A 57,671-nucleotide genomic window follows, 5' to 3' on the forward strand; every position below is an offset into this window, starting at 1 on the left:
GGCGGCCTACGGTCACTTCGGCCGTGAGGACTCCGACTTCACCTGGGAGCGCACCGACCGCGTCGACGCCCTCCGCGCGGCGGCCGGTCTGTAAGCCGCAACTCCTCGCGCCCCCACCGACCGCATCCCCAAGGAGGACACGACGTGCGCATCGCCGTCACCGGATCGATCGCGATAGACCATCTGATGGTCTATCCCGGACGGTTCGCCGAGCAACTGATCGCCGGGCAGCTCGACAAGGTCTCCTTGTCCTTCCTCGCCGACGATCTGGACATCCGGCGGGGAGGCGTCGCCGCGAACATCGCTCTCGGTCTGGGCAGGCTCGGGCTCGACCCCCTGCTCGTCGGCGCGGCCGGGGTCGACTTCGCCGCCTACGGCTGCTGGCTGCGGTCCAACGGCGTGGACACGGAGTCCGTACGGGTCAGCGAGACACGCAGGACCGCGCGCTTCGTGTGCACCACGGACGCCGACCAGAACCAGATCGCGACCTTCTACGCCGGTGCCATGACCGAGGCGAAGGAGATCGCGCTCGAACCGACCGTGCGGCGCGCCGGGGGGCTCGACCTCGTGGTGATCGCCCCCAACGACCCCGAGGCCATGCTGCGCCACGCCGACGAGTGCCGCGAGCGGGGGTACGCCTTCGCCTCCGACCCCTCGCAGCAGCTCGCCCGCATCACCGGTGACGAAGCGCGCAGGCTGGTCGAGGGCGCCCGCTACCTGTTCACCAACGCCTACGAGGCGGCGATGCTCCGGGACCACACCGGCTGGAGCGACGCCGACATCCTCGACCGGGTCGGCACCTGGATCACCACGGACGGAGCCGAAGGCGTCCGCATCGGGGCGGCGGGGCGGCCGACGCTGAAGATCCCCGCGGTCCCGACGTCCGGAGTGGCCGACCCCACCGGCGGCGGCGACGCGCTGCGCGCCGGATTCCTCGCCGGGGTCGCCTGGGGGCTCGGCCACGAGCGCGCCGCCCAACTGGGCTGCGCCCTGGCCACGATCGTCCTGGAGTCGGTCGGCACCCAGGAATACCAGCTCTCCGCGGACGACCTGCTGACCAGGCTCGACAAGGGCTACGGCGCCGAGGCCGCCCAGGACCTCGCACCCCACCTGGCGCGGACGGCATGACCGCGCCACCCCGGACACACCCGGGCGGAAGCGCGCCCTCGGCGACCACCTCGGCGACGACCACCTCGGCGGCCGCTTCCGCGACGCGGGTGCGCACACCGCGCCGGTCCCTGGCCGAGGTGCTCGCCGCGGGCGAGCGCTCGTACTCCTTCGAGTTCTTCCCGCCGAAGACCGAGGCGGGGGAGCGGACCCTGTGGAACGCGATCCGGCGGATCGAGAGTCACGCGCCGACCTTCGTCTCGGTGACCTACGGAGCGGGCGGCTCGTCGCGGGACCGGACCATCGGGCTGACCAAGCGGATCGCCGCGGAGACCACCGTGCGGCCGGTCGCCCACCTCACGGCGGTCGGGCACTCGGTCGGCGAACTGCGGCACATCATCGGCCAGTACGCGGACGCCGGGATCCTCGACGTCCTCGCCCTGCGCGGCGACCCGCCCGGCGACCCCCGCGGGCCCTGGCTCGCGGAGCCGGACGGGCTGGCCTACGCCCACGAACTGGTGGCGCTCATCCGTGAGTCGTGCGACTTCAGCATCGGGGTGGCGGCCTTCCCCGAGCGCCACCCGCGCTCCCCGGACTGGGACAGCGACGTCCGGCACTTCGTGGCCAAGTGCCGGGCGGGCGCCGACTACGCCGTCACGCAGATGTTCTTCGACGCCGAGGACTATCTGCGGCTGCGCGACCGGGTGGCGGCCGCGGGCTGCGACATTCCGATCATTCCCGAGATCATGCCCGCGACCGATTTCCGGCAGGTGCGCCGCTTCGCCGAGCTGAGCGACGCCCACTTCCCCGAGGACCTCGCCCGGCGGCTGGAGGCCGCCCAGGGCGACGCCGACGCGGGGCGCCGGATCGGTGTCGACCACGCCACCGCCATGGCCCGGCGGCTGCTGGACGAGGGCGCCCCGGGCCTGCACTACATCACGCTCAACCGATCGACCGCGGCGCTGGAGATCCATCGGAATCTGGCGCCACGACCCGGCCGTCACACGCCTCGCTGATGGCGGCGGGGTCCCAGTAGTAGGGCCGGATCTCGCGAATGCGGCCGTCCCGGAGGGTCACCGTCTGCACGATGGAGGTGACCACTTCGCGGCCGGTCGCCCGCGCGACGAAGCGCACCCGGTTGGTCGCCACCACGGTGTCGCGGTCCACGAGCTGCCGCTGTTCGAGGAATTCCATCGACTCCCACAGCTCGCCCATGACGGCGATGAACTTCTCCATGCCCTCGGGGCCGTACCAGACGCCGGTGAAGGGCAGGCCCGGTGCCTGGTGCAGCTCCACCTCCGGGTCCAGGCACGCGGCGATCTCCTCGAACCCGGCCTGCCCGGCGCCACCCCCCATGACATAGGCGCGCTCGGCCTCGTAGAACCGCTGCATCACGGCGATGGCGCTGTCGTTCGTAGACATGGTGTGACGACTCCCGGGAAACTTCGACGCTTCGTTCTCGTATCCCAGCCAAGCGTCCGGGCTCCCGCATTGCTGGCGGGATTCGGCCATCGCGCTCCGCGCCCGCGTCCAGCCGCAAGACTGTCCGCCATGGACCAGACCGAACTCCCCCTCGACCTGCCCGGACATACCGTGGGCGCCGGGGACGCACCGCACACCGCCCACGACGCCGTCCCCGCCCTCGCGGACCTGGACTGGCCACGGCTGTACGCCCAGCTGAACGAGGACGGTGTGGCCCTCACCCCGCCGCTGCTCTCCCGCGAGCAGTGCGCGATGCTCATCGACACCTTCGACAACCCGGGGCTGTTCCGCTCGACCGTGGTGATGCAGCGCTACGACTTCGGCCGCGGCACCTACAAGTACTACGCCGACCCCGCCGCCGTACCCCTCGTCCAGACCCTGCGCGAGAAGCTGTACCCGCCGATGGCGTGGATGGCCAACCAGTGGGCGCCCCTGCTGAACGAACGCACCTTTCCCGCCGCCCTGGACGACCTGCTCGCCGAATGCGCGGACAACGGCCAGCGGCGGCCCACCCCGCTCATCCTCGACTACGGCCCCGGTGACTACGCCTGTCTGCACCAGGACATCTACGGCGACATCGTCTTCCCGCTCCAGATCGCCTTCATGCTGAACGAGCCCGGCCAGGACTTCACCGGCGGGGAGAACGTCTTCGTCGAGCAGCGTCCCCGCTCCCAGTCCCGCGCCATGGTCCTCACCCCACGCCTCGGCCAGGGCATGATCTTCCCCGTCCGCCACCGGCCCGTGCGGGGGCAGCACGGCTACCGCCGCCACCCCATGCGGCACGGCACCAACGCGGTGGCCTCGGGGCGCCGGACCACCCTCGGCGTCATCTTCCACAACGCCCGCTGACCCGGGGCGACTCAGCCGGTGAGGCCCGTGACCCGCATGGTGATGTTCAGGCGTCCGGAGGTGAGCCCGGTGGCGGGGTCGGCGGTGCCCTCGTAGACCTTGGGCACGCCGTGGTAGACGTACCGGGAGGGGCCGCCGAAGACGAACAGGTCGCCGGAGGCCAGCTCGATGTCGGTGTAGGGCCTGGTGCGGGTTTCGGTGTTGCCGACGCGGAAGACGCAGGTGTCGCCGATGGACAGCGAGACGACCGGGGCCGAGGACAGCTCGTCCTTGTCCTGGTGCATGCCCAGCTTGGCCTGACCGTCGTAGAAGTTGATCAGCGCCGTGTCGGGGGTGTAGCTGTCCGGGGTGTAGTCGGCGCTGCCCAGCGTGTCGCCGTAGGCGTCCAGCAGGGCGCGGCGGCCCAACTGGACCATCCAGTCGGGGAATTCGGCGACGCGCTCGCCGTTCACATCCCCCGCCGTGCGGGTGTACTTGTACGGCTGCCAGTGCCAGCCGATGCACACCGTCTGCACCGACATGACGCCGCCGCGCGGCAGCCGGGTGTGGCGGATGGGCACCGGGCCGGTGGCCCAGGCACGGCAGGCGGTGACGAGTTCGCGCTGCTCTTCCAGCGTGAGCCAGCCGGGCAGATGCACGGCCCCGGGGGTGATCTCCATGGGCGGGCGGGGGATCAGGGCGGTCATGCGCTCCTCCCGTCCGGCGGATAGGAGGTGACCCAGCGGTTTCGGACCTCCCAGGTGCCGCCCTCGGCGGTGGCGCCGCGCAGGCCGTGCAGCGTGTCCGGCCCGGCCAGCGCGGGGAGCCGGGAGTCCTTCAGGGCGGCGAAGGCCACCGTGCGGGCCGGGTCCCAGTCGGTGGAGTGCCGCAGTCGGCGGGCCAGCTGGGCGAAGCCGAGGGGGGCTGCGGCCATGACCCAGGCGTCGGGCTCCTCGGCGGTCAGCCGGCGTGCGGCCCGCAGCCAGGACGCGGCGCTCTCCGGCCAGTCCACCGTGGCGAGGACCTTCCCGTCCCGCGCCTTCCACGCGGCCGCGAACGCCTCGGCGGCGGCGTGGGAGGCCGCGTCGCGGCTGTGGCCGATGGCGACGGTCTCGATGCGGCTCTTCCGGGCGGTCAACAGTCCTACGAGGGCGTCGAGTTCGGGGGCGGTGTGCGGGGCGGGGCGGGGCAGATCGCCGTACGCGGCCAGCTCCTCCGCGCTGATCAGGGGCGATCGGGATGCCGGTGGTCCCGTGAGAGGGCTCATGGTGTGGTGGTGTTCTCCCGGTTGGCTTTCCACAGGGCGTACCTCTGGGGCAGGCACACGGCGCACGGCCGGTATCCGGCGGCGACCGCGGTGGCCTCGTCCTCGAAGAACACCCGGTGTTTCACATAGTGGCCGCGGGCGAGGGCCCGCAGCGCGGAGGGGCAGTCCAGACGCCCGTAGAGCCGCAGGCCCCGGTGCCCGCCGAGACGGCCCTCAGTGGCGCTGCGATAGGGCGCCCCGTCGGGGCCGATCAGCGTGCGCGGGCGGGGCTCCGGGGCGGGTGTCATGCGGCGTCGTGGAAGACGAGCCCGAGGGTGTGGCGGTGTCCGGAGCGCACGGTGCTCACGCCGTGCCGCATGGGGCCGTTCGCCCAGCCGCGCTTGGAGGCCACCGGGCGGTCCCGGGTGGTGAAGATCAGCCCGTGGCCCTTGGGCAGGGTGGTGGACGATCCCCTGGACTGCGCGCGGGGGCGCTGCTCGGTCATGATGAACTCGCCGCCGGTGAAGTCCTCGCCGGGGGCGTCGAGGCCGACCACGATCTGGAGCGGGAAGAGCATGTCGCCGAACACGTCCCGGTGCAGGGCGTTCCAGTCGCCCGGGCCGTAACGCAGCAGGATCTGGGCGGACTTGGTCTGCCCCGCCTCATGGCACATCTCCAGCCACTCGGCCAGCGTGTCGGGCCAGGGCGCGGGCTTGCCCAGTTTCCCGGCCCAGTCGCGGGCGATGGGCAGCAGCCGCGGATAGAACGCCTCGCGCAGCTCGCGCACCAGGTCGGGGAGGTCATGGGTGAAGTAGCGGTACTGGCCGGAACCGAAGCGGTAGCGGGCCATGTCGATGGTCGTGCGGAAGCGTTCGGCCTCGTCGTACAGCCCGGCGAGGCGGTGGCATTCGCCCGGGGTGAGAAGCGGTCCGGTGAGCGCGCTGCCGTGCTCGCCCAGCTCGTCGGTGAGCGCGCTCCAGTCGTCCGCCGCGACGCGGTCGGCCACCTGGCTCGTGGAGGTGGTGGTATCGGTCATGAGGTGCGGTTCCTTCGGTGTGCTTCGTCAGGCGGCCGGTTGGGTCTGCTCCAGGTCCAGCAGCCGTCGCTTGCGCTCCAGGCCGCCCGCGTATCCGGTCAGCGCGCCGGTGGCGCCGATCACGCGGTGGCAGGGGCGGACGACCAGCAGCGGGTTGGCCCCGATCGCCGTGCCGACGGCGCGGACCGCGGCGCGCGGGGCCTCGATCCGGGCGGCGATCTCGCCGTAGCTGAGGGTCGTGCCGTACGGGATGGTGTCCACGGCGTTCCAGACGCGCTGCTGGAAGGCGCTGCCGCCGCCGACGTACTCGATGTCGAAGCGGGTCAGCTTGCCGTCGAAGTACGAGCGGAGCTGGCGGGCGATGTCCGCGAACGCGTCCGCGTCCTCGGTCCAGTCGTCCTGGACCGCGGGGCGGCGCTTCTGGTCCGGCACCGACAGGGAGGCCAGTGCGGTGCCGCCCTTCGCCGTCGCCGACTCCTCGCCGACCAGGAGCAGTTCGCCCAGCGGGCTGTCCATCGTGGTGTAGACCGTCATCGGCCTGGTTCCTCCGGTGATCGTCACGGTTGCCGGTGTGGATCAGATGAGTGTCGGCTGCAGCGCGCCCTCGTGGGTGAGGAGCCACACCTTGCGCTCGACCCCTCCGGCGTAGCCGCGCATGGTGCCGTCCGCGCCGATCACCCGGTGGCAGGGCCGAACCAGCAGCAGCGGGTTCGCGCCGATCGCCGCGCCCACGGCCTGGACCTGCTCGCGGGGCACGCCCAGCCGTTCGGTGAGCTGTCCGTAGGTGGTCGAGGTGCCGTACGGGATCCCCTCCAGCGCCTGCCACACGCGCTGCTGGAACTCCGTGCCGCCGGGCGTGAACGGGAGGTCGAAGGCGGTGAGTTCGCCGTCGAAGTACGCGCTCAGCTGCCGGACGGTCTCCGTGAACCCGTCGGGTGCGTGGCGCCAGTCGGGCCGTACGGCCGGCGCGTTCTTCTGTCCGGGCATGGACAGCGAGGTCAGTGCGGTGCCGTCCGGGGTCTCTTCGCCCACCAGGAGCAGTTCGCCCAGGGGGCTGTCCAGCGTGGTGTAGATGGTCATGATCGCGCTCTCTCGTCCTCTTTCGCCGCGGTTCGCTTCACCTTCAACGATGCGGGTCCGCGGCAGGGAATGCTGGCGGTATTCGGACATCACGCTGGGTGGTGCGGCGCTGGTCGGCGGTGGCGTCGGCGGTGGCCCGGGCAGCGGCCTGGGCGGCGGCCTTCCAGAAGTGGTGCATGGCGTAGGTGCGCCACGGCCGCCAGGCTACGGCGTCCATGGGCGCGGCGCCCGCGTGCCGCATACCGGCCCGGACGGCCACATCGCCGGTGAGGAGCACATCCGGGTCGCCGAGGGCCCGCATGCGGATGTATCCGGCCGTCCAGGGGCCGACGCCGTGCAGCCCGAGCAGCTTCTTCTCGGCATGGTCGCGGTCGGCCCCCGGGTCCAGCGCGACGGTGCCGTCGGCGAGCGCCGTGGTGAGCGTGCGCAGCGTACGGCGGCGGGACTCGGGCATCCCCAGCTCGCCCAGGGCGGCGTCGGCCAGCGCCTCGGCCGTGGGGAAGAGGTGCGTCAGCCCGCCGCTGGGCGTCCGCAGCGGCTCCCCGTACGCGGCCACGACGGCGTTGCCGAGCTTGCGCCCGGCCGCCACCGAGACTTGCTGGCCCAGCACGGCGCGGACGGCCAGCTCATGCGGGTCCGCGGCGCCCGGGGCGCGCAGCCCGGGGTGCCGGGCGACCAGCGGGGCGAGCGCCGCGTCGGTGGCCAGGCGCTCGTCCACCGCGCAGGGGTCGGCGTCGAGATCGAACAGCCGGCGCATCCGCTGCGCCGCCGTGGTCAGGTCGCGCGGATCGCCCAGGTGCAGACGGCACTCCAGCCAGCCGTCTCCCGGGGCCTCGCCGACCTCGGCGATCCCGGCGCCGTGCGGCAGGCGCAGCGTACGCCGGTAGACGCGGGCGCCGCGTTCCCCGGTGAACTCCTCGATGCCGTCGATGGCACGGGCGCCGAGGTAGTCGAACACCTCGGAGGCGGCGTACGGGCCGCGGTAGGCGAGCCGCAGCGGCACTCCGGCCGTCCCGAACCGTGCGGCGGGCCCCGGCTTCAGCTCCCTGAGACGGCTGGGGGTGGCGGCGTAGATCTGCCGGATGGTGTCGTTGTACTGCCGCACGCTGGAGAACCCGGCCGCGAAGGCGATCTCGGCGGCTCGCATGTCCGTCGTCTCCAGCAGGATCCGCGCCGTGTGCGCGCGCTGGGCGCGGGCCACGGCGATCGGCCCGGCGCCCACCTCGGCGTTCAGCTGCCGCTGCACCTGCCGGGCGCTGTACCCCAGCCGCGCGGCCAGCCCGGCCACCCCTTCGCGGTCGACGATGCCGTCCGAGATCAGCCGCATCGCGCGGCCGACCGCGTCGGCACGGACGTTCCACTCGGCGGAGCCGGGCACGGAGTCCGGGCGGCAGCGGAGGCAGGCCCGGAAGCCGGACCCCTGGGCGGCGGCCGAGGTGGGGAAGAAGCGCACGTTCCCGCGCTTCGGAGTGGTGGCCGGGCAGCTGGGTCTGCAATAGATCCCGGTGGTGGTGACGGCGAAGAAGAACGCGCCGTCGAAGCGGGCATCGCGGCCGCACACCGCCTCGTATTTGCTGTCGTCGGTGATCACGCTCCCAGGGTGCGGCGGCCCGGGGCGGCACGCTGGCGGAAATCGGACCTCGCGCTGACCCGCGGGGCGGGCCGACGGACCGGCGTGATCCGTTGTGACCCGTGCGTCCGCCCGGGATTCGCCGGTCCCGGGCCGTGGGTATGTGTCTCCGGAACGCCGCGCACCACGCAACGCGCCTGTCCCGTCGCTCACTTCGCTCCACGTGTCACCGTCGTGCACCGCCGTACGCCAAGCCACGCCATGCCACGCCACGGAGGAGAAGTCCCATGCGCCGTAGCTCCCGCCCCCTGGCCGCCGTGATCGCGTTCCTCACCTTCCTCGGGCTGCTGCTGCCCGTCGGCGCCACCGCCGCCACCGCCGCCGGACCCGGGCCGTTGCCGTCCGTCGTGCCGCGCCCGCAGACGATGGACCGGCTGGGCCGGGACGTCGTGGTGCCCGCGGAGGTGCGGGTGGTCTACGGCGACGGGGTGGACCGGCCCACGCGGGAGCTGGTCGCCGCCGTACTGCGCCGGGCCGGGGCGGAGCGGCTGCGGGGCGGCTCCGGGCCGCGGTTGACGGTGACCGTGGGGCGGCTCGCCGACGCCCGGGTCGCGGAGGCGCTGTGGTCCGCCGGGGGCAGGGTGCCCGGGGAACTGCCCGCGGAGGGGTACGCGCTCGCCGCGCGCGGTGCCGCCGTGGCGCTCGCGGGCGCGGACGCCGACGGGACGTACTACGCGGCGCAGACGCTGCGTCAGCTGGTCACCGGCGCCCGGACGATCGCCTCGGTGTCGGTCGTGGACCATCCGCTGATGCCGTTGCGCGGGGTGATCGAGGGGTTCTACGGAAGCCCGTGGACCCACGCCGAGCGCATGGACCAGCTGGCGTTCTACGGGGACGTCAAGATGAACACGTACGTCTACGCGCCCAAGGACGACCCGTACCACCGGGAGAAGTGGCGCGAGCCGTACCCGGCCGACCAGCTCGCCCAGCTCGGCGAGCTGGTCCGGCAGGCCGTCGGCCACCATGTGCGGTTCACCTTCGCCCTCTCGCCCGGCAACTCCCTGTGCTACAGCGACCCCGCCGAATTCACCGCGCTGCGGGCCAAGCTGGGGGCGATGTACGACCTCGGGGTGCGCAGCTTCTCGGTGCCGCTGGACGACATCAGCTACACCCGGTGGAACTGCGCCGCCGACCGCGCCGCCTACGGCGAGCCCTCGCAAGCGGCCGCGGGCCGGGCGCAGGCCGATCTGCTGAACCGGGTGCAGAAGGACTTCCTGGACGGCCGCGAGGGCGCCGCGCCGCTCCAGACCGTGCCGACCGAGTACGGCGATGTCACCGACACCGCGTACAAGAAGGCCCTGCGCGAGCGGCTGGACCCGCGGGTCGAGGTCATGTGGACCGGCACCGACGTGGTGCCGCCGCGGATCACCGTGGCCGACGCCGCGCGGGCCGCCGCCGTGTGGGGGCGCAAGGTGTTCGTCTGGGACAACTACCCCGTCAACGACTACGGCCAGGCCGAGGGACGGCTGCTGCTCGCCCCGTACGACGCCCGGGAGCCCGGGCTGCACCAGCAGCTCTCCGGTCTGGTCCTCAACCCGATGAACCAGGCAGCCGCCAGCAAGGTCGCCCTGTTCGGCGGGGCGGACTTCGCCTGGAACGACACCGGATACGACCCGGACCGCACCCGGCGGGCCGCCGCCGCGTACCTGGCCGGGGACGATCCGGCCCCGGCCACCGTGTCCGCGCTGCTGGCCTTCTTCGACACTCAAGCCCTCGCGCCCACCTTCGGTGACGAACCCTGGCAGCCCCAGGCGCCCGAACTGGCCGCCCGGCTGGCCACGTTCCGCACCGACTGGGACGCCGGACGGCGGCGGGCGGCGCTGAACGCCCTGCGCCCCACCGCGACGCTGCTGGCCACCGCGCCCGCCACCCTCCGGGCGGGCGTGGCCGACCGCGGCTTCGTGGCGGACTGCGCGCCGTGGCTGGACGCGCTGGCGCTGTGGGGCCGCGCGTTCACCCGCACCCTGGACGCGCTGGGCGCCCGGCTCGACGGCAACACCCCGCAGGCCGAGGGGTGGTTCGCCGAGGCGTCCTCGCTGGCCGGGCAGGCCGGGCGGATCCGTACGATCCCCGGCGAGACCCGCCCCGAGGGCCCGGTCCGCGTCGCCGACGGAGTGCTCGACACCTTCCTGGCGGCCGCGCCCGGACTCGGCAAGCGCGCGAAGGGCTGACGAACTGGCTCAGCCGTGCAGATCGCGAGGCCCACGCCGATCCGGACCGGTGTGCCGGGCGGACAGAAACTCCCAGGGGTTCGGAGGTCTTCGCTCAGAGGTTCTCGTTCACATACAGGTCGGACATGGCCACCAGGATGCGACGGTCGCCGCTGAACGGCTCGCGGGCGTGGGTGGCCAGGAAGTTGTCGACCACGAGGACGTCCCCGCGCTGCCACGGCAGCGACACCGCGGCCTCCTGGTACAGGTTGCCGATCAGCGCCACGGCCTCGTCCTCGATGGGGCTGCCGTCCCCGTAGAACGCGTTGCGCGGCACGCCCTCCGGGCCGTATTCGTCCACGAGGAACTCCGCCACCTCCTCGGGGAGGGTGGAGATGTGCCACAGGTGGGCGTGGTTGAACCACACGGTCTCGCCCGTGTGCGGATGCCGGGCCACGGCCTGGCGTACCGAGCGGGTGCGCAGCCCGTCCTCGCCGACCCAGGTGTACTCGGTGTGCGAGGCGCGGCAGTACGCCTCCACCTCGGCCCGGTCGGTGGTCTGGAAGACGTCCTGCCAGGGGATGTCGAGTCCGGGGCTGTAGTTGCGTACGTAGCTGACGCCGTGGCGCTGGAAGCGCTCGCGAATCTCGGCGGGGATCTTCGGGAAGACCGCGCGCTCGCTGGCCACCGGGGTGGCGCCGCCCTGCGCGGAGGGGCGGTCGCCGTAGAAGTACAGCGTGCTGGGCCAGTTGTGGGAGTACGACATCTCGTGATGGAAGGTGATCCACCGGTCGGCGGCCAGCTCGGTGGAGGTGAACACCTTGTCCGCGATCTCGGTGCGCGGCGCCGCCCGCTCCAGATAGTCGAGCAGGTCGGGCGAGTACGCGCGGGCGGCGTTCCCGAAGTCCTCGGGGCTGTCGACCGCGAAGCCGCGGAAGAGCAGGGCGCCGTGGCGCCGGAGCGCGTCGGTGAGGCGCGCGTGGTTGCCGGTGATCCACTGGTCCAGGCGCAGCCCCGGCTCGGTGGCCTCGATGCGCAGGAGGAAGGGTTCGGGGGTCACGGGCGCGGCCACCACCCGGCCGTCGGCGAAGGACATCTCTGCGTCGGGTGTGGCGTTCAGCTGGGTCATGAAGGGTCTCCGGTCGGCGGAAGGTGGGTGAAGAGAGGGAGGCCGGGTGGGGGAGGGGCGTTTCCCCTCCCCTTCCGCGCGGTCGGGTCAGGCGGCGGGCTCGCGGACCTCGAGAGTGCAGCACTTGACGCTGCCGCCGCCCTTGAGGAGCTCGCTCAGGTCCATGCCGATCGGCTCGAAGCCGCGCTCGCGCAGCTGCCGCGCCAGGCCGGTGGCCGCCTCGGGCAGCACGACGTGGCGCCCGTCGCTGACCGCGTTGAGCCCGAACACCGCCGCGTCCTCCGCGGAGGCGAGCACCGCGCCGGGGAACAGCCGCTCCAGCACGGCGCGGCTGTCGGGCGAGAACGCCTCCGGGTGGTACATCACCTCGTCCTCGGAGAGCACCGCCAGCGCGGTGTCCAGGTGGTAGTAGCGCTCGTCGGTCAGCTCCAGACCGATGACGGGGCGGCCGAAGAACTCCTGGGCCTCGGTGTGCGACTGGGGCGCGCTGCGGAAGCCGGTCCCGGCCAGCACCCGGTCCCCGGTGACCAGGAAGTCGCCCTCGCCCTCGTTGATGTGCGCGGGGTCGTGCAGCTCCGTGAAGCCGTTGTCCCGGAACCACGCGAGGTACGCCGGTCCCTCGGCGGACCGTTCGATGTTGCGGAAGCGGGCGCCCAGGACCTTGCCGTCGATCACCGTGGCGCCGTTGGCCGCGTAGACCATGTCGGGGTAGCCCGGGAGCGGGTCGATCAGGTCGACCGTGTGGCCCAGCTCCAGATAGAGCGCCCGCAGCTTCTCCCACTGCGCGATGGCCAGGTCGGTGTCCGTGGGCTTGCCCGGGTCCATCCACGGGTTGATGCGGTAGGTGACATCGAAGTGGGTGGGACGGCACATGAGGTAGCGGCGCGGACGGGCCTCGCGGGCAGGGGCGGCGGACTGGACTTCGTGGGTCATGTCTCTCCTGAAACGGTGTCGAAGGCGGGGCGGAAGGGCGACGGCGGTGGTGTCAGGAGGTCTCGCGCACCAGCTCCCGCAAGCCGTCCAGCATCCCCGTCAGCAGCTCGGCGACGGACTCCTCGGGATACCGGCCGGCGGGGTAGGCGCAGCCGAACTCCAGCCGCCCGTTCTCCACGGAGCCCACCACGTCCAGCGGATACACCCGTCGCTCCGTGGGCTCGTGTTCCCGTCCGCCGTGCGGCAGATGGCCCGTCACCAGCTCGTTGCCGGTGGAGCCGGAGTCCCACTGCCCCAGATAGTTGAAGCCGACCAGCGCACGCACCGGCTCCAGCGGCGCGGCCCCGGACCGGTCGGCGCCGAGATGGCGCAGCGCGCCGTAGCCGATGCCGTTGCGGGGCACCGCGCGCAGCTGTCGCTTGACCGTGCGGACCGCCACGGACATCGGTGCGTCGGCCGGGACGGCCAGCGCCACCGGGTGGGCGGCGGTGAACCACCCGACCGTGCGGGACAGGTCGACGCCCTCGAAGAGGTCCTCCCGGCCGTGGCCCTCCAGATCGATCAGTGTGCGCTCCCGGCCGGTCCACGCGGTCAGCGCCCGGCCGAGCGCGGCCAGCAGCACATCGTTGATACGGGCGCGGTACACCCCCGGAACGCGGCGCAGCAGGGCGTCGGTGTCCTCGGCGCTCAGCTGCCCGTGGACCGTCCGGACGTCCTCGACCGAGCCCGCGTCGGGGACCGGGGCGGCGTCCGCCGTGGCGGTGCGCCAGAAGTCGGCCTCGCCGTCGAAGCCGCCCTCCGCCGTGTACTCCTCCAGCCGCCGCGCCCACTGCGCGAACGAGGTGCTGCGCGGGCCGAGGTCGGCCTGCTTCCCGGCCGCCAGCTGCCCGTACGCGATCCGCAGGTCGTCCAGCAGGACGCGCCAGGAGACACCGTCCACCACGAGGTGGTGCGCCGTCAGGAACAGCTGCGGCGCCCGGCCGCCGCCCAGGTCGAACAGCATCGCGCGGAGCAACGGTCCCTCGGTGATGTCCAGGCCCGTCTGGCAGGCCAGCACCGCCTCCGCCACCCGGTCCCGCAGCTTCTCGTCCGGCAGATCGAACAGGTCGAGCCGCGCGAAGTGCCAGCGGCCCGCCGCCTGCGCGGTGACCTCCTGCCGCCAGCCGCCGTCGGCGCGGGTGAAGCGCAGCCGGAGCGCGTCGTGGTGGCCGACGATGGCCTCCAGCGCGGCGCGCAGTGCGGCGGTGTCGGTGTCCGGCGCGAGTTCGAGCATGACGGACTGGTTGAAGTGGTGCGGATTGACGGTGTGGGTGTCGAAGAACCAGTGCTGCACCGGGGTCAGCGGCACCGGACCGGTTTCCCGCCGCTCGTCCTCCGGTGCTCCGGCGCCGTCGAGGGTGCGTACCACCGCCGCGAGCTGGCCCACCGTCTTGTGCTGGAACAGCTCCTTGACGGTCAGGTTCAGCCCGGCGCGCCGGGCGTGGGCGACCACCTGGGTGGACAGGATGGAGTCGCCACCGAGGTCGAAGAAGCCGTCGTGCATGCCGACGCGCTCCACGCCCAGGACCGTACGGAAGATCTCCGCGAGGGACTTCTCCATGTCGGTGCGCGGCGCCACGTGTTCCTGGCGCGCGGTCACCGGCACCTCGGCCAGGGCGGCCCGGTCCACCTTGCCGTGCGCGGTCAGCGGCAGCCGGTCCAGTACGGCGAAGGCCGACGGAACCATGAACTCGGGCAGCACGGCGGCCAGTTCGTCGTGCAGCCGTCCGGGCTCGACGTCGGCGCCCGCGGCGGGCACCACGTAGCCGACCAGCTGCTTGCGCCGCCCGTGGGCCAGCGCCAGGACGCACGCCTGGTCCACCCCGGACAGCCGCGCCAACGCGGTCTCGATCTCGCCCAGTTCGATCCTGAAGCCCCGGACCTTGACCTGGTCGTCGGTGCGCCCCCGGAAGTCGATGTCTCCGCCGGGTAGCCAGGCGCCCAGGTCGCCGGTGCGGTACAGCCTGGCCCCCGGGCCGTCGCCGAAGGGATGGCGTACGAAGCGCTGCCCGGTCAGTTCGGGGCGGCCGAGGTAGCCCTTGGCCACGCCGGGTCCGCCGATGTACAGCTCGCCGGTCACCCCGACGGGCGCCGGGCGCAGCCCTTCGTCCAGGACGTAGACCTCCACGCCCGCGATCGGCCTCCCGATGGGCAGCCGCACCGCCTCCGCGGGGATCTCGCCCTCGAAGAAGGTCGCGCCGATGGTCGTCTCGGTGGGCCCGTAGCCGTTGACGAAGCGATGCCGGGCCGACCAGGCGCGGGCCAGCTCCACCGGGCAGCGGTCGCCGACCGCCAGCACGGTCGAACCGGGGGCGAGGTCGGCCGGATCCAGCGCCGAGAGGGCCGCGGGGGGCAGGCTCAGCAGCACCGGGTCCCCCTTGGCCAGGCCCGCGACCAGCTCGGGGCCGATGGCGTCGGCGCCGCGCTCGGGCAGGCACAGCGTGGCCCCGGAGGTCAGCGCGACGAAGGTCTCCCATACGGCGCCGTCGAAGCTGAGCGAGGACAGCTGGAGCACCCGGCTGCCCACACCGAGCCGGAACCGGCGGGCGCAGGCGGTGACCATGTTGACCAGTCCGCGATGGCCGAGCAGCACACCCTTCGGGACGCCGGTGGACCCGGAGGTGTAGATGACGTACACCAGCGCGTCCGGCGCCACCCGCGGCCGGTCGGTGGCAGCGCCGGTCCCGGGCCACGGCTCGTCCACGGCGACGGTACGGCATGCCGCGTCCGTGAACTCGCCCAGCAGGGAGCGCTGGGTCAGCACCACCGGCGCCTCGGTCTCGGTGAGCATCAGCGCACGCCGGGCGGGCGGGGACGTCACGTTCAGCGGCAGGAACGCGGCGCCCGCCTTGAGCGCGGCGAGGGTGGCCACCACCAGGTCCGGGCCACGGTCGAGGCAGATGCCCACCACCGAACCCGGCGTCACTCCCAGACCCGCCAGCCGCCGCGCCAACTCCTCGGCACGGGCGTCCAGTTCGCCGTACGTCAGCGCCCGGCCGCCGCACTCCACGGCGACCGCCCCGGGGTGCTCGGCCGCGCGCCGGGCGACCAGTTCGTGCACGCACACGTCGTCGACGTCCGGAGCGGGGGTACGGGCCCACTCCTCCGTCAGCCGCCGGTGCTCGCCGTCGGTCAGCAGCGTCAGCTCCGCGACCGGCCGGTCGGGGGCGGCCGCGATCGAGCCGAGCAGCGTCACCAGGTGCCCGCACAGCCGCCGCACCGTGGCGGCGTCGAACAGGTCGCCGCTGTACTCCACGTCCACGCCCAGCGATCCGTCGGCCCGCTCCTCGAAGCCGAGGACGAGGTCGAAGCCCGTGCTGGCCTGGGGAAGCCGGTGCTGCTCGACGTTCAGCCCGCTCAGGTCGAGCCGCGCCTCCGGGGCGTTCTGGAGGACGACCAGGACCTGCGCCAACGGCATCCGCCCGGCGTCGCGCTGGGGCTGCACCGCGTCCACGACCTGCTCGAACGGCACGTCCTCGTGCTCGAAGGCGTCCAGCACGGACGCGCTGCTACGCGTCAGCGACTCGGCGAACGACATCTCCGGCTCGACCCGGGCGCGCAGCACCAGGGTGTTCAGGAAGAAGCCGATGACCTCCTCCAGGCCCGGGTGCTTGCGCCCGGCCACCGGCGTGGCGACGGCGATGTCGGACTGCCCCGTCCAGCGGGCCAGCAGCACCTGCACCGCCGCGGTCAGCGTCATGAACAGGGTGGCCCCGCACCGCCGCGACAGCGCGCGCAGCGGCTCCGCCACGTCGGCCGCCACGTCGAAGGACTCCACATCGCCCGCCGAGGTGCGCACCGTCGGCCGGGGGCGGTCGGTCGGCAGCTCCAGCGGCGTCAGGTCGGCCAGCTGCTCCTTCCAGTACTCCAGCGACCCCGCCAGCGCGTCCCGCGACAGCTGCGCCCGCTGCCACACCGCGAAGTCGGCGTACTGGAGCGGCACCGGAGCGAGGGCGGCCTCCCGGCCCTCCCGCTCGGCCCGGTACAGCTCCCCGAACTCCCGGGTGAAGACGCTCATCGACCAGCCGTCATGGTTGATGTGATGCAGCGTCAGCACGAGGATGTGCTCGCGCTCCGCCAGGCGGACGAGCAGTACCCGCAGCAGCGGGCCGGTGCGCAGGTCGAAGGGCCGGGCCACCTCCCGCGCCACCGCCCGGTCCAGCTCCGCGCGCTGCTCGGAACCGGCGGATCCGCTCAGGTCGAGGCGCTCGAAGGGGACGTCGGACGCCTCGTGCGGGATCTGCACCGGGGTTCCGTCGACGGTGTCGAAGGTGGTGCGCAGGGCTTCGTGCCGCCGCACCACCCCGGCGATGGCGCGCCGCAGCGCCCCGGCGTCCAGCTCACCGGTCAGCCGCAGTCCGAAGCAGGAGTTGTAGCCGACCGCGTCGGGCTCCAACTCAGCTAGGAACCAAAGGCGTTGCTGGGAGAAGGACATCGGCAGCGGCCCGGTGCGCGGCACGGTGGCGATGACCGGTTCCGCGGCCGCGCCGTCCTCGGCGGGGCCGCCGTCCGCGCCCTCGCCGGGCGCTCCGGCCATGCGGCGCAGCAGTTTCTCGCGCAGGTGCGCCGGAAGTGCGGCGATCCTGTCCTCGAGTGAGGGGGACATGTGTCACGCCTTCCGTTCCGCGTCGGCCGCGCTGGCGGCGTCGGCAGTGTTTTCCGCGGCGATCTCCTCGGCCGCGGCCCGCTCCAGCTCCCGCACCAGCGCCTCTTCGATCAGCTCGGCGAAGCCGGAGAGGGTGGGGGTGCCGAGCAGCTCCCGGAACGAGGGCCGGACGCCGAAGGCGCGCTTGATCTGGGAGAGCGTCTTCAGGCTGAGGATCGAATGCCCGCCGAGGTGGAAGAAGTTGTCGTGGGCGCCCACCCGCTCCACGTCCAGCACATCGGCCCAGATCTTCGCCAGCGCCTTCTCGGTGTCGGTCCGCGGCTCGACGAACCCGTTGCCGGCCGTCTGCGGCGCCCCCTCCACGGGCAGTGCGCCGCGGTCAACCTTGCCGTTGGCGTTCAGCGGGAACTCCGCCAGCGCCACCAGCGTGGGCGGCACCATGTAGTCCGGCAGCCGCTCCGCGAGGTGGCCGGTCAGCGCCTTGGCGTCGAAGGACTCCGGCTCGGCCACCCGGACGTATCCGACCAGCCGCCGGGCCTCCGCCTCGCCGCGCACCACGACCACCGCCTCGGCGACCTCCGGGTGGCCGGTCAGCGCGTGCTCGATCTCGCCCGGCTCGATGCGGTAGCCGCGCAGCTTGATCTGGTGATCCAGACGGCCCAGGTACTCCAGCGTCCCGTCCGGCAGCCGCCGCACCCGGTCCCCGGTGCGGTACAGGCGCTCACCGGAGCCGAACGGGGCCGCCACGAAGGAACGCGCGGTCTGCTCCGGCTGGTCGAGGTACTCCCGGGCCAGCCCCGCACCGGACAGGCACAGCTCGCCGGGGGCACCGACCGGCAGGACGCCCAGCGCCTCGTCCAGGACGTAGGCCCGGGTGTTCTGCAGCGGGCGGCCGATCACCGGGCGGTCGCTGTCGGCGAGGCGCGTCATCACCGTGTCCACGGTGCACTCGGTCGGGCCGTAGAAGTTGAAGCTCACCAGCTCCGGGCGGGCCCGCAGCCGCTCCCACAGCTCCTGGCCCACCGGCTCGCCGCCCAGGGCCAGGCCGCGCAGCCGCAGCCCGGGACGGTCCAGCAGACCGGTGTCGGCCAGCTGCTGGAAGTACGACGGCGTGGTCTGCAGGAACTCGATGCCCTGGTCGGCCACATGGTCGGCCAGCGCCTGGGGGTCCCGGCGGGTGCGGTCGTCGACGATGTGCAGCTCGTTGCCGTCGGCCATCCACAGCACCGGGTTCCACGAGGCGTCGAAGGACGCCGGGGCCAGGTGCGCCACCCGCAGCGGGCGGCCGTCCGCGGTGTCCCGGACCGGGCCGAACACTGTGCGCCGATGGCTGTCGAACAGGTTGGCCAGGCTGCGGTGCTCGACCACCACGCCCTTGGGGCGCCCCGTCGAACCGGAGGTGTGGATGATGTACGCCGCCGCGTCGGGGGAGACCGTGACCCCGGGCGCGGTGGCGGGGCGGTCCGCGATCCGCTCCCGCTCCTCGTCCAGACCGACGACGGCCGCCCCGCTGTGCGGGATCCGCCCGCGCAGCTGGCCATGGGTCACCACCACGGGTGCCGCGGTGTCCGCCAGCAGCAGCGCCACCCGTTCGGCGGGCGCCGACGCGTCGACGGGGACGTAGGTGCCGCCCGCCTTGAGCACCGCCAGCAGCGCCGTGACCAGGTCCGTGCCGCGCTCCAGCAGGACCGCCACCGGGGTCTGGGAGCCGACGCCCCGCTCGGCCAGGTGATGCGCCAGCCGGTTGGCGGCGGCGTCCAGCTCGGCGAAGGTGAGCTGCCCGTCCTCGCCGACCACGGCGACGGCCTGCGGGGTACGCGCCGCCTGCTCGGCGAACAGCTGGTGCACCGGACGGTCGTCGAACGTGATCCGCGGGCCCTGGTGGGTGGTGAGCACCTCGCGCCGGTGCTCGGTGCTCAGCTCGCCGAGCTGCGCCACCGTGCGCTCCGGGGCCTCGGCGATCTCCTCCAGCAGGGCGCGCAGGTCGGCCATGACGCGCTCCGCCGTCTCCGGCTCGAACAGCACCGGGTCGTAGGCGAGCCGCAGGCCCAGCCGGCCGGCCGGGAACACGGCCAGCACCATGGGGAAGTTGGTGAACTCCAGCGCCTGCGGGTCGCGCAGGCTCACCCCGTACTCGGCGCCCATCTCGCCCTCGTACGGATAGTTCTCGACCACGATGTAGCTGTCGTACAGGCTCGTCCCGGCCGAGACCTGCGCCCAGCCGCGGATCTGCGACAGGGACACGAACTCGTAGCTGCGCGCCTCGGTCTGCTCCCGCTGAAGACCGGCCAGCCAGTCCACCAGCCGCCGTTCACCGTCGACCCGGGTGCGCACGGGGATGTTGTTGATGAAGATGCCCGCGATCGACTCGACGCCGGGCAGATCGGCGGGCCGCCCGGACACCGCCGAGCCGAAGCACACGTCCGTCCGCCCCGAGTAGCGGGACAGCAGCAGCGCCCAGGCGCCCTGCGCGAGGGTGTTGACCGTGAGCCGGTGGCGCTTGACCAGCTCGCCGAGCCGGTCCGAGGTCTCCTGGGGAAGCTGGAAGGAGATCCGGGCCCGCGAGCCGGTCCACTCGGTGCCGGGCAGGTCGTGGTCGACCGGCAGCGGGGTCGGCTCGGTGTGGCCCTCCAGCACCCGCCGCCAGTGCTGCTCGGCGGCCTGCGGGTCCTGGCGGTCCAGCCACGCCACATAGTCGCGGAACGGCCGCCGGGCCGGCAGCGGGCCCTCCTTGAGGCCGCGCACCCGCAGATAGTGCTCCAGCAGCTCGGCCAGCAGATCGGCGCTGCTCCAGCCGTCGAGAAGCACATGGTGCGAGGTCCACACGGTGCGGACGCTGCGGTCCGTCTCGGCGATCAGGGTGACCCGGGACAGCGGCGCGGCCGTCAGGTCCATGCTCCGCGCCCGCTCCTCGTCCAGCAGCTTCTCGAAGCGCGCGGAGCGCTCGGACTCCGTCAGCCCGGTCCAGTCCAGCATCTCCACCGGCATCGTCACGCCGTGGTGCACCACCTGCATCGGGTCGTCCACGTTTTCCCAGACCAGCGCGGTGCGCAGGATCGGGGTGCGGTCGGTCAGCAGCTGCCACGCCTGGGCCAGGGCGGGCAGGTCGTCCACGCCGTCCAGTACGAACGACAGATGGCCCAGGTAGATGCCCTCGTCGTCGCCGGACTCGTCCAGACTGTGGAACAGCAGCCCGCTCTGCATGGGCGTCAGCGGGTAGAGGTCGTCGATGCGGCCGCCGCGCTCGGTGAGCTGGTCCAGCGTCGGCTGGTCCACCCGCGCCAGCGGGAAGTCCGAGGGCGTGGCGCCGCCGGGCCCGGCCGTCGCGCAGTGCGCGACGATGCCGCGCAGCGCGTCCGCGAGCCGTGTCCCGAACCGCTCGACGGTCGCCGTGTCGTGCACGGCCGAGGAGTGGAACAGGGAGATCTCCAGCCGCCCGCCCCGGACGTGGGCGACGATGTCCAGCAGGTATTCCAGCGACTCCTCGGCCGCCTGCTCCGTGCCGAAGCCCAGCCGGACGCCGCGGACCAGCCCGTCGCCGAACGCCGCGTCATCGGCCTGGCCCAGGTAGTTGAAGCACACCTGCGCGCCCGGGGCCTCGGCGAGGATCTCGGCGGGCGAACCCGCCGGGCTCAGGTGGCGCAGCGCGCCGTAGCCGATGCCACGCCGCGGCACCGCGCGCAGCTGCTCCTTGACCGACTTCAGCCGCTCGCCCCAGTCCTCGCCCTCCGGGGCCAGCGCCACCGGGAAGCCACTGGTGAACCAGCCCGCCGTACGGCTGGTGTCGACATCGTCGAAGAGGTCCTCGCGGCCGTGGCCCTCCAGGTCGAACAGCACGCTCTCCCGGCCGGTCCAGTCGGCGAGGGCGGTGCCCAGCGCCGTGAGCAGGACGTCGTTGACCTGGGTGCGGTACGTGGCCGGGACGTCGTGGAGCAGCGCCCGGGTGTCCTCCTCGGCCAGCGCCACCCGCACCTCGCCCGCCGAGGCCACCGTCGCCTCGGCCCGGCGGTCGACGGGCAGGTCCGGCTCGGCCCGGCGGCCGGTGGCCACCCAGTGGTCCAGCTCCGCGTCGAAGCCGCCCGCCGCGGTGTGCTCGGACAGCCGCAGCGCCCAGTCGCGGAAGGAGGTGGTCTTCCTCCCCAGGTCCACCGCCTGCCCGGCGGCCGCCTGCGCGTAGCCGGTCTCCAGATCGGTGAGCAGCAACTGCCAGGACACCGCGTCGACCACCAGGTGGTGGGCGGTCAGGAAGAGCCTGCTGCCGCCGTCGCCCAGGTGGAAGAGCACCGCGGCGACCGGCCGCCCGGCGGCCAGGTCGAACCCGGCCTGGGCGCGCGTCGCGGCCCGGTGCATCGCCTCCTCGGGCGCCTCCTCCCCGGACAGGTCCACCTCCTCCAGCGGCCAGCCGGCGCCCGCCTCGGTCACCTCCTGCTGCCAGCGTCCGTACGCCGAGGTGTAGCGGGCCCGCAGCTGGTCGTGGTGGTCCAGCAGGGCATCGAGGGCGCGGCGCAGCGCCGCGGTGTCCGGCGCCCGGGACAGGTCCACGAGCACCGACATGTCGTAGTGGTGCGGCGCGGCCGTGTGGCGGCCGAAGAAGGTGCGCTGGATCGGCGTCAGCGGCGCCCGGCCCACCACCGGAGCGGCGCGCCCGGCGTCGGCGGGCTTCTCCGCCGTCTCGGCGGCGGTCGTCGCGAACGCCAGCTCGGCGACGGTCTGGTGGGCGAATATGTCCTTGGACGACAACGTAATCCCCTTCTGCCGTGCTCGGGTCACGACTTGGATGCTCAAGATGGAGTCCCCGCCGAGGTCGAAGAAGTTGTCCTCGACCCCCACCCGCTCGACGCGCAGGACGTCGGCCCACACCTCAGCGAGGGCCTCCTCCATCCGGTTGCGTGGCGGCACGTGGCCGGTCGTGGGCCGGTCCTCGGTGTCCGGGGCGGGCAGGGCGCGGCGGTCGACCTTGCCGTTGGCGTTCAGCGGCAGCGCGGCCAGCTCGGCGAGCGCCGCGGGCACCATGTACCCCGGCAGTACGTCCTTGAGGTGGGCGCGCAGCTCCGCGGCGGCGAACGGCCGCCCCGGCGCCGGTACGACGTAGCCGACCAGGCGGGCGGCGGCCGCGCCGTCCTGCCGGGCGGCGACCACCGCGTCGGCCACCGCGGGATGCCGCCGCATGGCGGCCTCGACCTCGGCCAGTTCGATCCGGAAGCCCCTGATCTTGACCTGGTCGTCGGCCCGCCCGGCGAACTCGATGTCACCGTCGGCCCGGCGGCGCACCAGATCGCCCGTGCGGTACAGCCGGGCCCCGGGCTCCGTGGCGAACGGGTCGGGCACGAACCGCTCCCCGGTCAGCTCGGGCCGGTTCAGATAGCCCCGGGCCACGCCGGGGCCGCCGAGGTACAGCTCACCCACGACGCCCACCGGGACGGGCCGCCGCGCCTCGTCCAGCACATAGGTGCGCGCGCCGGGAATCGCCTGCCCCACGGGCACACCGGCGCCGTCCGGCAGCCGGTCCGCACGCACCGGGTAGACACAGGACTCCACGGTGGCCTCGGTGACCCCGTAGGAGTTGAGGAACTCGGTGCCCTCGGCCGCCTGCGCCAGAAGCCTGCGGCAGTCGTGCGTCCGCCAGTTGTCGGAGCCGACGGCGAGCATCCGCAGCGGGGGAAGTCCGGTGCCCCGCCGCTCGGCCTCCTCGGCGAGCGCGCCCGCCAGCGACGGCACGGTCTCCATGTGGGTCACCCGGGCCCCGGCCATCAGGTCCAGCAGCAGCCCGGGGTCGGTGGTGGCCTCGGCGGGCGCGATGACCAGCGTGCCGCCGTGGCACAGCACATGCGCCAGGTCGGAGACGAACACGTCGAAGGACATGCTGGCCACGTTGAGCTGCCGGGCGGGCGGCGCGTCCGCGGTCCGGTACACCTGCCCCCAGGACGCGGCGGCGAACACCACGCTGCGGTGCTCGACCATGACGCCCTTGGGCCGCCCGGTGGAGCCGGAGGTGTAGATGACGTAGGCGAGATGGCTCGGCGTGACCCCGGACTGCGGAGTGCGCGCGGGAAGTCCGGCGATCCGCGGCCACTCCTCGTCCAGCCGGAGCACCGGCACCCCGCCGGGCAGCCGGTCGGCCACCGCGGCCTGGGTGAGGACCAGCTCGGCGGCGCTGTCGGTCAGCAGATACGTCAGCCGCTCGGCGGGGTGCGCCGGGTCCAGCGGCAGATACGCGCCACCGGCCTTGAGTACCCCCAGCAGGGCCACGACCATGTGGAGCCCGCGCTCCACGCAGATGGCGACCACCGAGTCCGGGCCCACACCGCGCGCGGCCAGCTCCTGCGCCAGCCGGTCGGCCGCCTCGTCCAGTTCGGCGTAGGTCAGCGAGGCCGCGCCGTAGACCACCGCCTCGGTGTCCGGGGTGAGCCGGGCCTGCCGGGCGATCACCTCGTGCAGACAGGTGGTCTCGTCGAAGGGGAGCGGGCGGCCGCTCCACTCGCCGAGCGACTGCGCCCGCTCGTGCTCGGGGAGCATGGACAGCTCCGCGAGCGGCAGGTCGAGGCCGCGGGCCATGCCGCGCAGCAGCGCTTCCAGGTGCTCGGCCATCCGCGCCACCCGGGCGCGGTCGAACAGGGCGGCGTCGTAGGCGAGTTGGATGGCGAGCCGGTCGCCGTCGAGGTAGACGGTCAGGTCCAGCGGATAGCTGGTGGTGTCCACGGCGGCGACGCCGGTGACCGCGAGCCCGTGCGCGGCCGCCGCCTCCTCGTTGCCCGGATAGTTCTCGAAGACCACGATGCTGTCGAAGAGCCGGACGCCGCGCGGCAGTTGCGAGACGGCCTGCACCTGGGGGAGCGGCGCGTACTCGTAGCGCCGGGCCTCGACCTGCTCCTCCTGAAGCCCCCGCAGCCAGGCCAGCAGATGGTGGTCCTCGGCCACCCGGGTGCGTACGGGCAGCGTGTTGAGGAAGTTGCCGACCATCGCCGCCACGTCCGGCAGCTCCGCCGGGCGCCCGGAGACGGTGGCCCCGAAGCACACGTCCTCCTCGCCGCTGTAGCGGGAGAGCAGCAGGGCCCAGGCCCCCTGGACCACGGTGTTGAGGGTGAGCCGGTGGCCGCGGGCGTGCTCGGCGAGCGCGGTGGAGTGCTCCGCCGCCAGCTCCACGGTGACCCGCTCGGCCGCCTCGGACTGGTGTCCCGGGGCGGGGCGGCGGTCGTACGGGAGCGGGGTGGGCGAGTGCAGCCCGGCCAGCGCGCCCCGCCAGTACTCCTCGGCCCGGGCGTCGTCCTGACGGCCGAGCCACTGGACGTAGTCGCGGAACGGGGCCCGGACCGGGACGGGCTCGGGCGCCGTCCCATCGGCGAGGGCGCGGTAGTGGGCGAAGACGTCGGCGAGGATCCCGGAGGTGCTCCAGCCGTCGAGGACGATGTGGTGGAAGGTCCAGAGGATGCGTATGGCGTCGTCCCGCTCCCGGGCCAGCACCAGCCGGGTCAGCGGGCCGGACGCCAGGTCCATGCCCGCGCCCCGCTCCCGGGCCACCAGCTCATCCAGCAGCCGGGCCCGTTCGTCCTCGTCGTGGCCGCGCCAGTCCAGCGTGCTGATGCCCGGCCGGGCGTCGCGCCGGATGACCTGCACGGGGCGTTCGACGCCCTCCCACACCAGGTGGGTACGGAGCGCCGGGGTCGCCTCGGCCACCCGCCGCCACGCCGCCTCCAGCGCCCCGGTGTCGCCCGCGCCCTCCAGCAGGAAGGAGACATGGTCGAGGTAGGCGCCGTGCGGCTCGGTCAGCGCGTGGAAGAGCATGCCGCTCTGCAGCGGAGTGAGCGGATAGATGTCCTCGACCTGGGTGCCGGGCCCGGCCAGCCGGTCCACGGCCGCCTGGTCGAGGCGGGCCAGCGGGAAGTCGGACGGGGTGGCGCCGCCGGTGCCCGGCGACAGGCAGTGGTCGATCAGGGCGCGCACCGCGCCGACCAGGTCGTCGGCCAGGGAGCGCACGGTCGCCTCGTTGTGGACGTCACGCGAGTAGTAGAGGGTGAACTCCAGGCGCCCGCCCCGTACTTCGCCGACGATGTCCAGCAGATGCGGGCGCACCTCCAGCGGGCTGTGGTCGCGGCCGAAGTCGAACGCGCGGGCCGCGTAGAGCCCGTCGCCGCTGTCGTCCTGCCACTGGCCCAGGTAGTTGAAGCTGACGGCGGGGGAGCGCTCGGGCAGGGCGGACCGGTCACCGGCCACGTACCGCAGGGCTCCGTAGCCGACGCCGCGCTGCGGAACGGCGCGCAGGCTCTCCTTCATCGACTTGATGAGGTCGCCCACCGCCTGCCCGCCGGGGACGGTCAGCAGAACGGGGAAGATCGACGTGAACCAGCCCACGGTCCGCGAGACGTCCACCCCGTCGAGGATCTCCTCGCGGCCGTGCCCCTCCAGATCGACCACCACCCGCTCGTCGCCGGTCCAGCGGCACAGCGACTGGCCGAGCGCGGTGAGCAGGATGTCGTTGACCTGGGTGCGGTAGACGGCCGGGACCCGGTGCAGCAGGGCGTCCGTCGCCTCGGCGTCCAGCCCGGCGCTCACCTGATGGACCGACGCCATGGTGTTCTCGCCGTCGCGGTCGGCCGGAAGGGGCGGGGCCGGATGGCCGGCCACCTCCCGCCAGTGGTCCAGCTCGGCGTCGAAGCCTCCGGCCTCGGTGTGCCCTGCCAGCCGCCGTGCCCAGTCGCGGAAGGAGGTGGTCTTGGCGCCCAGCTCCACCGGCCCACCGGCCGCCACCTGCTGGAAGGCGCGCTCCAGATCCTCCAGCAGGATCCGCCAGGACACCCCGTCCACCACCAGGTGGTGCACGGTCAGGAAGAGCTGGCCGGGGCTGCCGGGTGCCCCGGTGAAGAGCAGGGCACGCAGCAGCGGGCCGTCGTCGAGGCTCAGCCCCGCCTGGGCCCGCTCGGCCAGCGCCGCCGTGACGCGCTGCCGCTCCCCGTCGTCGAGGTGGCCCAGATCGACCCGCTCCAGCGGGATCGCCTCGCCCACGGGCAGGTTGACCTGGCGTACGTCCGAGCCCCGGCCGCTGAAGCGCATCCGCAGCGCGTCATGGTGCCCGACCACGGCGCGCAGCGCCGCCGCCAGCGCCTGTTCGTCGGTGTCCGGGGCGAGAGTGAGCAGCACGGACTGGTTGAAGTGGTGCGGCGCGCGGGTGTGATGGGCGAAGAACCAGCGCTGTACGGGGGTGAGCGGTGCCTCCCCGGTGACCGGGCCGCTGTCGGTGGCGGAGGTGACGGGCACCGCGGCCCGCGCCAGCTCCGCCACGGTCTGCCGGGCGAAGACATCCTTGGAGGTCAGCGCCCAGCCCGCCTGCCGGGCCCTGGCGACGACCTGGATGCTGAGGATGGAGTCCCCGCCGAGGTCGAAGAAGTTGTCGCGGGTGCTCACGCGCTCGATGCCGAGCACATCGGACCACACCCCCGCCAGGGCCACTTCGGCCTCGCCACGCGGAGCGGCATGGTCCGTGCCCGGGGTGTGCGACTCGCTCGGTGCGGGCAGGGCGCGCCGGTCCAGCTTGCCGCTGGCGGTGAGAGGGAACTCCGCGAGCGCCACGAAGGCGGAGGGCACCAGATAGCCGGGCAGCCGGGCCTCGGTGAAGGCGCGCAGCTCGGCGGGCTCGGGAACCTCGTCCCCGGACTGCCGTACATAGCCGACCAGTTGCTTGCGGTCGCCGTCCCGGCGCGCCACCACCGCGGCGGCGGCCACCTTCGGGTGCTGTTCCAGTACGGATTCGATCTCGCCCGGCTCGATGCGGTAGCCGCGCATCTTGACCTGGTCGTCGGTGCGGCCCAGGAACTCCAGTGTGCCGTCGGACCGCCATCGCACCAGGTCACCCGTGCGGTACAGCCGGGCCCCCGGGGCGTCGGCGAACGGGTCGGCGAGGAAGCGTTCCCCGGTCAGCTCGGGCAGGTTGAGATAGCCGCGGGCCACCCCTGGACCCCCGATGTACAACTCGCCGGGGACGCCCACGGGGACCGGCCCCCGGCGCTCGTCGAGGACGTACACCGAGGTGTTGACGATGGGGCGGCCGATGGGGATCGGGGTGGTCCCGTCCGCCTCGCGGACGTGGTGCCAGGTGGCGAAGGTGGTGGTCTCGGTGGGTCCGTAGCCGTTGACCAGGCGCTGCGGCGGAGCGGTCGCCAGGACCTGCGCGGCCCGGCGCGGGTTCACGGCGTCCCCGCCGAACAGGAGGTTCCGCAGTGTGCCGAACGCGGCCGGGTCGACGGCCGCGACCTGGTCGAACACCCCGGCCGTCAGCCACATGGTGGTGATGCCCAGCCGCTCGATGGCATCGCGCAGCGCCCGCGCGTCCAGCAGCGTTTCCCGCTCCATCGGGATCAGGCGCGCCCCGGCCGTCAGGGCGCCCCAGATCTCGAAGGTGGCGGCGTCGAAGGTGACGTCCGCGGCCTGGGCCACCACGTCGTCCTCGCGCAGCGGCGCGTAGTCGGCCTCGCTGACCAGGCGGACGATCGAGCGGTGCTCGACGACGACGCCCTTCGGTGTGCCGGTGGAGCCGGAGGTGTACAGCACGTACGCCGCGTCCTCCGGCCCGACCGCCACCCGGGGGGCGTCCGGGGGGCAGGCGGCGATCGCGTCGGCCTCCTCGTCCAGCAGGACCGTTACGGCCCGGCCTCCGGGCAGCCGCCCGGCCTGGGACCGGTCGGTCAGGCACACCCGGGCCCGGGTGTCGTCCAGGATGTACGCCAGCCGCTCGGCCGGATGGTCCGGATCCAGCGGCACATAGGCGCAGCCCGCCTTGAGCACGGCGAGCAGGGCCAGACAGAAGTCCGCGCCGCGCGGCAGGCACACCGCCACATGGCCGCCGGGCTCGGCGCCCTGGGCGATGAGGTGATGGGCGAGCCGGTTGGCACCCTCCTCCAGCTCCCCGTAGGTGAGCGTGTCCGTCCCGCCGCCGACCGCGATGGCGTCCGGGCCGCGCCCGGCCCGGGCGGCGACCAGCTCGTGCACGGTGGCGTCGGCCGGGTAGGGGACGCGGTTGTGGCCCCATTCGCGGGTGAGGGTGTGCCGCTCGCCCTCGGTGAGCAGCGGGAGGCCGCCGACCGGGCGGTGCGGGTCGGCCACGATGCTCTTCAGCAGCACGCCCAGGTGGCCGGTGAGGCGGGCCATGGTCGCGGCGTCGAACAGGTCGGTGTTGTACTCGACGGTGCCGGTCAGCTCGCCCGACGCGGTCTCGGCGAACTCCAGCGTCAGGTCGAAGATCGAGGACACCGACGGCGGCCGGAACTCCGTCACATCGAGGCCCGGCAGACCGATCTCGCCGCCGGGGGTGTTCTGCAGGACGACCGCGGCCTGCACCAGCGGGGTGCGGCCGGGGTCCCGCTCGATGTGCAGCGCGTCCACCAGCCGGTCGAAGGGGATGTCCTGGTGGGCCAGGGCGTCCCATACGGTGTCGGTGACCCGCCCGAGGAAGTCGGTGAACGGCAGGTCGGCGTCCACGTCCGAGCGCACCACGAGGGTGTTGACGAAGAAGCCGACCAGCGGCTCCAGTTCGCTGCGGTCCCGGCCGACGGTCACGGTGCCCACCGCCACGTCCCGCTGGCGGGAGTAGCGCGCCAGCAGCACCTGCGAGGCGGCCACGAGCACCGAGAACAGCGTGCCGCCGTGCCGCTGCCCCAGCTCGGCCAGGCCCCGGGCCACCCCGGCCGGGACGCTGAAGGGCGCCAGGGCGCCGTTGGTGGTGCGGACGGCGGGCCGGGGCCGGTCGGAGGGGAGTTCCAGCGGCTCCACACCAGCCAGGGTGTTCTTCCAGAAGTCCAGCTGGGATTCCCACCGGGCGGGGGTCAGGTTCTCCCGCTGCCAGGCGGCGTAGTCGCGGAAGCGCACCGGCAGCGGCGGCAGCCGGTGTTCGCGGCCCTCCAGCGCGGCCGAGTACAACTCGCCCAGCTCATGGGCGATCACGCCCTTGGACCAGCCGTCGGCCGCGATGTGGTGCATGTTGAGCAGCAGTGTGTGCCGGGCGGCGTCGAGACGCAGCAGCACGGCCCGCAGCAGCGGCCCCTCGGCGAGGTCGAAGGGGCGGCCGAGTTCGGCCCGCAGCATGTCGTCCACCCGCGCCTGCCGGGCCTCTTCGGGCAGTCCGCCGAGGTCGGTCACGGCCAGGTCCACCGGGGTGGCGGGGCGTACGACCTGGTGGGCCCGGCCCTCGGCGGTGGCGAAGGTGGTGCGCAGCGGCTCGTGGCGGGCGACGAGCGCGCCGAGCGCGGCGGCGAGCGCGTCGGTGTGCAGTTCGCCGTGCAGGCGCAGGCCGACGGACGAGGTGTACTCGATGCCCCCGGACTCGTACTGGTCGAGGAACCACAGCCGCTCCTGGCCGAAGGACAGGGGCGCGGGCCCGCTGTCGTCGACGGGCCGGATGGCTTCGGCTTCCGGTCCCGCCGCGGCCCGGTCGTTCAGCCGCTGTTCGAGCAGCGCGTCGAGGGCGGTGTCGTCCAAGTGGTCGAAGTCGTCCGGCCCGGATGCGCCGGAGATCTGGTCGGTCATGTCATTCCCCTCGTGCGCTGGTGCGCGTGGTGGCGCCCGGCTCCGGGCGGCGCAGCTGTGTGCGGGCGTGGGCGCGGACCACACCGGCCAGTTCGGAGACGTTCCGCGCGGTGAAGACCGCGCGCACCGTGACGGTGACGCCGATGTCCTCGCGGATGCGGGAGACGGTCTGCAGGGTGAGGACGGAACTGGCGCCCAGGGCCGCCAGGTCGTCCAGGACGCCGATCCGCTCGACGCCCAGGACCTGCTCCCAGATGCGGGCCAGGGCCCGTTCCACCGCGTTGCGGGGCGCGGTGTACTCGCGCCGTCCGTCCGGCCGGGCCGGGGGTTTCGGCAGGGCGTTGCGGTCGATCTTGCCGCTGGTGGTCTCCGGGAAGGCGGCCAGCACCAGGATGTGCGACGGAACCATGTACTCGGGCAGGTCGGCGCGGAGCCGTTCGCCCAGCCGCTCCGGGTCAAGCTCGCCACCGTCGTCCGGCACCACGTACCCGGTCAGCACGGCGGACCCGGAACCGCTCCCGTCCGCGACCACCGCGGCCTTGGCCACGCCGGGCAGCCGCAGGAGGGCGTTCTCCACCTCGCCCAGTTCGATGCGGTAGCCGCGGACCTTGACCTGGTTGTCCAGCCGCCCCAGGAAGTCCAGTTCGCCGTCGGGCAGCCACCGTACGAGGTCGCCCGTACGGTACAGCCGCTCCCGCGGGGCGAAGGGGTCGGGGACGAAGCGCTCGGTGGTCAGCTCCGGGCGGCCCAGATAGCCGCGGGCCACTCCGCGGCCGCCGACGTACAGCTCACCGGGCACGCCGACCGGCACCGGGTGGCGATGCTCGTCCAGCACGTACGTACGGGTCCCGGCGATGGCCGAGCCGATCGACGGCAGCCGGTCGTCGGAGGCGTCACCGCGCATCCGCAGCACGGCCGCCGTGGTCAGCACGGTGGTCTCGGTCGGACCGTAGTGGTTGATCAGGGTGAAGGGCGCGTCCGCGGGCAGCCTGCGGCGGACCACGTCGGCGCCGGTGAGCATGTAGCGCAGCCGTCCCTTGTAGACGCCGGGCTGGTCCAGTACGGAGTCCAGCCGCGGCGCCGGGACCACGGCGAGCGTGATGCCGTGGTCCGTGAGCCACTCGGTGAGCAGATACGGATCGTCCAGCTGCGCGTCGGGCACGAACCACAGGCTCGCCCCGGCGCCGAGGTTGCCCCACTGCTCCAGCACGGTCGGGTCGAAGCCCGGCGCCACCAGCTGCGAGGCGCGGTCCTCCGGACCCACCTGGTAGTAACCGCGGTACCACTCCACGAGGTTGAGCACATTGCCGTGCTCGATCTGCACGCCCTTGGGCTGACCCGTGGAACCCGAGGTGTAGAACACGTACGCGAGGTCGTGGCGGCCGATGCCGACGCCGGGCGGGCCGTCCACGGCCTGCCCCTCGGCGTCCTCCACGTACAGCACCCGGCCGCTCTCGGGAGCCGGGCCCTGCGCCAGGTGCCGCTGGGTGACCACGACGGGCACCCCGGCGTCCCGCAGCATGTACGCGGTCCGGTCCGCGGGCAGCGCCGGGTCCACTGGCAGACAGGCGCCGCCCGCCTTCAGGACGGCGAGCTGCCCGACGGTCATCTCGATGCCGCGGCCCGCCCGTACGGCCACGACGGTGCCAGGACGCACCCCGCACGCCACGAGTCGGTGGGCCAGCGCGTCGGCCCAGGTGTGCAGCTCACCGTAGGTCAGCTGCCGACCGCCGGATATCAGGGCGGGCGCCCGCGGTGTCCGGCGCGCCCGCTCGGCGAGGAGCGCGTGCACACTGCGGTGACCGGCGTCGACCGGGGGCGTGGCGGGGCGGCTCCACTCCTCGGTGACCAGCCGCCGCTCCTCCTCCGCCATCAGCGGCAGCCCGTCCAGCGTGCGCTCCGCGCCGGAGGCCATCGCGGCCAGCAGCACCAGCAGGTGCGCGGACATCCGCTCGACGGTGGCGCGGTCGAACAGGTCGGTGTTGTACTCCACCCGGCAGGACAAGTCGCCCTCCCGGTCCTCGAATTCGAGGCCCAGGTCGAACATGGCGGTGGCCTTGGGCACCGGGATCTCCTCGGCCCGCAGCCGGGCGGAGGTGACGGTCTGCACCCGCTTGAGGGTCACCGCCACCTGGAACAGCGGTGTGCGGCTGGGGTCCCGCTCCGGCTGCAGCTCCTCGACGAGGCGGTCGAAGGGCAGCTCCTGGTGGGTGAGCGCCTCCAGCACGGTGCGCCGGGTCCCGGCCAGGAACTCCCCGACCGTCATCTCGGGGCGGATCTCGCCGCGCAGGACGAGGGTGTTGACGAAGTAGCCGAGCACGTTCTCCAGCTCGACGCGGTCGCGCCCGGAGACGATCGTGCCCACGGCCACGTCCCGCTGACGGCCGTAGCGGGACAGCAGCAGCTGCACCGCCGCCACCAGCGTGCCGAACAGTGTGGTCTGCTGCTCCCGGCACAACCGGGCGACCTCCCCGGCCAGTTCGGCGGGGACGGAGAAGACGTGCTGGTCGCCCGCCGAGGTGCGGACGGGCGGACGCGGCCGGTCGGTCGGCAGTTCCAGCGGGCTCACCCCGGCAAGCTGGCGCCGCCAGTACTCCAGATCCTCCCGCGGCCCGGCGCCACTGCGCCGCTCCTCCTCGGCTCGCTGCCACACGGCGTAGTCCGCGTACCGCACCGGCAGCGGCTCCAGGCCCGCCGCGGTGTCCGTCGCGGCCTCCTCGTACAGGGCGCAGAACTCCCGCGCCAGCACGTCCTTGGACCAGCCGTCGGTGATGATGTGGTGCATGTCCAGCAGCAGGACGTGTTCGGACTCGGCCAGCCGCACCAGCGTCACCCGCAGCAGCGGACCCCGGCGCAGGTCGAAGGAGTCGGCCGCGTGGGCGCGCAGGCGCCGGTCCAGCTCCGCGCCGCGCTCGGCCGCCGGGTGGCCGGACAGGTCCAGACGGCTCACCGGCACCGGCCCGGGTTCGTGCACCCGCTGGACGCCCTGGCCGTCCCTGACGTCGAAGGTGGTGCGCAGCGCCTCGTGGCGGGCCACCAGCGCCCGCACCGCGCGCTCGGCGGTCCCGGCGTCCAGCGCGCCGGTCAGCCGCAGTGCCAGGGGCGAGTTGTACTCGGTGCCGCCGGGCTCGTACTCGTGCAGGAACCACAGCCGCCGCTGCCCGTACGACAGGGGCAGCGGCCCCCCGAGGTCGGTCCGGCGCAGCGCGGACCCGGCCGGGGGACCGCCCAGGCGCTGGGCGAGCGCGGCCACGGTCGGGGCCTCGAACAGGGTCCGGACGGACACCTCGCTGTCCAGTACGGCCCGGACCCGGCTGACCAGGCGGGTGGCGAGCAGGGAGTGCCCGCCCAGGTCGAAGAAGCTGTCGTCGATCCCGATCCGGTCGACGCCCAGCACCTCGCAGAACAGGTCGTGCAGCTGTTCCTCGCGGGCGACGCGAGGCGCGCGCCGGTTGGTGGCCGGTTCCAGCACGGGCACCGGCAGCGCGGCGCGGTCGGCCTTGCCGTTGGGCGTCAGCGGCAGCTCCGGCAGGGGGACGACCACGGCCGGGACCATGTAGTCGGGCAGCGTGGCCGCCACGTGCTCCCGCAGCCGGGAGGGGTCCGGATCGCGGTCGGCCGCCGGGACGGTGTACGCCAGCAGCCGCACATCGCCCGGACGGACTTCCCTGGCCACCACGACGGCCTTGGCCACGTCGGCGTGGCGCTCCAACACAGTCTCGATCTCGCCGAGTTCGATGCGGAAGCCGCGGACCTTGACCTGGTGGTCGCTGCGGCCGAGGAACTCCAGATTGCCGTCCGCGGCCCAGCGCGCCACATCGCCCGTGCGGTACAGCCGTGCCCCCGGCTCGCCCGACCAGGGGTCGGCCACGAAGCGCTCGGCGGTGAGGCCGGGGCGGCCCTGGTATCCGTGGGCGAGCCCGGCCCCGCCGATGTACAGGTCCCCGGCCACGCCGGTGGGCACCGGGCGCAGCGCGGCGTCCAGTACGTAGATACGGGTGTTGGCGATGGGCTTGCCGATGGCTGGAGCGCCGGGTCGGCGCTCCAGCCGCGCGGCGGTGGACCAGATCGTGGTCTCCGTCGGGCCGTAGAGGTTGACGGCCTCGGCGCCCAGCTTCCGCATGGTGGCGGCAAGCGCGCTGGGCAGCGCCTCGCCACCGACGGCCATCCGCAGTCCCTGTACCGCCTGTGGCTGCTGTTCGCACAGCGCGTGCCACAGGCTGGGGGTGGCCTGCACGACGGTGGTGCCGGTGGCGGTGATCAGGTCCGCGAGTGCCTGGGGGTCGCGGACGGTGTCCTGGTCGGCGAGGACCAGGGTGGCCCCGCTGGTGAGCGGGAGGTACAGCTCCAGGGCGGCGATGTCGAAGGCGATGGTGGTGACCGCCGTCCACACGTCGTCCGGGGTGAGCGGCAGCAGCCCGGCCATCGAGGAAAGGAAGTTGGCCAGCGCCCGCCGGCCGACGACCACGCCCTTGGGACGGCCGGTCGAGCCGGAGGTGTAGATGACGTATGCGGCCTGGTCGGCGCCCCGCAGGGTGCGGCGCGCCGCCTCGGCCGGCGCGGTGCCGGGCAGCGCGGCAAGCTCCCGCGCGGTGTCCGCGTCGTCCAGTACGAGGGTGTCGGCGCCGCCCGCGGACAGCCGCTCGGCGGTGCGGGCGTCGGTGACGACGGTGACGGGTCCGGTGTCGGACAGCGCGTAGGTGATGCGCTCGGCCGGGTACTCCGGGTCAATGGGCAGATAGGCCGCGCCGGTCTTGGCGACCGCGAGCAGCGAGGCCACCAGATCGGTGCCGCGGGGGAGGACGAGGCCGACGAAGGCGCCGGGAGCGGCGCCCCGCGCCGCCAGGGCCCGGGCGATGCGGTTGGCGCGGGCGTCCAGCTCCGCATAGGTGGTCGTACGGCCCGCGTACACCACCGCGGGCGCCTCGGGGCAGGCGCGCACCCGGGCCTCGAAGAGGTCGGCGACCGTGCCGTCAGGTATGGGCCGGGCAGTGGCGTTCCACCGCGTCAGCAGGCGGTCGCGCTCGGCGTCGTCCAGGATGTCGAAGGTGTCGACCGCCCGCTCGGGAGCGTCGGTGGCGTCGGCCAGCAGCCGCGGAACGGCCTCGGCGAGGCGGCGCGCGGTCGGCTCGTCGAACAGCTCGACGCTGTAGTCGACCAGGAGGTCCATGCCGCCCTCGTGCTCCGGCACCGCCCGCACGTGCAGGTCGTACGGCGAGCGGGTGACGGGCACGTCCCAGGTGTGCGCCGCCAGGCCGCCGAAGGTGTCCGGGGCGGGCACCGGCCCGGCCACGTCGAGGACGACCTGGCACAGCGGGTGCCGGTTCAGCGCCCGGTCCGGCCGCACCGCCTCCAGCAGCCAGGGGAAGGGCAGTTCGCCGTGTGCGCGGGCGGCGGCGGCCGTGGCCGCGCAGGCGCGCACCAGCTCCGTGAAGCTCGCGCCGTCCGGCACGGCGGTGCGCAGCACCACGGTGTTCTCCAGCGGGCCCACCACGGCCGACTCGGCGTGTGCGCGGGTGCTGACCGTCGTGCCCAGCGTGAGGTCCCGGGTCGCGGCGAAGCGGCCGAGGACGACGGCGAGCGCGGCGTGCAGCACGGCGAACACGTCGGTGCCGGTGCGCGTCGCCAGGTCCGCGACGGCGCGGTGGCGCCGGGCGTCCAGCCGCAGCCGGAGCCGGGCGCTGAGATACGTGGCGACGGCCGGGCGCGTGCGGTCCGCCGGGAGCTGGAGCTGTTCGGGCGCACCGGCCAGCGTGTCGCGCCAGAACTCCAGTTCGGCCGCGGCCGCCGTGGAGGAGCGCTCGGCGGTGCCGAGGACAGCGGCCTGCCGGGCCGCCGACCGCGCGTACTGCGCGGGCCGGTCCTCGTCCGCCGGGCGCTCGCCGCGGACGCGTGCCGCGTAGGCGTCGGCCAGGTCGCCCAGCAGCGGCCGCCAGGACGCCTCGTCCCCCGCGACCCGGTGCAGCACCAGCAGGAGGACGTGTTCGTCGGGGGCGAGCGTGAACACCTCGGCCCGCAGCGGGATGTCCCGCGTCAGGTCGAAGCGGCGGCCCGCGGCCTCCGCCAGCGCCCGGTCGAGCGTGTCCGCGTCGGCCGGGCGGACGGTCAGGCCCGCGAACGGCTCGTATGCGGGGCGCGGTTCGGGGCGGCAGCGGCCCTCGTGTTCGGCGAGGACGGTGCGCAGCAGGTCGTGCCGGGCCAGCAGATCACCCAGCGCGTCCCTGAGCGCGGCCGGGTCGAGGGTCCCGGTCAGCCGCATGGCCCGGGCGAGCGCCTCCCCGGCCCCGTGTTCCTGGAGACGGTTCAGGAACCACAGCCGACGCTGGGCCGGTGACAGCCCGTCGCCTTCCGTGGCCGCTGCCGGAGTTTTCGGTGAATCCGGTGAATCCACTGACCGCGACGGGGAAGAAGCCCGCCGGATGCCGTTGGTTCCTGTCACTTCCATACTCCAGCGAAAAGTCGTCCGAGAAGGCGGGCAGCCTCCGGTGGGGGAATTCAGTGGTCCGTTGCCGGGAATTCCGGCTCGTTCCTGTTACGACATCTCTTTGCGCAGCACGCGTCCGGCGAACTGCATCAGGGAGCCGTTCCCGGTCTCCGGGCGGCTCAGGAACCGGCCCGCGTAAGGGGCTTCGGGGACATCGGTGCGGTGGGCGGAAAAGACACCGCGGGCGTCGACGTCGAGGCGGTAGCGCGCCCCGGTGTCGTCCTCGAGGTGGAGCGGTGCGCCGACGCCGCCGGTGACGCGGTACGCCAGGGTGCCGTTGACCCAGGTGCCCACCCGGTCGGCGGCGGCCGGGGCCGGGTGCGGGGCGGGCCGCTCGTCGGGGGCGGCCGCGTCGAGTTCCATGCCCCGGTCGCGCAGCCAGCCGGTGAGACCGCGCCACAGCGCCAGCCCGGCCGTGGAGTCGGTGACCAGGGCCAGGACGGTGCCGTCGTGCGGACGCACCCGCAGGTTGCAGGTGGTGCCCGCGCCCATCGCGTCCAGACCCAGCCAGGGCCGGTCCCCGCGGCCGTACGTGGCCCAGCCCAGGCCCCAGCCGTCGGCGAGCCCGTACGGCTCGGCGCCCGGCACCGGGCGCCGCATCCGCGCCGCACAGTCGTCGTCGAGCAGCGCGCCGTGCTTACTGTCCCGCGCCTCGGTGTGCAGCCGGGCGAAGGCCACCAGGTCCTCGGCGGTACCGGCCAGCGCCGCCGCCGGGGCCAGCGCCGCGGGCACCCGCAGCTCCACGGGCACGGCCCCCGCGGCGGTGACGGTGTGGCCGGAGGCGACCGCCGGGCCGGGCACCGACGGCCCCGGCCCCGGGGCATAGGCGGGGGTGATGCCGAGCGGATGCAGCAGGAAGGAGTCCATGGCCTCGCGCCAGGACGTGCCGGTCACGGACTCGATCAGCCGGCCGGCGAGCGCGAAGCCGGTGTTGGAATAGGAGAAGGCGCTGCCCGGCGGGAACAGCAGGTCCGGCTTGCCCGCGGCCGCCACGTAACCGCGCAGGCCCTGGCCGTCGTCGTTCAGATCGCACACCAGGCCGCTGGTGTGGCTCAGCAGGTGCCGCAGGGTCACCGCCGCCCCCGGGCCGCCCGGCAGGGCGGCGAACTCCTCGCCGTAACTCCCCAGCGGAGCGTCCAGATCGAGATCCCCGTCGCCGACGAGCTGCAGGGCCACCGTCGCGGTGAAGAGCTTGGTGACGGAGGCGAAGGGAAAGCGGAGCGCCGCCGTATCCGGTCCGCCGACGTGCGCCACATGAATTTCCGTGCCGTCGGACAGGGCGAACTGTGCGCGGGAGACGCCGAATTCAAGCGCCGCGCGGTGGAAATGGGCGACAAACTCTGGTGACTCCACGGAATCCCCCTCCGCTTTTCTTTCCGTGACGAGCGGCAGACAGCCTGAAACTAGCATCAGTGATTTCCGGTGGGCAGCGTCCTTAAGCCGACCACGAAAAGCGCTGGTTGACGCTCATTTCTCGTAGGCCCCGGCCGTCGCGTCGTCGGAGTGGGCGCGGATGGCGCGGCTGCCGGTGGCCAGGAGGGCCAGCAGCGCCAGGGCCGCCGTGGCCGCCAGCACCGTGACCGTCGTCCCGGAGAACTCCAGCAGCGCCCCGCCCGCCACCGGCCCCAGGGCGGAGGCCGCTCCCAGGCTGACGCCGATCGCACCGGCCAGCCTGCCGCGCATCTCGTCCGGCGTGATCAGCATCTGGTGCGTGGTGATGATCGCGGTCGCGGTCGGCGCGAGGAACACCACGCAGCCGAGCACCGCCCCATGGGCGTACCCGGCGGGCAGCACCGCGAGGAGCGGTACCAGCAGGGTCGCCCCCCACGTCAGCAGCGTCACCGCGGCGTACGGCGTCATGCGCAGCCGCAGCCGGGGCGCGACCAGGGCGCCCAGCACGCCCCCGGCGCCCGTCAGCGCCCCGATCGCCCCGACCTGGCCCGCGGCTCCGGCGTGCTGCGCCAGGCCGATGGACACCAGCAGCAACCCGCTGAAGACGGCGTTGAAGCCCATGGTGAGCACGACGGTGACCCGCAGCAGGTGGTTTCCGTACAGCCAGCGCAGCCCCTCCATCGTGCTGCGCCACAGCCCCTGGGCGTCGGCCGACTCGATCCGCTTCCGCTCCTCGGGGGCCCGCAGGGTCAGCAGCGTGCAGAACGCGGCCAGGGAGGTCACCGCCTGGGCGGCGAACGGCAGCACCCGCATCACGTTGTACAGCACCCCGCCGAGGCCGGGGCCCACGACCGTGGCGACGTGGTAGCGCGCGGTGTTGCGCGCCACCGCGGACGCCAGCTGGGACCGGGGCACGACCTGGGGCAGCAACGCCTGGTCGGCGGCGCTGAAGAGCGCGGTGGCCACGCCCTCCACCACAGCCACCGCCAGGATCAGGGCGAGCGGCGCCCACCCGGCGGCGATGGCCACCGCCAGCGCCCCCAGCGCCACGGCCCGGGCGATCTCGGACGCCAGCAGCACACGCTTGCGCGACATCCGGTCCGTCAGCGCACCCGCGGGCAGCCCCGCCGCCATGCGGGAGGCTGCGACGGCGAACTCCACCAGCGACGCCTGGAACACCGACCCCGTCATGGCCAGCACCAGCAGCGGATAGGCGAACAGCGTCGCCTGGGAGCCCAGCTGCGAGAGCACATTGCTGCTCCACAGCAGGTTGTACTCACGGTTGCGGGACAGCGGGCGGACCGGAGCCTGCCCGGTCCGCCCGCTGTCCCGTGCCGTACCGGCCTCGGCCCGCTCACTCACCGCGCATTACCCGCCGGGCCGCCGCCGGGCAGCGCGGTCCGCTCCACCGGGCGCAGCCGCTCCCAGGACAGCGCGTCGGCCATGCTCACGAACAGCTCGCGGGGCGGTACGAACGGGGCCCTGCCGTGCGCCACGCTCAGGTTGTCCACGATCAGCACGTCGCCGGTACGGGCGTGCACGTCCAGCTCGTGCCCGCGGTAGGCGGCGTGCAGCGCCTCCATGACGTCCTGGCCGATCTCCGAGCCGTCGGCGTGGAAGGTGTTGGTCGGGATGCCCCAGGGTCCGTACTCCTCCAGCAGCAGTTCGGCGAGGTCCTTCTTCAGCGCGCTGGAGTTGAAGAACGTCATGTGGTTGAACCAGGACTTCACCCCGGTCTCCGGATGCGTGGCCACCGCCCAGCGCACCTGCCGGGTCTGGACGTGGTCCTCGGCCAGCCACTCGACCTCGATGCCGTTGTCCGCGCAGTAGCGGCGCACCTGGTCCCGGTCCTCGGTGGCGAACGCCTCCTGCCAGGACAGGCCGAGACCGGGCAGGAAGTTGCGCACCAGGAGGTAGCCCTCCTTGTCGAACCGCTCCACGATCTCGTGCGGCAGGGCGTCGTGGATGGCCCGGCAGTCGGCGAGGCGGCTCGCCCCGCCCTCGGGGGCGCCCTGCTTGCAGAAGAAGAACAGATAGCGCGGCACGTTGAGGTTGTAGGACTGCTCGGTGTGAAGGAAGATCTCCTCGGTCGGCGGGTGGTCCGTCGCCGTGAACACCCCGGGGTGCAGCTCGGTCCGGGGCGAGGAGCGCTCGGTGTAGTCCAGCGGCGCGCTCACGACCTGCTTGACGAAGGCGTCCAGATCGTCCCAGCCGGTCCACTGGTAGCCGCTCAGCAGGGCGGCGCCGTGCTCGACGACCCGCTCGCGGACGAACGGGCCGTGCTGGGCGCCGAGTTCGGTCAGCGCGGGGCGGTCCGGGCTGGACACCTCGCAGACCAGGCCGCCGAACCGGGGCTCGGTGTCCAGATGGATCGCAGCGGTCATGGGAACGTACTCCTCTGTTTCGCGGATGGTGCCGGGCCGCCGTTCAGGCGCCGGTGGGCTTCGAGGAGAGTGGCCTCGGGACGGTTGAAGGCCACCCGTACATACCGGGCACCGCGTCGGCTCTCGGCGAAGAACGGGGTGGCCGGGGCCAGCAGCACCCCGGTCCGCTCGGCCAGCTCGCGGACGAACCGGGGGCTCGACGCCTGGGTCAGGCCACGGATCCCGGCCATCACATAGACGCCGCCCTGCGGTACGGCACAGTCGAAGCCCGCCGCGCCGAGCATCCGCACGGTGTGGTCGCGCAGTGGCCGCATCGACTCGGCCGGATCCCAGCCGTCCGCCAGAACCGGCCCCCCGTGGGCCACGGCATGCTGCAGGGGCGACGCCGCCCCGCCGGTGGTGGCGACGTGCACCTGGCGCAGCAGCCGGGTCCACGGCTCGGGGGCCCGGACGTACCCCAGGCGCCAGCCGCTGACGGCGTGGCTCTTGGAGAAGCTGCCCAGCACGATGCTCCGGTCGGCGAGACCGGGAACCTCGGCCGCCGAACGGTGCCGTGCGCCGTCGTAGACGAACGTGGCGTAGACCTCGTCGGAGACGGCGGCCACGTCCCACTTCGCGCACAACTCGGCGATCAGGCGCAGTTCCTCGTCGCTCAGCAGCCGCCCGGTGGGGTTGCTCGGGCTGTTGATGACGATCGCCCTGGTACGCGGGCCGAAGGCGGCGGTGAGCGCCGCCGGGTCCAGCGCCCAGTCGGGGCCGTCGGCCGGTACGTAGCGCGGTACGCCACCGGCCAGCGCGATGGCGCTGAGGAAGTTCTCGTAGAACGGCTCCAGCAGGATGACCTCGTCCCCGGGATCCACACAGGACAGGAGGGCCACCGCGAGCCCCTCGCTGGCGCCCGCGGTGACCGTCACCTCCGTACGCGGGTCGGGGCGGCCCGGCAGGGAGTCGGCGATCCACTCGCGCAGCCGCATGCTCCCGGCCGGGTCCTCGTACTGGTTGACGCCCTCCTGAAGGGCGTGCACGGCGCTCTTGACCAGCTCCGGCGGGGTGACGGGCCACCCGGGGGTGCCGACGGCGAGGTTCACCACCTCGCCGCCGGTGGCCTCCATGAGCAGCCCGGCCAGGCCACCCGCGGGCAGCTGGCGCACGCGCTCAGCACCCAGCGGGTGGCCGGTCGGGCCGGCGGCGGGAGGTGGCACCGCCGTCATCGTGCTCCCTCGGCGGCGAACTCGGCCGCCGAACCCCGGGGGATCGTCGGAAGCCACGACGGGCGCGCCCGCTCGTACGCGTCGATCAGCGGGCCGCGCCGCAGCGTCAGTTCGATGGTGTCCAGCCCCTGCAGCAGCAGTTCGCGGGCGCGCTGCTCGACCTCGAAGTCGAAGGTGCGGCCACCGGCGCGCAGTTTCAGCTCCTTGAGGTCGACGGTGACCGTGAACGACGGGTCGCGCTCGGCCTCCGCCATCAGCTCCTGGACCACCTCCAGGGGCTGGTCGACCGGCACCAGGCCGTTGTTCAGGGCGTTGCGGCGGAAGATGTCACCGAAGCCGGTGGCCACGACGACGACGAAACCGCCGTCCTTGAGCGCCCACACCGCATGCTCCCGCGAGCTGCCGATGCCGAAGTTGCGGCCCGCCAGCAGCACGGTCGCGCCCGAGTGCTCCGGTCGGTCGAGGAAGAAGCCGGGCTCCTTGCGCCAGCGGGCGAACAGGGCGTCCTCGTAGCCGCTCTTCACGACGCGCTTGCAGTACTCCGCCGGGACGATCTGGTCGGTGTCGATGTCGTCGCGGCGCAGTGCCACCGCCCGCCCGGTGTGTGTGATCAGGGGTTGCATGGACCTCTCTCATCCCAGGTCTGCGGGGGCCGACAGATGTCCGGCCACCGCGGTTGCCGCGGCGACCACCGGCGACACCAAGTGGGTGCGGGCGGTGGCGCCCTGTCGGCCTTCGTAGTTGCGGTTGGAGGTGGAAGCCGAGCGCTGCGGCCCGGTCAGCCGGTCGGTGTTCATGCCCAGACACATCGAGCAGCCGGGCAGCCGCCACTCGGCGCCCGAGTCGAGGAACACCTTGTGCAGGCCCTCCTCCTCGGCCTGCTCGCGCACCTGCATGGAGCCGGGGACGACGAGCAGCCGGGTGGAGTCGGCCACCTGGCGGCCGCGCAGCACGTCGGCGGCGGCGCGCAGGTCCTCGATGCGCCCGTTGGTGCACGAGCCGAGGAAGACCACGTCGATGGAGACCTCGCGCAGCGGGGTGCCCGGCGTGAGGTCCATGTACGCCAGGGCCTGTTCGGCCGCCGCCCGCTCCACCTGGTCGGTGAAGGTCTCGGGGGCCGGTACCCGCTCGCTCAGCGGCACCGTCTGGCTGGGGTTGGTGCCCCAGGTCACCAGCGGGCTCAGGCCCGACACATCGAGCTCGACGGTGTGGTCGAACGCGGCGCCGTCGTCGGTGCGCAGCGTCCGCCAGTGGGCGACGGCGGTGTCCCAGTCGGCGCCGCGCGGCGCGTGCGGGCGGCCTTCGAGGTAGGCGATGGTGGTCTCGTCGGGAGCCACCAGACCGGCCCGGGCACCCGCCTCGATGCTCATGTTGCACAGCGTCATGCGGGCTTCCATGGACAGGGCCCGGACCGCTGCGCCGCGGTATTCGATGATGTGGCCCTGGGCACCGTTGGCCCCGATCTTCGCGATCAGCGCGAGGATCAGGTCCTTGGCGCCCACGCCCGAGGGCAGCTCGCCGGTGAAGTCCACCGCCATGGTCCTGGGGCGGCCGATGGACAGGCACTGGGTGGCGAGTACGTGCTCGACATCGCTGGTGCCGATGCCGAAGGCGAGCGCCCCGAAGGCGCCGTGCGTGGAGGTGTGGCTGTCGCCGCAGACGATCGCCATGCCGGGCTGGACGAGCCCCAGCTGCGGGCCGACCACGTGCACGATGCCCTGCCGCCGGTGGCCGAGCTGGTACAGCTCCACGCCGTAGGTCTCGCAGTTGCGCCGCAGGGTGTCGATCTGGACGCGGCTGACCGGGTCCTCGATCACCGTGGAGTCCGTGGGGACGTTGTGGTCCTCCAGCGCGACGGTCAGCTCCGGGCGCCGTACCGTGCGCTCCGTGAGCCGGAGGCCGTCGAACGCCTGCGGGGACGTGGCCTCGTGGGTCAGGTGCAGGTCGACGTAGAGCAGGTCGGGCTCGTCCTCGGCACGGTGCACGACATGGCTGTCCCACAGCTTCTCGGCGAGGGTGACGGGGGTGGTGGGAGTGGTGCTCATCGGGCGCCCGCCCCGGTCGGCCGGGCGAAGCGCTCGGCGAGGCTCGCCCGTACGACGTGCAGCTCGTCGCACTCGCCGCCGGAGCGGCTGGCGATGTACTCGTGGTACAGCTCGTCCAGCAGCTCGGGAGTGGCGGGCACCTCGAGCTGCTCCAGCAGATGCGCCAGGATGCCGCGGCCGGAGTGGCGGCCGACGAGCAGGGACCGCTCGCGGCCCACGCGGGTGGGTTCGAGGAACTCGTACGTCTCCGGGCGGGCCAGCATGCCCGCCTGGTGGATCCCGGCCTGGGTGGCGAAGGAGTACGCGCCGAAGATGGCCTTGTTGCGCGGCGTCTCCATCGAGATGGCCCGCGTCAGCACCTGGTAGGCCGCGTGCAGCCGCTCGGTTTGGATCGCGGTCGTGAAGCCGTAGTGCTCGGCCTTGTACAGCAGGACGGCGGCGACCTCCTCCATCGCCGCGTTGCCCGCGCGCTCGCCGATCCCGCCGAGCGTCACCTGCATCTCGTCGGCACCGGCCGACAGGCCCGCGAGCGTGTTGGCCACGGCCAGGCCGAAGTCGTCGTGGCAGTGGATGGACAGCACCGTGCTCGCGGGAATCCACTGGCGCACGGCGTGGGTGAGGTCGCCGAACTCGGCGGGCACCAGACAGCCGGAGGTCTCGCCCAGCGCGATCGTGGTGGCGCCCGACTCCGCGACGATCTCGCAGTAGCCGCGCAGCAGGTCGTGCTCGCCCCGGCTGGCGTCCTCGATGCCGACGGAGATGTCGGTGACACCGAGCTGCCTGGCCACCTTGATGGCGGCGCGCACCTCGGCGTACGCCTGCTCACGGGTGATGCCGCGCTTGTGCTCCAGGTGCAGGTCGCTGCCGGTGACCAGCAGCTGGATCTGGTGCCGCTCGGTGCCGCCCGCCTCGACGGCGATCTCCACGTCCTTGGGCACCGACCGGCAGAACGAGGCGAGCCGGACGTCCTTCAGCCGCTCGGACATCATCCGGGTGGCCTTGAAGTCCGTTTGCGAGGCCGCCGGAAACCCGGTTTCGATGACATCGACGCCCAGGCTCTCGATCGCCAGCGCCACTTCGAGTTTCTGCTCCGCCGTCATGGCATTTCCGGGCGCCTGCTCGCCGTCGCGGAGCGTGGTGTCGAATACGGATATTCTTCGGGGCTCTGTCGATTGGGTACTCATCGCTAGGTCTTCCCCCAATACCGCCAGCAGCGGCTCTTCGTTGTCGCCGAGGCGACAAACGGTGACTTGGTGACAGGCCGCGGCCGCCGAACGGAATCCGGCAGGCCGAGGTGTCCGGGGCGCCCCGGGAAACTCCCCATCACCCTGAGCGCTCTCCTTGAATGGGCTTACCCTGCCGGGCCGCGACCGGGGGTCGCTACGTCTTTTCGCAGTCGTCAAATATCCCTGGTCGAAGCCCGGTGCGTGGGCGGGAGCGGGTGGGGCGGGGTGCAGAGAACTGCACCCGCGGACTGCAGGGAGCTTGACTGACGGGGCAACTTCCCGGCGGTTAGTCTCGCTGTGCAGCGGGGCCCGGCCATCGGGCCGTGCGGCCCTTCAATCCTCACGGCGAACAGGAAACGCGATGTCTCAATGGCAGCCCCAAAAGGAACGTCGGTTGTGGCCATGGGTGTTGCTGGCCATCGTCGCCGTGGGCGTCGTCATCAACGTGACGCTCAGCCTGACGTAGCTCCCGCATGACCAGCCGGAGCCGGCCGCCTCCCCAGGCCGGCTTCCGGACGCCAGCTCCAGGCGGCCCGTCGCGCGCGAGGCAGTAGGTGATCCCCCAGCCACTGCGCTCAACCGCGGACGGCCGCCTGCGTGTTGTCCCCGGGTGCTCACATCTGCGGCTACGCTCCCTAAGGGACGGCACTTGGCTGTTCTGGGGAAGTGTGAGACATGTTTGACGTGGAATCAGCCGAGGGCATGCGTCCCGAGCCCATGGTGCTCTCTCTGGATGACGTGGCGAAGAGCTACGGCGAGGGAACCGACCGTGTGCACGCGCTGCGGGGCGTGAGCCTCGGCGTGCGGCCCGGCCGCTTTCTCGCGGTCATGGGAGGGCCCGGCTCCGGGAAGACCACTTTGCTGCGCTGTCTGGCCGGAGAGACCGCGCCGACCTCGGGAACGGTGCGGTGGAGCGGCGGCGAGCGAGGCGGCGCGATCCTGGCCGACCTCGCCGACGAGCCCCGGTCCACCGACCGGGTGACCGGGTACGTGGAGGGGAGCGGAGGGCAGCTGCTCGGCGCCGGGAGGCTGCGGAAGCTCTACAAGACGGCCGGTCTGTGGCCGCACCGGCGCGACGCGGTCGGGGATCTGCCCGCCGCGCGGACGCGCCATCTCGCCCTCGCGCGGGCGCTCGCCCAGGGCCCGGATCTGCTCCTGGTGGACGAGCCCCCGGCGCACCGCGCGGCCGATGAGTCCCGGGAGCGGGCAGAGCTGCTGCGCCGCGTGTCGCGCGCCATGGGGACCGCTGTCGTGATGGTGACGGTCGACTCCATCGCCGCGGCCCAGGCCGACGCGGTGATCCTGCTGCGCGGTGGCCTCATCGTCGACGCCCTCGCCGGAGCCACCCCCCAGCGGATCGGCGCATGCCTCGCGACGGCCGGAGCGGCATGACCTCGCCGTGGGCAGCGGTCCCGGGCGGATATGCCGGGTGCAGCTAGCTGCACCCGCCTGCGGGCAGGGACTCCACTATTCCGGGGCGCGAACTCGCCGTAAGGTAGGGGTCGTTGGGTGAGCCCTGAAAGTAGAGGAGCGCCACTTGCCTCGAAGGGGCCACTCGTCTTCAAGCCGGCTCGTGGCAACGCCTTCACCCCGATGTGACTGACGGGACGCGGTGGGCCGATGGAAACCGGGCGGCTGGCAGGTTTCGATGGGGGAAAAATGCGGCGTATCCGTTTTGCGTCCGGTGGCTTGCCGGTGACGCGCATACTGACCGAGTCGGATCAGTTCCGTGAGGCTCTGTTCGCTCTGGAGATGCTGGGTCGCGATGCCGGCGGGTGGACATTCAGACGCTGGCGCAAGAGAGTGGGCGGCCATCGCGCGGTGAGAGATCTCGTCACCATGGCCAGAACCGTACGGCCCTTCCCGGACATGGACCAGATCGTGCAGCGCGCGTGTTCTCCGCTGGGCGGGGCCGCTGCCAGGTGTGAGTCCGAGCCTCAATTGGTCAGGGACGTCCGTGAGTTCCACCGGATCGCGGTGGCTCCGTACCGGGACCAGATCGACCGGTTCCTCGAGGCCGACCGGGCCACGCGCCAGAGGATAGCGCTCGCCCACGGGCCGGAGGGGCTGCTGAGCACTCTGCACCCGTCGATACGCTGGTCGTTCCCCGTGCTGGAAGTCCCCACGCCGCACGATGAGGACCTGGAGCTGGACACCAGGGGGCTGCTGCTCTCTCCCTCGATCTTCCTCACGTCCCGGTTCCCGAGGGTCCTGGGCCCGTCGCCGGACGACGGAATTCCGACCCTGTTCTACCCCGTCACCCCGGAGCGGGGCTGGCGGATGCCCGCGCGTCTGCCGTGATGGCCCGGCGTGTGGCGGCCCCGCCCCCGCACAGCGGGGACGGGGCCGCCCGCCTGTTCTGAAGTGAGCAGGACGCCTCGGGAGACGGGGGATTGACCCGAGGCGTCCAGACTGGAGGGCCGGCCCGGCGGCGGGACGGCTGCGACGTCAGAAGTCCTTGTAGTCGAGACAGGTTTTCCGGAGGTCGGAGAGGCGCTCGTTCTGTTCCTTCAGGTAACCGACCACGGTGCGGGGGCCATGGTCCTTCGGCCTGGCCTCGCGAAGCGAATCCGCCGTGGACTCGATGACCTTGCGCAACGTGTCGTCCGTCGCGTCGTCGCCCAGCCGGTCCAGCTCGTCGGCACGCTTCCGGACGTCACGCTCGGCCTTTTCGGTGTCGCTCGGGAACGGATTGAAGAGCGCGAGCTTCACAATCTTGACACACAGTTCTCCGCGATCCTCCGCCTTCTGCGTCGAATCGCAGGCAGCGGTGGTGAGAACCAAGGCCCCGACGACCGAAACAGATAACATCGCCGCGCCGGGAAGTCTGCCGATTCGTCGGTTTGCGTATCCTTTTTCCTTGGCTGAACGCATCTGATCTCCCCCTCGCTACGGCCCTGGTCCATCCGCGGGTTCGTTCGCTCGATGGATTCCATTCTGCGCGGTGCGGCCGGTGGCGGCAGTGTGGCAGGCACCCGAAGCGCGGTGCAGTTCACTGCACCGCCCGAGGGCAGCGCGCTGCCGAGAAGGAGCCCCGCCGCGCCGGGCGGTCGGGCCTGGCTCATTTCGCGTCGCCTTAAACGTCTGGTAACTCCCGCTTGCTGAGCGGCAATCTGTTTTCTGGAGCTCGGCCTTCAGACCGAATTGGTCGCTCGCCTCAGGCCCAGAAGTCCAGCTCACTTTCTGGCATTCAGCCACCCCCATCCCATCGTCCCGGCGGGTTCGTCCGCGAGGACGGGTAACGGAGGAGCAATGGACGCACCATCGACGGACGCGTCGCACCGTCCGGCCGGGGCGGACCGCGGTCTGCAGCGGCCGACCCGGATGCCGCTGGGGAAGTACCTCCCGTACGAGCCGATCGGGCTGGACGACCGTACCTGGCCCGGCCGCCGGGCCGAGCGGGCGCCCCTGTGGTGCAGCGTCGATCTGCGGGACGGTAACCAGGCCCTCATCGAGCCCATGAACGTCGAGCGCAAGCGCCGCATGTTCGACCTGCTCGTCTCCATGGGCTTCAAGGAGATCGAGGTCGGCTACCCCACGGCCTCCCAGGACGATCACGACTTCCTCCGGCACCTGATCGAGAGCGACGCCATCCCCGACGACGTCATCATCCAGGTGATGGCGCCCATCCGCGGCGACTTCATCGCGCGCACGGTCAAGGCCCTGGAGGGCGCGCCCCGCGCCATCGTCCAGATCTTCAACCCGACCTCGGCGGTCCAGCGCCGGGTCGTGTTCCGCGCCGACCGCGAACAGACCCGCCGGATGGCCCTGGACGGGGCCGAACAGCTGCTGGCGTTCCAGGAGTCCCTGCCCGGCACCGACCTGTTCCTCCAGTACGCGCCGGAGTCCTACACCCAGACGGAACCCGACTTCGCGCTCGACATCTGCAACGCCGTGCTCGACTTCTGGGCACCGCGCGCCCGGCACACGTTCCGGATCAACCTTCCGGCCACGGTCGAGGTCTTCCCGCCCCAGGAGTACGCCGACCGCATCGAGTACATGAGCCGCAACCTGGCCCACCGCGACCGGACCCTGCTCTCCGCCCATCCGCACAACGACCGGGGCTCCGGCGTCGCCGCCGCCGAAATGGCGGTCCTGGCGGGCGCCGACCGGGTGGAGGGCACCCTCTTCGGTAACGGCGAGCGCACGGGCAACGTCTGCCTCGTCACGCTCGCCATGAACCTCTTCTCCCAGGGCATCGACCCGATGGTGGACCTCAGCGACATCGACGGGGTACGCCGGGTGGCCGAGGAGTGCACCCGCATGCCCGTACCCGACCGCCACCCCTGGGCCGGTGACTTCGTCTACACCTCGTTCGCGGGCACGCACCAGGACGCCATCGCCAAGGGGCTGAAGGCCCGTCAGGAGTCTTCCCAGGAGCGATGGGAGGTGCCCTACCTGCCCATCGATCCCCACGACATCGGCCGCGACTATCAGGCGCTGATCCGGATCAACACCCAGTCCGGCAAGGGCGGCATCGTCCATCTCCTGCGCACCGAATTCGGGCTGGAGCTTCCCCGCCGTCTGCAGATCGACTTCGCCGCCGTCATGCAGAAGATCTGCGAGCGTGCGGGAGGCGAGGTCGCGGCCCCGGAGCTGTGGGCGGCCTTCCAGGAGCGGTACGTCCTGCCCGGACGGCAGGTGTCCCTGCCCGACCCCTTCCCGCCCGCGCCCGCCACGCCCTCTCCCGCCACGGCCGCGCCCGGTGGCGTCGAAGCGTGGTTCGCTCTCGCGCGCACGGCCCTCGACGCGTACGGCCTCGAAGGCCATGTGCAGGACGTGACCGTTCAGGGCCCGCTGGCTGGGCACCACGAGAGCGCCGCCTTCTGCGAGATCGGCTGCGGCCCCCGCGCCTTCTGGGGCGTGGGAATCCACCAGGCGAGGGAGGAGGCGGTACGGGCCGCCATCCGGTCCGCCGTCCACCGCATGCGCGACTACGCGCAGGACGCAGAACCCGGGCTGCTCCCGGGCGCCGTCCACGCGCGGACAACGTCGAAGCTGTCCACGCTCGTATGACATCGCCCCACAGAAACCGCCCCGCAGAAACCGCCCCACGGAAGAGGACCGGTGACCGGATGAACGTGCTTCAGGACATCGTCCGGGGAGCCCGCGCGGACGTGGACGCGCGCATGGCCCGGGTGAGCCTCGGCGCTCTGCGGGAGCGGGCGGCGTCCGCGCCGCCCGCCCTGGACGCGGTGGCGGCGCTGCGCCGACCGTCGGGAGTACAGGTCATCGCCGAGGTGAAGCGGGCGAGCCCGTCCAAGGGCAGGCTGGCCGAGATCGGCGATCCGGCCGGACTCGCCGCCGGGTACGAGGCCGGTGGCGCGGCGGCGATCAGTGTGCTCACCGAGGAGCGCCGGTTCGGCGGTTCGCTCGCGGACCTCGACGCGGTGCGGGCCCGGGTCCGCGTACCGGTGCTGCGCAAGGACTTCGTCGTCACGCCCTACCAGGTGTGGGAGGCCCGCGCGCACGGCGCGGATCTGCTGCTGCTCATCGTGGCCGCCCTGGGACAGCGGGAACTCGTCTCCCTGGTGAAGCTGGCCGGCGAGGTGGGCCTGACCCCGCTGGTCGAGGTGCACGACGCCGAGGAGGCCGACCGCGCGGTGGCGGCCGGAGCCCCGGTGATCGGGATCAACTCGCGCGATCTGAAGACCCTGACCATCGACCGCACCCTCTTCGCGCGGCTGGCCCACCGCATCCCCGACGATCTGGTCCGGGTCGCGGAGTCCGGCATCCGGGGCCCCGAGGACGTGGCCGCGTGTGCCGCCTCCGGAGCGGACGCCGTCCTGGTCGGGGAGACGCTCGTCAAGGACGGCAGCCCGGCGGACGCGGTCACCCGCCTGGTCCACGCGGGGCGGTCCGCCGGACGCTGACCACCGCTGTCCGTCAGGGCGTGGCCGCCAGCTTGGCGGTGACGGCCGCCCAGCGCTCCAGGAGGTTCGCGGCCGCCCCCGAGTCGATGGCCCGGGCGCCGAGCCGGACCCCGGCGACGAGCCGTTCCGCCACCGGCCGGTCGTCGGGGTCGAGCGCCGCCAGCCCGGCGGCGGCCGACAGCAGCACCGCGTCCCGGACCGGACCGCGGGCCCCGGCGAACACCTCGCGTGCCACCCGGGCGTTGTAGTCGGCGTCACCGCCGCGCAGCGCATCGGGTGCCGCGTGGTCGATGCCGATGTCGGCGGGGTCGAACTCCTCGGCCCGGACCCGTCCTTCGACGACCGACCAGACCTTGGAGGTAGTGGTGACCGTCAGCTCGTCGAGCCCGTCGTCGCCCCGGAAGACGAGGGCCGAGACACCACGCCTGGCCAGCACCTCGGCCATCAGCGGAGCCAGCCGGGCATCGGCCACCCCCACCGCCCGGGCGGTGGGGGCCGCGGGGTTGGTCAGCGGGCCGAGCGCGTTGAACATGGTCGGGATGCCCAGTTCGCGCCGTGCGGCCGACGCCTGCCGCATGGCCGGATGGAACAGCGGGGCGAAGCAGAACGTGATGCCGACCTCCTCGGCCAGCTGGGCGATCCGGTCGACCGGCAGGTCGAGCCGGACACCGAGCCGTTCGAGCACATCGGCGGAGCCACAGGCCGAGGACGCCGAGCGGTTGCCGTGCTTGACCACCCGGGCCCCGGCGCCCGCCGCGACGATGGCCGCCATGGTGGAGATGTTGACGGTACGGGCCCCGTCGCCACCGGTGCCCACGATGTCCAGGGCCGGGCCGGGAACGTCGAGGGTGACGGCGTGCGCCTCCATGGTCCGGGCGAAGCCCGCGATCTCGTCGGCCGTCTCGCCCTTGGCGCGCAGCGCCACCAGCAGGCCCGCGAGCTGCGCGGGAGTCGTCAGCCCGCGCATCACCTGATCCAACGCCCAGGCGGAGTCCGCCGTCGTCAGATTCTCGTCGGCCAGAAGGGCCGCCAGCAGCCCGGGCCAGGTACGCCTGTGCTCTTCCGCAGTCACTGTCGATTCCCTTCGGACGCTTCCCTTGGGTGCCGCCTTTTGAACGCTGCCCTTTGAAAAAACTGGCTCGCGTTTCCGGAATCAGTGTGCGGGGGAGCGAGAAGGACTTGCCAGACCAGTAGGCGCGAGTGAATCCAGTCCACTTCACGGGAGAAAAAATCCAGATGGCACTTCACGCCCTGATCGACGTGTCCCGGGAATCCGAGGTCCCCTTGACGGTCCAGATCCAGTGGAGAATAAGAAAGGAGATCGGGGCGGGAGTTCTGCACCCGGGCACCCGGCTGCCCTCCAGCCGCCGCCTCGCCGAGGACCTCGGGGTGTCGCGCAGCGTGGTGGTGGAGGCGTACGGCCAGCTCATCGCCGAGGGCTATCTGGAGGCGGTCCAGGGCTCCGGCACGCGGGTGGTCCCGCACGCCGCCCAGGGCCCCACGAGCGCCACGCTCGCCGACGACGGACACATTCCCGCGGTGCGCTGGGACCTGCGCCCCAGCGCCGCGGGCACGGCGAACTTCCCGCACCGGGAGTGGCTTTCCTCGTACCAGAGCGCCGTACGGACCGCCGGCCGCCGCGGCCTGGACTACCCGCCGCTGTCCGGCGTCGCCGAGCTGCGCGTCGAACTGGCCCGCTATCTCGGCCGGGTGCACGGCGTATGGACCACGCCCGACCAGGTCATGGTCGTCTCGGGGTTCGCCCAGGCACTCGGCCTGCTGTGCGCCGTACTGCCACGGCTGGGCATCGACCGGCTCGGCGTGGAGTCGCCCTGCCACCACCGGCAGCGCACGTTCGTCCAGGAGTCCGGTCTGCTGCCGTGTGCCGTCCCCGTGGACGAGCACGGCATCGACGTGGCCGCGCTGGCCAGGACCGGGGTGCGCGCGGTCCTCGTGACCCCGTCCCACCAGTTCCCCACGGGCGTCACGCTCAGCCCCGAGCGCCGCGCGGCCCTCGTGCGCTGGGCCGAGGACGTCGACGGCTGGGTGATCGAGGACGACTACGACGGGGACCTCTGGCTGGCCCACGGCCCCCGCCCGGGGGCGCTGCAGCACCTGGCGCCGGAGCGCGTCGTCTACGCCGGGACCGCCAGCAAATCGCTCGCCCCCGGACTGCGGCTGGGCTGGATGGCGGTACCGGCCCCGCTGGTCGCCCCGTTGGAACGGGCCCGCGCCCAGCGGGACCTGGGCACCGACACCCTGACCCAGCTCACCTTCGCCGACCTGCTGCGCACCGGGCTGTTCGACCGGCATCTGCGCCGCGAGCGCTCCCGGCTGCGGGGCCGCCGGGACACCCTGGAGCAGGCGGTGCGCCGCTATCTTCCCGAGGCGCGGATCGCCGGTTCCCCGGGCGGTCTGCACATGTGGCTGCGGCTGCCCCGCCATGTCGACGAGGGCGCGCTCGTCGCGGCGGCGCTGCGCAGATCAGTCCTGGTCAGGGGCGGACGCCGGTACAACGACCCGTCGTGGCCGACGGGCCCCGCACTGGTCGTGGGGTACACGGCGCCGCCCCGGTCGGGAATCGTGGAGGCGATGCGGGAGCTGGGGGACGCCTACGCCGACGTACGGAACGTCTGGTCCGTGCCCGCCCCCGCCGTGTGAACCATGCGCGCCGCATGCGCGCCCTCAGGGGGAAGCGACCGCCAGGAAGTTCGCGAACAGGTCCATCCCGCCCTCCGTGGCGATGCTCTCCGGGTGGAACTGGACCCCCTCGACCGGCAGCGTGCGGTGCCGCAGCCCCATGACGTAGCCGTCGTCGGTCGCGGTGGCCGTCACCACGAGGTCGTCCGGCAGGGGCTGGGAGACGACCAGGGAGTGATACCGGGTCGCCACCGTCGTACCGGTCAGGCCCCGGAAGACCCCTTCACCGTCGTGCTGCACCCTGCTCGTCCTGCCGTGCATCAGGTGGTCGGCCGTCTCGACCCGGCCGCCGAAGGCCAGGCCGATCGCCTGATGGCCCAGGCAGACGCCGAGCAGCGGGACCCGGCCCGCGAACTGATGGACCAGCTCGACGTGGCCCGACGCCGCCGGATGCCCGGGGCCCGGCCCCAGCACGACCGCGTCCGGAATCAGGGCGTCCAGTTCCCCGGGGGTGCGGGTGCCGGAACGGACCACCTGAGTACGGACGCCCAGGGTGCGCAGATAGGCGTCGATGATGTGGACGAAACTGTCGTACGCGTCGATCAGCAGGACGTTCACGGCACCAGTTCCTCACCGGTCAGCGCCCAGTAGGCGGCTCCCATCTTCGCCAGCGTCTCGTCCCACTCCGCCTCGGCCGTCGACTGGGCGACGATGCCCGCCGAACTCTGCGTGGAGTAGGTGCGCCCGTCGTGGGTGATCGTGCGGATGCACAGGGCGAGTTCGCTCCAGCCGCGCACATCGATCAGGCCGACCGCCCCCGCGTAGATGCCCCGGGGCTGCTCCTCCAGACCGTCGATGATCTCCATGGCGCGCAGCTTCGGCGCGCCGGTCATCGTGCCGGCCGGGAACGTCGCGCACAGCGTCCGCCAGACGTCGGCGTCCGGCTCCAGTCGGCCCGTCACGGTCGAGACGAGATGGAAGACGTGGCTGAACGCCTCCACCGTCATCACACCCTCGACGGCCAGACTGCCCGGGCTGCTCACCCGGGCGATGTCGTTCCGGCACAGGTCGACCAGCATGATGTGCTCGGCCTGCTCCTTGACGCTGGCCAGCAGCTCCTTGACGCGCCGCTCGTTCTCCTCCGGCACCGGTCCGCGCCGCGTGGTCCCGGCGATGGGCCGCATGACGACCTGATCGCCCTCGGTCCGGAACAGCAGCTCGGGGCTGGCCCCGATCAGCATGCCACCGGCCCCCGGGCACAGATACATATAGGGCGACGGATTCCGGAACCGCAGTCTGCGGTACACCTCCAGCGGCTCCAACGCCGTCTCCACGTCGATGCGGTGGCCGACCTGGATCTGATAGATGTCCCCGACGCGGATGTGGTCCAGGCAGCGCCGCACCCAGCCGAGGAAGGTGTCGCGCGGGACGCTGTCCCGTACCGCACGGGGTGCCGGAGCCGCGGGACAGGCCGGGCCGTCGGCCCGGCCCGATGGGGCGGCGGCGCGGGCCGCCGCGGCGACCGCGGGGGCGCCGAAGCCGGGGAAGTCCGCGCAGTCGGCGCTCAGATGGCTGGCTCCCGCCCCGTCCAGGTCGTACCAGACGGTGTCCCGGAAGAGGGCGAACGTCGCGTCGGGGCCGCCCTGGGAAGCGTCGCGCTCCGGCAGCCGTTCCATGTGCCAGGCGGCTCCGTAGCCCAGGGTGGTGAGAAAGCCGAAGGCGTACGCGTCGGTCGGGACGTCCGTCTCCACGGCGAACAGCCGCTGCGCCCGGCGCATCAGCTCCCACACCTGGTCGGAGCGGTCGAAGTCCCTCCGATGGCGGGAGCTTCCGGCGTCGTCCGGCGTGGTCATGCCGCTCTGCTCGGAGACCGCCAGCAGGGCGTCCCGCAACGGCTCCGTACCGTCGATCTCGATGTGCCGGGCGAAGACCCGGACCTCGGCCAGCCGACCGCACCCCACCACCGCGGAGCGGCAGTCCGCGTCGGGTCCGTTCAGGCTCTCGAAGAGGAAGACCTGATCCTGCCCCAGCTCGGCGCTGAGTTCCGCGTACAGCCGCAGCGGCTCGTGCGGCGGAAGCACCGACCGGCCGACCCGCACGGCGAACGGCGGCGACGCGGCCCGGACCGGTGGCGGCCCGTCGGCGGCCGGATGCGCGGCCTCGCCGAGAGTCGTCGTAGCTGGCATCTCAATTCCTCTCTTCTTCTGGGGTTCTTCTCCGGAGCTCTTCTCTTGGGCCGGTCAATTCCGGCGTTCCCGGTGCGGCAAACCCAATCAGCAGGTCGGCCGGGCGTACCAGACCACTTGGGGAACGCCGATACGGGCCACTCCGGTGAATCTTGACGACGGTCGGCGGCGTCGGCTGGAATTCCGGCCGAGAGAGAACAGCTCGTTATTTCGCCGCGAGAAACCGCATGCCTTTGGAGGCCCATACCGGAGGCGGCGTACCGTCTTCGACTTTTCGGGGGGCTGTGATGAATCCATCTCTGCAGACCGCACACCGTGAATCCTGGCGTTCGCTGACGGCCGGCCAGCAGCCCGCATGGCCCGACGAGGAGCTGCTCCGCGAGGTCACCGACGGCCTCGCGGCCGCGCCCCCGCTGGTGTTCGCCGAGGAGTGCGACCGGCTGCGCGACCGGCTGGCCGCCGTCGCCCGCGGCGAGGCGTTCCTGCTCCAGGGCGGCGACTGCGCCGAGACCTTCGACGGGGCCTCCCGCGCGGTGATCGGCCGCAAGCTGAGAACACTGCTGCAGATGGCGGTCGTGCTCACCTACGGGGCCTCGCTGCCGGTCGTCAAGGTCGGCCGGATCGCGGGCCAGTTCGCCAAGCCGCGTTCGCGGCCCACCGAGACCCGGGCGGGGCTCACCCTGCCCTCCTACCGCGGAGACGCGGTCAACGGACCGGAGTTCACCGCCGAGGCGCGCCGCCCCGATCCGCGGCGCCTGCGGCGGATGTACGACGTGTCCGCGGCCACCCTCAACCTGGTCCGCGCCTTCGCCACCGGCGGCTTCGCCGACCTGCATCAAGTGCAGGACTGGAACCGCGGGTTCGTCGCCGACTCACCGGCCCGCAGGCGTTACGAGCGGCTCGCCGACGACATCGAGCGGGCCCTGAACTTCATGCACGCCTGTGGCGCCGACCCCAAGGAGGTCCAGACCGCCGAACTCTACGCGAGCCACGAGGGACTGCTGCTCGACTACGAGCAGGCGCTGACCCGCACGGACGAGCGCACCGGCCAGAGTTACGCGGCCAGCGGACATCTGCTGTGGATCGGGGAGCGCACCCGGGATCTGGACGGCGCGCACATCGAGTACTTCTCCCGCGTCCGCAACCCCATCGCGGTGAAGCTCGGCCCCGGCACCGACCCGGACACCGTCCTCCGCTACGTCGACCGCCTCGCCCCCGACCGGGAGCCCGGCAGGCTCACATTCATCGTCCGGATGGGCGCGGACCTGATCCGCGACCGGCTGCCGGTCCTGGTGGAGAAGGCCGTCGCGGAGGGGGCCGGGGTCGCCTGGGTCTGCGACCCGATGCACGGGAACACCTTCGAGACGCCCAGCGGCCACAAGACCCGCGACTTCGACGCCATTCTGGAGGAGGTGCGGGGCTTCTTCGAGGTCCACCAGGCGCTCGGCACCCACGCCGGGGGCATCCACGTCGAACTCACCGGCGATGACGTCACCGAATGCGTCGGCGGCGGTTCACCGGTCGGCGTCGACGACCTGCCGCTGCGCTACGAGTCCGCGTGCGACCCCCGGCTCAACCACGGCCAGTCCCTGGACCTGGCCTTCCTGGTGGCGGAGATGATGCGGGAGCGGGAGTCGGCATGACCGTGCTCGACCTCTTCGCGGAGCAGGCCGCCCGGACCCCGGACGCGACGGCCGTCGTCCACGACGGGCACCGGCTGACGTTCGCCGAACTCGACCGGCACACCGACCGGATCGCCCACCGGCTGGTCCGGCACGGCGTGGGCCCCGAGGTGCTGGTCGGGCTGTGCGTCGAACGCGGCCCGGACATGGTCACCGGTGTCCTCGGCATCCTCAAGGCGGGCGGGGCGTACGTACCGCTCGACCCCGCGTACCCCCCGAAGCGGCTGACCTGGATGGTCGCCGACTCCGGCACCCCCCTCGTCCTCACCCGGGCGCGTCTCGCACCCCTGCTGCCCGATGACGGTCCCCGGACGCTGCTTCTCGACGAGGACCACGAACGTCCTGGGGACACAGGCGGCCCCCTCCCGCGCCCCACCCCGGACTCCGCGGCCTATCTGATCTACACCTCCGGCTCGACGGGCGTCCCCAAGGGCGTCCTGGTCGAACACCGCAATCTGCTCAGCGTCTTCGCAGCCTGGGACGGCCTTTACAAGCTGCGCGAGTCCCCGCCCCGCTTCGTGTCGGTCACCAGCCTGTCGGTCGACCTGTTCCTCGCCGATCTGCTCCGCTCGGTCTTCGTCGGCGGAACCGTCGTCATCGCGCCCCAGGACACCGTCACCGACCCCGCCAGGCTGCTGGATCTGCTGGAGAGCAGCGGGGGAGACGCCATCGAGCTGGTGCCGAGCCTGGCCAAGGAGCTGGGGCGGGAGGCGGCGGCCCGCGGCCGGACCCTGCCCCCGATGCGGTTGCTGTCCGTCGGCTCGGAAGG

35 protein-coding genes (1 of these 35 running past the window's edge) are annotated in these 57,671 nt (G+C 72.9%); 11 read left to right on the plus strand and 24 right to left on the minus strand.

Features of this window, described 5'->3' with window-relative positions; genetic code table 11:
- Positions 1 to 144 precede the first annotated feature (144 nt).
- Together ACZ59A_RS14205 and metF are read left to right on the plus strand one after the other, a co-directional pair.
- Positions 145 to 1,128 carry a carbohydrate kinase family protein gene (locus ACZ59A_RS14205; protein WP_470957953.1) on the plus strand — a complete coding sequence of 328 codons (984 nt, stop codon included), beginning with the start codon at positions 145 to 147 and terminating at the stop codon, positions 1,126 to 1,128.
- The gene (gene metF / locus ACZ59A_RS14210; RefSeq protein WP_470957956.1) at positions 1,125 to 2,123 is read left to right on the plus strand and encodes a methylenetetrahydrofolate reductase [NAD(P)H]; all 999 of its coding nucleotides are present in this window, start codon (positions 1,125 to 1,127) and stop codon (positions 2,121 to 2,123) included. Before ACZ59A_RS14205 ends, metF begins: the two co-directional genes overlap by 4 nt.
- Here metF and ACZ59A_RS14215 read toward each other — a convergent pair.
- Positions 2,050 to 2,529 carry a nuclear transport factor 2 family protein gene (locus tag ACZ59A_RS14215; protein WP_468048366.1) on the minus strand — a complete coding sequence of 160 codons (480 nt, stop codon included), beginning with the start codon at positions 2,527 to 2,529 and terminating at the stop codon, positions 2,050 to 2,052. The two genes, metF and ACZ59A_RS14215, sit on opposite strands and share 74 nt — an antisense overlap.
- A 129-nt stretch (positions 2,530 to 2,658) precedes the next feature.
- Here ACZ59A_RS14215 and ACZ59A_RS14220 point away from each other — a divergent pair, with 129 nt between their 5' ends.
- Positions 2,659 to 3,438 carry a 2OG-Fe(II) oxygenase gene (locus ACZ59A_RS14220; RefSeq protein ID WP_470957959.1) on the plus strand — a complete coding sequence of 260 codons (780 nt, stop codon included), beginning with the start codon at positions 2,659 to 2,661 and terminating at the stop codon, positions 3,436 to 3,438.
- An 11-nt stretch (positions 3,439 to 3,449) separates the two neighbouring features.
- On the opposite strand, the gene ACZ59A_RS14225 is transcribed toward ACZ59A_RS14220, so the two are convergent.
- From ACZ59A_RS14225 to ACZ59A_RS14255, 7 genes are read right to left on the minus strand one after another with little or no spacing between them, the layout of a single operon-like run.
- Positions 3,450 to 4,124, minus strand: a complete 675-nt coding sequence (locus tag ACZ59A_RS14225; protein ID WP_470957962.1) for an alpha-ketoglutarate-dependent dioxygenase AlkB family protein — start codon at positions 4,122 to 4,124, stop codon at positions 3,450 to 3,452.
- On the minus strand, positions 4,121 to 4,684 hold the full coding sequence (locus ACZ59A_RS14230) for an ABC transporter substrate-binding protein (RefSeq protein ID WP_468048370.1): 564 nt from the start codon (positions 4,682 to 4,684) through the stop codon (positions 4,121 to 4,123). The genes ACZ59A_RS14225 and ACZ59A_RS14230 overlap by 4 nt, the downstream gene beginning before the upstream one ends.
- The gene (locus ACZ59A_RS14235; protein ID WP_470957965.1) at positions 4,681 to 4,971 is read right to left on the minus strand and encodes an Ada metal-binding domain-containing protein; all 291 of its coding nucleotides are present in this window, start codon (positions 4,969 to 4,971) and stop codon (positions 4,681 to 4,683) included. The genes ACZ59A_RS14230 and ACZ59A_RS14235 overlap by 4 nt, the downstream gene beginning before the upstream one ends.
- Positions 4,968 to 5,699, minus strand: coding sequence for a 2OG-Fe(II) oxygenase (locus ACZ59A_RS14240; protein WP_470957968.1), 732 nt, complete (start codon positions 5,697 to 5,699; stop codon positions 4,968 to 4,970). Before ACZ59A_RS14240 ends, ACZ59A_RS14235 begins: the two co-directional genes overlap by 4 nt.
- A 27-nt stretch (positions 5,700 to 5,726) precedes the next feature.
- A complete protein-coding gene (locus ACZ59A_RS14245; RefSeq protein ID WP_470957971.1) occupies positions 5,727 to 6,233 on the minus strand; it encodes a methylated-DNA--[protein]-cysteine S-methyltransferase in 507 nt (168 codons plus the stop codon).
- A 42-nt stretch (positions 6,234 to 6,275) separates the two neighbouring features.
- Positions 6,276 to 6,779, minus strand: a complete 504-nt coding sequence (locus tag ACZ59A_RS14250) for a methylated-DNA--[protein]-cysteine S-methyltransferase (RefSeq protein ID WP_468048376.1) — start codon at positions 6,777 to 6,779, stop codon at positions 6,276 to 6,278.
- 43 nt (positions 6,780 to 6,822) lie between these two features.
- Positions 6,823 to 8,367 carry an AlkA N-terminal domain-containing protein gene (locus ACZ59A_RS14255; protein ID WP_470959643.1) on the minus strand — a complete coding sequence of 515 codons (1,545 nt, stop codon included), beginning with the start codon at positions 8,365 to 8,367 and terminating at the stop codon, positions 6,823 to 6,825.
- A gap of 269 nt (positions 8,368 to 8,636) precedes the next feature.
- Between ACZ59A_RS14255 and ACZ59A_RS14260 the strand changes: the two genes are divergently transcribed.
- Complete coding sequence (locus ACZ59A_RS14260) at positions 8,637 to 10,580, plus strand: beta-N-acetylhexosaminidase family protein (RefSeq protein ID WP_470957973.1); 1,944 nt, start codon at positions 8,637 to 8,639, stop codon at positions 10,578 to 10,580.
- Between the two features lie 94 nt (positions 10,581 to 10,674).
- On the opposite strand, the gene ACZ59A_RS14265 is transcribed toward ACZ59A_RS14260, so the two are convergent.
- The 12 genes from ACZ59A_RS14265 to ACZ59A_RS14320 all read right to left on the minus strand — a co-directional run bounded on the left by ACZ59A_RS14265 (position 10,675) and on the right by ACZ59A_RS14320 (position 44,479).
- Complete coding sequence (locus tag ACZ59A_RS14265; protein ID WP_468048380.1) at positions 10,675 to 11,688, minus strand: TauD/TfdA family dioxygenase; 1,014 nt, start codon at positions 11,686 to 11,688, stop codon at positions 10,675 to 10,677.
- An 87-nt stretch (positions 11,689 to 11,775) separates the two neighbouring features.
- Positions 11,776 to 12,621, minus strand: a complete 846-nt coding sequence (gene ddaH, locus ACZ59A_RS14270; RefSeq protein ID WP_470957976.1) for a dimethylargininase — start codon at positions 12,619 to 12,621, stop codon at positions 11,776 to 11,778.
- 52 nt (positions 12,622 to 12,673) lie between these two features.
- Positions 12,674 to 17,266 (minus strand): amino acid adenylation domain-containing protein, encoded by a 4,593-nt coding sequence (locus tag ACZ59A_RS14275; RefSeq protein ID WP_470957979.1) that lies wholly within the window; start codon positions 17,264 to 17,266, stop codon positions 12,674 to 12,676.
- Between the two features lie 3 nt (positions 17,267 to 17,269).
- The gene (locus tag ACZ59A_RS14280; protein ID WP_470957982.1) at positions 17,270 to 29,779 is read right to left on the minus strand and encodes a non-ribosomal peptide synthetase; all 12,510 of its coding nucleotides are present in this window, start codon (positions 29,777 to 29,779) and stop codon (positions 17,270 to 17,272) included.
- A 1-nt stretch (position 29,780) separates the two neighbouring features.
- Positions 29,781 to 36,170 (minus strand): amino acid adenylation domain-containing protein, encoded by a 6,390-nt coding sequence (locus ACZ59A_RS14285; protein ID WP_470957985.1) that lies wholly within the window; start codon positions 36,168 to 36,170, stop codon positions 29,781 to 29,783.
- Positions 36,171 to 36,311: 141 nt separating this feature from the next.
- Positions 36,312 to 37,616, minus strand: a complete 1,305-nt coding sequence (locus tag ACZ59A_RS14290) for a serine hydrolase domain-containing protein (protein ID WP_470957988.1) — start codon at positions 37,614 to 37,616, stop codon at positions 36,312 to 36,314.
- Between the two features lie 114 nt (positions 37,617 to 37,730).
- Positions 37,731 to 39,017, minus strand: a complete 1,287-nt coding sequence (locus ACZ59A_RS14295) for an MFS transporter (protein WP_470957991.1) — start codon at positions 39,015 to 39,017, stop codon at positions 37,731 to 37,733.
- Positions 39,014 to 40,039: a TauD/TfdA family dioxygenase gene (locus tag ACZ59A_RS14300; RefSeq protein WP_470957994.1), complete on the minus strand. Its 1,026-nt coding sequence runs from the start codon at positions 40,037 to 40,039 to the stop codon at positions 39,014 to 39,016. Before ACZ59A_RS14300 ends, ACZ59A_RS14295 begins: the two co-directional genes overlap by 4 nt.
- Positions 40,036 to 41,190: a pyridoxal phosphate-dependent aminotransferase gene (locus tag ACZ59A_RS14305; RefSeq protein ID WP_470957996.1), complete on the minus strand. Its 1,155-nt coding sequence runs from the start codon at positions 41,188 to 41,190 to the stop codon at positions 40,036 to 40,038. Before ACZ59A_RS14305 ends, ACZ59A_RS14300 begins: the two co-directional genes overlap by 4 nt.
- 56 nt (positions 41,191 to 41,246) lie before the next feature.
- Positions 41,247 to 41,873, minus strand: a complete 627-nt coding sequence (gene leuD / locus ACZ59A_RS14310; RefSeq protein ID WP_470957998.1) for a 3-isopropylmalate dehydratase small subunit — start codon at positions 41,871 to 41,873, stop codon at positions 41,247 to 41,249.
- A gap of 9 nt (positions 41,874 to 41,882) precedes the next feature.
- A complete protein-coding gene (gene leuC, locus ACZ59A_RS14315; RefSeq protein WP_470958001.1) occupies positions 41,883 to 43,295 on the minus strand; it encodes a 3-isopropylmalate dehydratase large subunit in 1,413 nt (470 codons plus the stop codon).
- On the minus strand, positions 43,292 to 44,479 hold the full coding sequence (locus ACZ59A_RS14320; protein WP_470958004.1) for a LeuA family protein: 1,188 nt from the start codon (positions 44,477 to 44,479) through the stop codon (positions 43,292 to 43,294). The genes leuC and ACZ59A_RS14320 overlap by 4 nt, the downstream gene beginning before the upstream one ends.
- Positions 44,480 to 45,196: 717 nt before the next feature.
- Here ACZ59A_RS14320 and ACZ59A_RS14325 point away from each other — a divergent pair.
- Positions 45,197 to 45,913, plus strand: a complete 717-nt coding sequence (locus ACZ59A_RS14325; RefSeq protein WP_470958007.1) for an ATP-binding cassette domain-containing protein — start codon at positions 45,197 to 45,199, stop codon at positions 45,911 to 45,913.
- Positions 45,914 to 46,360: 447 nt separating this feature from the next.
- Positions 46,361 to 46,822, plus strand: coding sequence for a hypothetical protein (locus ACZ59A_RS14330; RefSeq protein ID WP_468048404.1), 462 nt, complete (start codon positions 46,361 to 46,363; stop codon positions 46,820 to 46,822).
- A 147-nt stretch (positions 46,823 to 46,969) separates the two neighbouring features.
- Here ACZ59A_RS14330 and ACZ59A_RS14335 read toward each other — a convergent pair whose 3' ends face one another.
- The gene (locus ACZ59A_RS14335) at positions 46,970 to 47,395 is read right to left on the minus strand and encodes a hypothetical protein (RefSeq protein ID WP_470958010.1); all 426 of its coding nucleotides are present in this window, start codon (positions 47,393 to 47,395) and stop codon (positions 46,970 to 46,972) included.
- A gap of 378 nt (positions 47,396 to 47,773) precedes the next feature.
- Between ACZ59A_RS14335 and ACZ59A_RS14340 the strand changes: the two genes are divergently transcribed.
- Together ACZ59A_RS14340 and trpC are read left to right on the plus strand one after the other, a co-directional pair.
- Positions 47,774 to 49,537: a 2-isopropylmalate synthase gene (locus tag ACZ59A_RS14340; RefSeq protein ID WP_470958013.1), complete on the plus strand. Its 1,764-nt coding sequence runs from the start codon at positions 47,774 to 47,776 to the stop codon at positions 49,535 to 49,537.
- Positions 49,538 to 49,596: 59 nt separating this feature from the next.
- Complete coding sequence (gene trpC, locus ACZ59A_RS14345; RefSeq protein ID WP_470958015.1) at positions 49,597 to 50,394, plus strand: indole-3-glycerol phosphate synthase TrpC; 798 nt, start codon at positions 49,597 to 49,599, stop codon at positions 50,392 to 50,394.
- Between the two features lie 13 nt (positions 50,395 to 50,407).
- On the opposite strand, the gene trpD is transcribed toward trpC, so the two are convergent.
- Positions 50,408 to 51,466, minus strand: a complete 1,059-nt coding sequence (gene trpD / locus ACZ59A_RS14350) for an anthranilate phosphoribosyltransferase (RefSeq protein WP_470958018.1) — start codon at positions 51,464 to 51,466, stop codon at positions 50,408 to 50,410.
- 164 nt (positions 51,467 to 51,630) lie between these two features.
- Here trpD and pdxR point away from each other — a divergent pair, with 164 nt between their 5' ends.
- Positions 51,631 to 53,055, plus strand: a complete 1,425-nt coding sequence (pdxR, locus tag ACZ59A_RS14355; RefSeq protein ID WP_470958021.1) for a MocR-like pyridoxine biosynthesis transcription factor PdxR — start codon at positions 51,631 to 51,633, stop codon at positions 53,053 to 53,055.
- A gap of 24 nt (positions 53,056 to 53,079) precedes the next feature.
- On the opposite strand, the gene ACZ59A_RS14360 is transcribed toward pdxR, so the two are convergent.
- Entirely contained in the window at positions 53,080 to 53,652 is a 573-nt protein-coding gene (locus ACZ59A_RS14360) for an anthranilate synthase component II (protein WP_470958024.1), read from the minus strand.
- Entirely contained in the window at positions 53,649 to 55,220 is a 1,572-nt protein-coding gene (locus tag ACZ59A_RS14365; protein WP_470958027.1) for an anthranilate synthase component I family protein, read from the minus strand. The genes ACZ59A_RS14360 and ACZ59A_RS14365 overlap by 4 nt, the downstream gene beginning before the upstream one ends.
- A 287-nt stretch (positions 55,221 to 55,507) precedes the next feature.
- Between ACZ59A_RS14365 and ACZ59A_RS14370 the strand changes: the two genes are divergently transcribed.
- Complete coding sequence (locus ACZ59A_RS14370) at positions 55,508 to 56,863, plus strand: class II 3-deoxy-7-phosphoheptulonate synthase (protein WP_470958030.1); 1,356 nt, start codon at positions 55,508 to 55,510, stop codon at positions 56,861 to 56,863.
- Positions 56,860 to 57,671, plus strand: partial view of a non-ribosomal peptide synthetase gene (locus ACZ59A_RS14375; RefSeq protein ID WP_470958033.1) — the 5' portion only. It continues 7,342 nt past the right edge of the window; 812 of the gene's 8,154 nt are visible here — the first part of the coding sequence; it begins with the start codon at positions 56,860 to 56,862; its stop codon lies beyond the right edge, outside the window. Before ACZ59A_RS14370 ends, ACZ59A_RS14375 begins: the two co-directional genes overlap by 4 nt.

This window comes from Streptomyces sp. NPDC040405 (assembly GCF_055595765.1).

Bases quoted from the DNA above. Each gene is read 5' to 3' on its own strand.
- ACZ59A_RS14240 (WP_470957968.1), bottom strand. From the start codon at position 5,699: ATGACCGATACCACCACCTCCACGAGCCAGGTGGCCGACCGCGTCGCG.
- ACZ59A_RS14325 (WP_470958007.1), top strand. From the start codon at position 45,197: ATGTTTGACGTGGAATCAGCCGAGGGCATGCGTCCCGAGCCCATGGTG.
- ACZ59A_RS14335 (WP_470958010.1), bottom strand. From the start codon at position 47,395: ATGCGTTCAGCCAAGGAAAAAGGATACGCAAACCGACGAATCGGCAGA.
- ACZ59A_RS14300 (WP_470957994.1), bottom strand. From the start codon at position 40,039: ATGACCGCTGCGATCCATCTGGACACCGAGCCCCGGTTCGGCGGCCTG.
- leuC (WP_470958001.1), bottom strand. From the start codon at position 43,295: ATGAGCACCACTCCCACCACCCCCGTCACCCTCGCCGAGAAGCTGTGG.
- pdxR (WP_470958021.1), top strand. From the start codon at position 51,631: ATGGCACTTCACGCCCTGATCGACGTGTCCCGGGAATCCGAGGTCCCC.
- trpC (WP_470958015.1), top strand. From the start codon at position 49,597: ATGAACGTGCTTCAGGACATCGTCCGGGGAGCCCGCGCGGACGTGGAC.
- ACZ59A_RS14275 (WP_470957979.1), bottom strand. From the start codon at position 17,266: ATGTCCCCCTCACTCGAGGACAGGATCGCCGCACTTCCGGCGCACCTG.
- ddaH (WP_470957976.1), bottom strand. From the start codon at position 12,621: ATGACCCACGAAGTCCAGTCCGCCGCCCCTGCCCGCGAGGCCCGTCCG.
- ACZ59A_RS14245 (WP_470957971.1), bottom strand. From the start codon at position 6,233: ATGACGGTCTACACCACGATGGACAGCCCGCTGGGCGAACTGCTCCTG.
- ACZ59A_RS14320 (WP_470958004.1), bottom strand. From the start codon at position 44,479: ATGAGTACCCAATCGACAGAGCCCCGAAGAATATCCGTATTCGACACC.
- ACZ59A_RS14260 (WP_470957973.1), top strand. From the start codon at position 8,637: ATGCGCCGTAGCTCCCGCCCCCTGGCCGCCGTGATCGCGTTCCTCACC.
- ACZ59A_RS14220 (WP_470957959.1), top strand. From the start codon at position 2,659: ATGGACCAGACCGAACTCCCCCTCGACCTGCCCGGACATACCGTGGGC.
- ACZ59A_RS14265 (WP_468048380.1), bottom strand. From the start codon at position 11,688: ATGACCCAGCTGAACGCCACACCCGACGCAGAGATGTCCTTCGCCGAC.
- ACZ59A_RS14365 (WP_470958027.1), bottom strand. From the start codon at position 55,220: ATGCCAGCTACGACGACTCTCGGCGAGGCCGCGCATCCGGCCGCCGAC.
- ACZ59A_RS14215 (WP_468048366.1), bottom strand. From the start codon at position 2,529: ATGTCTACGAACGACAGCGCCATCGCCGTGATGCAGCGGTTCTACGAG.
- ACZ59A_RS14280 (WP_470957982.1), bottom strand. From the start codon at position 29,779: ATGACCGACCAGATCTCCGGCGCATCCGGGCCGGACGACTTCGACCAC.
- ACZ59A_RS14225 (WP_470957962.1), bottom strand. From the start codon at position 4,124: ATGACCGCCCTGATCCCCCGCCCGCCCATGGAGATCACCCCCGGGGCC.
- ACZ59A_RS14330 (WP_468048404.1), top strand. From the start codon at position 46,361: ATGGCCAGAACCGTACGGCCCTTCCCGGACATGGACCAGATCGTGCAG.
- ACZ59A_RS14340 (WP_470958013.1), top strand. From the start codon at position 47,774: ATGGACGCACCATCGACGGACGCGTCGCACCGTCCGGCCGGGGCGGAC.
- leuD (WP_470957998.1), bottom strand. From the start codon at position 41,873: ATGCAACCCCTGATCACACACACCGGGCGGGCGGTGGCACTGCGCCGC.
- ACZ59A_RS14250 (WP_468048376.1), bottom strand. From the start codon at position 6,779: ATGACCATCTACACCACGCTGGACAGCCCCCTGGGCGAACTGCTCCTG.
- metF (WP_470957956.1), top strand. From the start codon at position 1,125: ATGACCGCGCCACCCCGGACACACCCGGGCGGAAGCGCGCCCTCGGCG.
- ACZ59A_RS14230 (WP_468048370.1), bottom strand. From the start codon at position 4,684: ATGAGCCCTCTCACGGGACCACCGGCATCCCGATCGCCCCTGATCAGC.
- ACZ59A_RS14370 (WP_470958030.1), top strand. From the start codon at position 55,508: ATGAATCCATCTCTGCAGACCGCACACCGTGAATCCTGGCGTTCGCTG.
- ACZ59A_RS14235 (WP_470957965.1), bottom strand. From the start codon at position 4,971: ATGACACCCGCCCCGGAGCCCCGCCCGCGCACGCTGATCGGCCCCGAC.